This window comes from Blautia sp. TM10-2, assembly GCF_003480845.1.
GTDB classification, from domain to species: Bacteria; Bacillota; Clostridia; order Lachnospirales; family Lachnospiraceae; genus Fusicatenibacter; species Fusicatenibacter saccharivorans.
In genome coordinates, this window is record NZ_QUJZ01000013.1 from 1 (window position 1) to 57671 (window position 57671).

General features: G+C 43.4%; 54 protein-coding genes. 5 read left to right on the top strand and 49 right to left on the bottom strand.

Annotation, left to right across the window (positions count from 1 at the left end; translation table 11 throughout):
* Positions 1 to 187: 187 nt before the first annotated feature.
* The 8 genes from DXD92_RS13515 to DXD92_RS19705 form a co-directional block, all read right to left on the bottom strand.
* Positions 188 to 2464 (bottom strand): hypothetical protein, encoded by a 2277-nt coding sequence (locus DXD92_RS13515; protein ID WP_118640733.1) that lies wholly within the window; start codon positions 2462 to 2464, stop codon positions 188 to 190.
* A gap of 212 nt (positions 2465 to 2676) precedes the next feature.
* Positions 2677 to 4317 (bottom strand): TIM barrel protein, encoded by a 1641-nt coding sequence (locus tag DXD92_RS13520; RefSeq protein WP_158581788.1) that lies wholly within the window; start codon positions 4315 to 4317, stop codon positions 2677 to 2679.
* 206 nt (positions 4318 to 4523) lie between these two features.
* A complete protein-coding gene (locus DXD92_RS13525; protein ID WP_022461670.1) occupies positions 4524 to 4697 on the bottom strand; it encodes a DUF4250 domain-containing protein in 174 nt (57 codons plus the stop codon).
* Positions 4694 to 7300 carry an ATP-dependent chaperone ClpB gene (gene clpB / locus DXD92_RS13530; protein ID WP_117510089.1) on the bottom strand — a complete coding sequence of 869 codons (2607 nt, stop codon included), beginning with the start codon at positions 7298 to 7300 and terminating at the stop codon, positions 4694 to 4696. The genes DXD92_RS13525 and clpB overlap by 4 nt, the downstream gene beginning before the upstream one ends.
* Positions 7301 to 7558: 258 nt before the next feature.
* The gene (locus tag DXD92_RS13535; protein ID WP_118640806.1) at positions 7559 to 8776 is read right to left on the bottom strand and encodes a tyrosine-type recombinase/integrase; all 1218 of its coding nucleotides are present in this window, start codon (positions 8774 to 8776) and stop codon (positions 7559 to 7561) included.
* A gap of 105 nt (positions 8777 to 8881) precedes the next feature.
* On the bottom strand, positions 8882 to 9076 hold the full coding sequence (locus DXD92_RS13540) for a hypothetical protein (protein WP_005423220.1): 195 nt from the start codon (positions 9074 to 9076) through the stop codon (positions 8882 to 8884).
* 457 nt (positions 9077 to 9533) lie between these two features.
* Positions 9534 to 9773, bottom strand: coding sequence for a helix-turn-helix domain-containing protein (locus DXD92_RS13545; protein WP_005423216.1), 240 nt, complete (start codon positions 9771 to 9773; stop codon positions 9534 to 9536).
* The gene (locus tag DXD92_RS19705; protein WP_243035660.1) at positions 9763 to 10458 is read right to left on the bottom strand and encodes an RNA polymerase sigma factor; all 696 of its coding nucleotides are present in this window, start codon (positions 10456 to 10458) and stop codon (positions 9763 to 9765) included. Before DXD92_RS19705 ends, DXD92_RS13545 begins: the two co-directional genes overlap by 11 nt.
* 233 nt (positions 10459 to 10691) lie before the next feature.
* On the opposite strand from DXD92_RS19705, the gene DXD92_RS13555 reads away from it, so the two are divergent.
* On the top strand, positions 10692 to 11051 hold the full coding sequence (locus DXD92_RS13555; protein WP_117458671.1) for a helix-turn-helix transcriptional regulator: 360 nt from the start codon (positions 10692 to 10694) through the stop codon (positions 11049 to 11051).
* Between the two features lie 163 nt (positions 11052 to 11214).
* On the opposite strand, the gene DXD92_RS13560 is transcribed toward DXD92_RS13555, so the two are convergent.
* The 7 genes from DXD92_RS13560 to DXD92_RS13590 form a co-directional block, all read right to left on the bottom strand.
* Positions 11215 to 11823, bottom strand: a complete 609-nt coding sequence (locus DXD92_RS13560) for an L-2-amino-thiazoline-4-carboxylic acid hydrolase (RefSeq protein WP_158546304.1) — start codon at positions 11821 to 11823, stop codon at positions 11215 to 11217.
* 16 nt (positions 11824 to 11839) lie between these two features.
* The gene (locus tag DXD92_RS13565) at positions 11840 to 12040 is read right to left on the bottom strand and encodes a cysteine-rich KTR domain-containing protein (protein WP_442345882.1); all 201 of its coding nucleotides are present in this window, start codon (positions 12038 to 12040) and stop codon (positions 11840 to 11842) included.
* Between the two features lie 100 nt (positions 12041 to 12140).
* A complete protein-coding gene (locus DXD92_RS13570) occupies positions 12141 to 12752 on the bottom strand; it encodes a methyltransferase family protein (protein ID WP_055158668.1) in 612 nt (203 codons plus the stop codon).
* A 5-nt stretch (positions 12753 to 12757) separates the two neighbouring features.
* Positions 12758 to 13171 carry a hypothetical protein gene (locus DXD92_RS13575; protein ID WP_006857579.1) on the bottom strand — a complete coding sequence of 138 codons (414 nt, stop codon included), beginning with the start codon at positions 13169 to 13171 and terminating at the stop codon, positions 12758 to 12760.
* Positions 13164 to 13613: a LytTR family DNA-binding domain-containing protein gene (locus tag DXD92_RS13580; RefSeq protein WP_158293293.1), complete on the bottom strand. Its 450-nt coding sequence runs from the start codon at positions 13611 to 13613 to the stop codon at positions 13164 to 13166. Before DXD92_RS13580 ends, DXD92_RS13575 begins: the two co-directional genes overlap by 8 nt.
* 117 nt (positions 13614 to 13730) lie before the next feature.
* On the bottom strand, positions 13731 to 13955 hold the full coding sequence (locus tag DXD92_RS13585; RefSeq protein WP_118208109.1) for a hypothetical protein: 225 nt from the start codon (positions 13953 to 13955) through the stop codon (positions 13731 to 13733).
* A gap of 105 nt (positions 13956 to 14060) precedes the next feature.
* Positions 14061 to 14528: a hypothetical protein gene (locus DXD92_RS13590; protein WP_055158613.1), complete on the bottom strand. Its 468-nt coding sequence runs from the start codon at positions 14526 to 14528 to the stop codon at positions 14061 to 14063.
* 128 nt (positions 14529 to 14656) lie between these two features.
* Between DXD92_RS13590 and DXD92_RS13595 the strand changes: the two genes are divergently transcribed.
* Complete coding sequence (locus tag DXD92_RS13595) at positions 14657 to 15187, top strand: PadR family transcriptional regulator (RefSeq protein WP_055158612.1); 531 nt, start codon at positions 14657 to 14659, stop codon at positions 15185 to 15187.
* Between the two features lie 84 nt (positions 15188 to 15271).
* Here DXD92_RS13595 and DXD92_RS13600 read toward each other — a convergent pair whose 3' ends face one another.
* Positions 15272 to 15790, bottom strand: a complete 519-nt coding sequence (locus DXD92_RS13600; RefSeq protein WP_025579184.1) for a nitroreductase family protein — start codon at positions 15788 to 15790, stop codon at positions 15272 to 15274.
* Between the two features lie 123 nt (positions 15791 to 15913).
* Between DXD92_RS13600 and DXD92_RS13605 the strand changes: the two genes are divergently transcribed.
* On the top strand, positions 15914 to 16237 hold the full coding sequence (locus tag DXD92_RS13605) for a winged helix-turn-helix transcriptional regulator (RefSeq protein ID WP_025579182.1): 324 nt from the start codon (positions 15914 to 15916) through the stop codon (positions 16235 to 16237).
* Between the two features lie 65 nt (positions 16238 to 16302).
* Here DXD92_RS13605 and DXD92_RS13610 read toward each other — a convergent pair whose 3' ends face one another.
* The 12 genes from DXD92_RS13610 to DXD92_RS13670 form a co-directional block, all read right to left on the bottom strand.
* Complete coding sequence (locus DXD92_RS13610) at positions 16303 to 17205, bottom strand: conjugal transfer protein (protein WP_118640737.1); 903 nt, start codon at positions 17203 to 17205, stop codon at positions 16303 to 16305.
* A 14-nt stretch (positions 17206 to 17219) separates the two neighbouring features.
* On the bottom strand, positions 17220 to 18227 hold the full coding sequence (locus tag DXD92_RS13615) for a bifunctional lytic transglycosylase/C40 family peptidase (protein WP_118640739.1): 1008 nt from the start codon (positions 18225 to 18227) through the stop codon (positions 17220 to 17222).
* Entirely contained in the window at positions 18224 to 20362 is a 2139-nt protein-coding gene (locus tag DXD92_RS13620; protein WP_118640741.1) for a CD3337/EF1877 family mobilome membrane protein, read from the bottom strand. Before DXD92_RS13620 ends, DXD92_RS13615 begins: the two co-directional genes overlap by 4 nt.
* Positions 20359 to 22812, bottom strand: a complete 2454-nt coding sequence (locus DXD92_RS13625) for an ATP-binding protein (RefSeq protein ID WP_118640743.1) — start codon at positions 22810 to 22812, stop codon at positions 20359 to 20361. The genes DXD92_RS13620 and DXD92_RS13625 overlap by 4 nt, the downstream gene beginning before the upstream one ends.
* Positions 22799 to 23188 carry a conjugal transfer protein gene (locus tag DXD92_RS13630; RefSeq protein WP_005611098.1) on the bottom strand — a complete coding sequence of 130 codons (390 nt, stop codon included), beginning with the start codon at positions 23186 to 23188 and terminating at the stop codon, positions 22799 to 22801. Before DXD92_RS13630 ends, DXD92_RS13625 begins: the two co-directional genes overlap by 14 nt.
* 113 nt (positions 23189 to 23301) lie before the next feature.
* Positions 23302 to 23805 (bottom strand): antirestriction protein ArdA, encoded by a 504-nt coding sequence (locus DXD92_RS13640; protein WP_055158607.1) that lies wholly within the window; start codon positions 23803 to 23805, stop codon positions 23302 to 23304.
* A gap of 26 nt (positions 23806 to 23831) precedes the next feature.
* A complete protein-coding gene (locus DXD92_RS13645; RefSeq protein WP_055200583.1) occupies positions 23832 to 24323 on the bottom strand; it encodes an antirestriction protein ArdA in 492 nt (163 codons plus the stop codon).
* A gap of 83 nt (positions 24324 to 24406) precedes the next feature.
* Entirely contained in the window at positions 24407 to 24934 is a 528-nt protein-coding gene (locus tag DXD92_RS13650; RefSeq protein WP_005334889.1) for a YcxB family protein, read from the bottom strand.
* Between the two features lie 79 nt (positions 24935 to 25013).
* Positions 25014 to 25235, bottom strand: coding sequence for a hypothetical protein (locus tag DXD92_RS13655; protein ID WP_004844214.1), 222 nt, complete (start codon positions 25233 to 25235; stop codon positions 25014 to 25016).
* Entirely contained in the window at positions 25232 to 25366 is a 135-nt protein-coding gene (locus tag DXD92_RS13660) for a DUF3789 domain-containing protein (RefSeq protein ID WP_005611092.1), read from the bottom strand. Before DXD92_RS13660 ends, DXD92_RS13655 begins: the two co-directional genes overlap by 4 nt.
* Positions 25367 to 25369: 3 nt before the next feature.
* A complete protein-coding gene (mobT, locus tag DXD92_RS13665; protein ID WP_117980761.1) occupies positions 25370 to 26602 on the bottom strand; it encodes a MobT family relaxase in 1233 nt (410 codons plus the stop codon).
* A 219-nt stretch (positions 26603 to 26821) separates the two neighbouring features.
* Positions 26822 to 27235: a hypothetical protein gene (locus DXD92_RS13670; protein ID WP_118640745.1), complete on the bottom strand. Its 414-nt coding sequence runs from the start codon at positions 27233 to 27235 to the stop codon at positions 26822 to 26824.
* Positions 27236 to 27342: 107 nt separating this feature from the next.
* On the opposite strand from DXD92_RS13670, the gene DXD92_RS13675 reads away from it, so the two are divergent.
* On the top strand, positions 27343 to 27543 hold the full coding sequence (locus tag DXD92_RS13675) for a helix-turn-helix domain-containing protein (protein WP_117613155.1): 201 nt from the start codon (positions 27343 to 27345) through the stop codon (positions 27541 to 27543).
* On the opposite strand, the gene DXD92_RS13680 is transcribed toward DXD92_RS13675, so the two are convergent.
* The 20 genes from DXD92_RS13680 to DXD92_RS13780 all read right to left on the bottom strand — a co-directional run bounded on the left by DXD92_RS13680 (position 27535) and on the right by DXD92_RS13780 (position 53710).
* Entirely contained in the window at positions 27535 to 28926 is a 1392-nt protein-coding gene (locus DXD92_RS13680) for an FtsK/SpoIIIE domain-containing protein (protein WP_118640747.1), read from the bottom strand. The genes DXD92_RS13675 and DXD92_RS13680 overlap by 9 nt on opposite strands.
* Positions 28927 to 29029: 103 nt before the next feature.
* On the bottom strand, positions 29030 to 29425 hold the full coding sequence (locus DXD92_RS18765; protein ID WP_008704173.1) for a DUF6483 family protein: 396 nt from the start codon (positions 29423 to 29425) through the stop codon (positions 29030 to 29032).
* Between the two features lie 66 nt (positions 29426 to 29491).
* Positions 29492 to 29827 carry a DUF3784 domain-containing protein gene (locus DXD92_RS13690; RefSeq protein WP_021982867.1) on the bottom strand — a complete coding sequence of 112 codons (336 nt, stop codon included), beginning with the start codon at positions 29825 to 29827 and terminating at the stop codon, positions 29492 to 29494.
* Between the two features lie 92 nt (positions 29828 to 29919).
* Positions 29920 to 30303, bottom strand: coding sequence for a YdcP family protein (locus DXD92_RS13695; RefSeq protein ID WP_117456837.1), 384 nt, complete (start codon positions 30301 to 30303; stop codon positions 29920 to 29922).
* Between the two features lie 15 nt (positions 30304 to 30318).
* Positions 30319 to 30642 carry a YdcP family protein gene (locus tag DXD92_RS13700; RefSeq protein ID WP_117456838.1) on the bottom strand — a complete coding sequence of 108 codons (324 nt, stop codon included), beginning with the start codon at positions 30640 to 30642 and terminating at the stop codon, positions 30319 to 30321.
* Between the two features lie 178 nt (positions 30643 to 30820).
* Complete coding sequence (locus DXD92_RS13705) at positions 30821 to 33874, bottom strand: VaFE repeat-containing surface-anchored protein (protein WP_118640749.1); 3054 nt, start codon at positions 33872 to 33874, stop codon at positions 30821 to 30823.
* 346 nt (positions 33875 to 34220) lie between these two features.
* Positions 34221 to 35303, bottom strand: a complete 1083-nt coding sequence (locus tag DXD92_RS13710) for a hypothetical protein (RefSeq protein ID WP_117510090.1) — start codon at positions 35301 to 35303, stop codon at positions 34221 to 34223.
* 171 nt (positions 35304 to 35474) lie between these two features.
* The gene (locus tag DXD92_RS13715) at positions 35475 to 36419 is read right to left on the bottom strand and encodes a CobW family GTP-binding protein (RefSeq protein WP_055267686.1); all 945 of its coding nucleotides are present in this window, start codon (positions 36417 to 36419) and stop codon (positions 35475 to 35477) included.
* Between the two features lie 32 nt (positions 36420 to 36451).
* Complete coding sequence (locus DXD92_RS13720; RefSeq protein ID WP_022461674.1) at positions 36452 to 37513, bottom strand: NAD(P)-dependent alcohol dehydrogenase; 1062 nt, start codon at positions 37511 to 37513, stop codon at positions 36452 to 36454.
* Positions 37514 to 37656: 143 nt separating this feature from the next.
* A complete protein-coding gene (deoC, locus tag DXD92_RS13725; protein WP_055220244.1) occupies positions 37657 to 38343 on the bottom strand; it encodes a deoxyribose-phosphate aldolase in 687 nt (228 codons plus the stop codon).
* Positions 38340 to 39059 (bottom strand): GntR family transcriptional regulator, encoded by a 720-nt coding sequence (locus DXD92_RS13730; protein ID WP_055220242.1) that lies wholly within the window; start codon positions 39057 to 39059, stop codon positions 38340 to 38342. The genes deoC and DXD92_RS13730 overlap by 4 nt, the downstream gene beginning before the upstream one ends.
* A gap of 294 nt (positions 39060 to 39353) precedes the next feature.
* Positions 39354 to 40055 (bottom strand): hypothetical protein, encoded by a 702-nt coding sequence (locus DXD92_RS13740; protein WP_173816457.1) that lies wholly within the window; start codon positions 40053 to 40055, stop codon positions 39354 to 39356.
* Between the two features lie 240 nt (positions 40056 to 40295).
* Entirely contained in the window at positions 40296 to 41651 is a 1356-nt protein-coding gene (locus DXD92_RS13745) for a C40 family peptidase (protein WP_117510092.1), read from the bottom strand.
* 197 nt (positions 41652 to 41848) lie between these two features.
* Entirely contained in the window at positions 41849 to 42919 is a 1071-nt protein-coding gene (locus tag DXD92_RS13750; RefSeq protein ID WP_147398502.1) for a BMP family ABC transporter substrate-binding protein, read from the bottom strand.
* A 165-nt stretch (positions 42920 to 43084) separates the two neighbouring features.
* Positions 43085 to 45829 carry a hypothetical protein gene (locus tag DXD92_RS13755; RefSeq protein ID WP_118640753.1) on the bottom strand — a complete coding sequence of 915 codons (2745 nt, stop codon included), beginning with the start codon at positions 45827 to 45829 and terminating at the stop codon, positions 43085 to 43087.
* A 187-nt stretch (positions 45830 to 46016) separates the two neighbouring features.
* Positions 46017 to 47702 carry a formate--tetrahydrofolate ligase gene (locus DXD92_RS13760; RefSeq protein ID WP_055267749.1) on the bottom strand — a complete coding sequence of 562 codons (1686 nt, stop codon included), beginning with the start codon at positions 47700 to 47702 and terminating at the stop codon, positions 46017 to 46019.
* A gap of 238 nt (positions 47703 to 47940) precedes the next feature.
* Positions 47941 to 49449 carry a carboxylesterase/lipase family protein gene (locus DXD92_RS13765; protein WP_055267694.1) on the bottom strand — a complete coding sequence of 503 codons (1509 nt, stop codon included), beginning with the start codon at positions 49447 to 49449 and terminating at the stop codon, positions 47941 to 47943.
* A gap of 11 nt (positions 49450 to 49460) precedes the next feature.
* Positions 49461 to 50354 (bottom strand): carbohydrate ABC transporter permease, encoded by an 894-nt coding sequence (locus tag DXD92_RS13770; RefSeq protein WP_117801541.1) that lies wholly within the window; start codon positions 50352 to 50354, stop codon positions 49461 to 49463.
* A gap of 11 nt (positions 50355 to 50365) precedes the next feature.
* The gene (locus DXD92_RS13775) at positions 50366 to 51289 is read right to left on the bottom strand and encodes an ABC transporter permease (RefSeq protein ID WP_055267750.1); all 924 of its coding nucleotides are present in this window, start codon (positions 51287 to 51289) and stop codon (positions 50366 to 50368) included.
* A 144-nt stretch (positions 51290 to 51433) separates the two neighbouring features.
* Entirely contained in the window at positions 51434 to 53710 is a 2277-nt protein-coding gene (locus tag DXD92_RS13780) for a helix-turn-helix transcriptional regulator (protein WP_158579602.1), read from the bottom strand.
* Positions 53711 to 53951: 241 nt separating this feature from the next.
* On the opposite strand from DXD92_RS13780, the gene DXD92_RS13785 reads away from it, so the two are divergent.
* Entirely contained in the window at positions 53952 to 55616 is a 1665-nt protein-coding gene (locus DXD92_RS13785; RefSeq protein ID WP_055267699.1) for an extracellular solute-binding protein, read from the top strand.
* 118 nt (positions 55617 to 55734) lie between these two features.
* Here the strand turns inward: DXD92_RS13785 and DXD92_RS13790 are convergent, their stop codons facing one another.
* On the bottom strand, positions 55735 to 57501 hold the full coding sequence (locus DXD92_RS13790; RefSeq protein ID WP_117801543.1) for a sulfatase-like hydrolase/transferase: 1767 nt from the start codon (positions 57499 to 57501) through the stop codon (positions 55735 to 55737).
* Between the last annotated feature and the right edge of the window lie 170 nt (positions 57502 to 57671).

A 57671-nucleotide genomic window follows, 5' to 3' on the forward strand; every position in this document is an offset into this window, starting at 1 on the left:
GCTCTCGCTGACAGCTTAGTTATAATAACACCGCCCAAAGCAAAAGTCAACACATTTTTTCGAATTTTCTTATTTTTAGAAAAATATAGTTAATTCTGCATATTTTGTATTTTATCTGACTATTTACAATCTATCCGAAACCGTCCAAAAGAAAAGGCGCCTTCCGGCGCCCTTTCCCTTTCAACTCTTATTTCTCACGTTTACGATAAACAACTGCTCCGACCACTGCTGCTGCAGAAACGCCGAGCAGGATCACCCACAGCATCACCTGTGTGCGGTCTCCCGTGTCCGGACTCTTTGTTGCTTTCTTCAGATAGAATACGGTATCCGCCTGGCCCTTGCTTGAAACGATCGAAATCGTATGCTTGCCTTCTGCCAGACTCTTTGTATACTCTGCCTTCAGCGTAACCTGCGTATTCTCTTTTCCAGCCGTCACATAATTCTTCGCATCAATCTCTTTCTGGTCGATGAGAACCTTTTTGAGATCCTTTGCTTCAAAATCTGCGGTGAAGGAAAGCTCCTTGCCCTGCATACCTGACTGATTGACTCCTTTGGTAATCTTCGGAAGATTCTGCGCAGTCATCGGTTTCTGTTTCAGGCCGGCAATCGCTTTTTCCAGCGCTGCCGCATAACCATCCACCATCTTCTGCTCCGTGATATTCTTTCCGCGTACAATCGCTGCTTTTGCATCATTGACTGCTTTTACGCTCTCGTCCGTGTATTTCTTCAGATCGTTTGGAATCTTCTTCACTGCGGCATCTACTTTGCTGTAGTCCGCATCTTTATACGTAAGGCCGGCAATCGCTGCCTCGATCTTTTTTGCGTAACCGTCTACGCTCTCCTGCTCTGTGACCGGCCGCTCGGTTACGACGCTGTTCTTTGCATCTTCCAGTGCTTTTACAGACGCATCGGTATACAGACGGAGGTCCGCCGGAATCTTTTTGATGGCTTCCTCTACTTTGGAATAATCTGCTTTCCGAACCTGCAGTCCTGCCAGTGCATTTTCAATTGCTGCTGCCCAGCCGTCTACTTCTGCCTGATCCAGAATGGTTTTTCCACTTTCTACGCTGTTGATCGCTGTCTGAAGCGGCTGAATGCTTTCTTCCGTATAAATACTCAGATCATTCGAAACTTTGGCAAGAGCCGCGTCTACGGCGCTGTAGTCCGCCGGTTTCAGGGTCAGTCCGTCAAGAGCTGCTTTCAGGTTCTCTGCAAACTGATCGACTTCCTCCTGCCTGCTGTCATCCAGATCCCATACAATGGCTTCTTTTGCCGCATTCAGTGCTTTTACACTCTTTTCGGTATAAATGGATAAGTCTTTCGGAATCTTTCCCAGGAGTTCTTCCACTCCCTGATAATCTGCCGGAACCGGTTTGCGTACCAGTGCTGCAATTGCATTCTCCAGTGCTTCCGCATAAGCATCAACTGCCTGCTGCTCTTCTATCGTTTTGGTGCGGTCGATGGATGCAATGACTGCATTCAGTGCTTCCACGCTCTCTTCCGTATAGATAGAAAGATCTCCCGGAACTTTGGCAAGTACTGCATCAACTTCTGTGTAATCTGCGCCAAGAAGCGTCAGTGTGTTTACTGCTGTCTGAATGGCTGCCGCATAACCATTTACGGTTTCCTGTTCAGCTGATGGCAGGTTCTCTTTTACCGCATCTTTTGCTTTCTGAACAGCTGCCGCGCTTTCTTCTGTATACCGGCCCATGTCCTCCGGTATCAGCGCCAGCGCTTCTGTTACTTTGGTGTAATCTGCGGCTTTTACAATCACAGTGAATTCCTGTGTGAAGTCAACGCCGGTTTTCTTTCCGTCTTTGATTGTCGCCAGAAGTTTTACGGTTCCGGCATTCGTTACTTTCAGGTTTGTGCCGTCTAAAACAGCACCTGTCATTCCGGCATCCGTGATTTCCCATGTGATCTGTTTCTGATCTGCATTTTCTGGAACTGCTTTGCCCGTCAGTGCGGTGGTTCCCGGGATTTCTTTCGGTATGCCCTGGATTTCTGTTACAGCTGCGTACTCATAGGTTCTTATCTGGATTTCAATGGCATCTTTTGTTTCCGTTTCTGCGATCTTTGTTACAATCCAGCTTCCGTTCCAGCTGTCTGCATTTTTAAGCAGATAATCTGCCGGAGCCTTTTTGGCCTTTTCCGTAAGATCCTTCAGATTCCAGGAAGCCGCCGCTGCGATCACAGCCTCTTTTTCTGTTTTTATTCTTTCTTTGTCATCTTTCTGATCTTTCTTTTCATCCGGATTTGTTTTTTCTGAAAGTATTCGGATTTCTCTGTTCTCTGCATCATTTTTAATCTCCGTATCTTTGCCGAGAACGTCGCCTGCTTTCAGCGAAAGCTCTCCGAACTTCCACGTTTTGGCTTCCTCTTTTGCGAATGCCATGGTTGGGAACATCGTCACGATCAGAAGCATGGACAGTACAAACGAAAGCATTTTTTTCGTTTTCTTCATAACACAAATCCTCCTTTCCTTTTGATTGTTTTGCAGCCGCCATGGGCCGCAGTTTCTCTTGTTACTTTCATTATACGTGTGTCAGAAAAAGAGTCAACGGGTCGTAAAAATTCGTAAGAATTCTTGTGCATTTCCGCTAAAATACTTTCAACGTTTTTTCACAATACTTCCATGAATTTTTACGGCCCGTCAGATTTTCTTAAGATATTCCTTTATTTGTGATGAAGCACATATTTCACATACGCAATTCTACGGCTGTCCGGTGCCCAGGAGTTGACGTTGATACTGCCCTGGCCGCCGAAAAGATCCAGCAGTTTTTTCTTATTCTGTCCGTCATAATCCATCATTCCAAGCGATACATACATGTTCGGCAGATGCTCATTCGGTTCCAGCTCACCTTTAGCGAAGGTCAGGTAAATGACGTGTTTTCCATCCGGCGAAACGTGGCCGAACCAGTTGTTGGCATCGGAATCGGTCATCTGGGTGAGACCGCTGCCGTCACGATTCATCCGCCATACCTGCATCAGACCGCTTCTGGTGCTGTTGAACCAGATGTGCTTTCCGTCCGGTGAATACTCCGGACCGTCGTTGTAGCCCTTGCCGTCCGTCAGGCAGGTTTCCTCGCCGCCGTCTGATGGAATCGTACAGATCTCAATGCGCATAGTCTCCTCCTCCGGCTTTTTGCGGAAGGCACAGTACGCAAGCTCTTTTCCGTCCGGCGACCAGCCGTGCAGATAGCTGAGACCCGGTCCGGTGAGGTCTTTTGGTTCACCGCCTGTCATCGGGAGCACGTAGATGTGGGATTCATACGTTCCATCTGTGAGTTCCGGCGGCATGCAGCTTACCGCCAGCAGCTGGTTGTCCGGTGACGGAACGTGGTCATTGTTGCACTGCACGCAGAAACCGGTATCAACCTGCTCCACATGGTCTTTGTCGATCTCATAGCGGTAGATTTTTCCATCCGCATTATAAAGCAGGGTGTTTCCATCGTTCAGCCAGTTCGGTGCCTCGATGATTCCCGGAAACTCATGCAGCACGGTTTCTTCTCCGGTCTCCACATCCATCGTGCAGAGAATGCTGTCGGTGTTGTCTCTGTCCCCTGTCCATCCGGAGAGCATTTTTCCGGCGCGGCAGGTATCCTCCAGTGTTGCCGCATCCATATCCACAATCTGCAGTGCACCGTTTGCGCGGGCGAACTGGAAGCAGGCTTTCAGATCAACCATGCCTTTTCCAAGTGGCGCTTCCTGGCCGGTGATTTTCATATCTTTATAATGAACGGCTTTGACTCGGTCCGCATGCGCCCAGAGGAACTCTTCCGGGTCGACGCCGCCGCAGTACATCCAGCCGGCATCTACTTCTGCTCCGACTTTTTCACCGCAGGCTTCCAGGAGATATTCGTACGCTGTTTTTCCATTCACGCGGATACAGATATCTTCTTTTTCGTTGTGGATCAGAAGACCTGCTCCGGCTTTTTCCAGTTCTTCTGCCAGTTCGCGGTATCTTGCAGCGGTTTCATCCAGAACATCTTTTGTCAGGCGTGCCGGGCTCTTTACGACAAACCAGGAAATGTGGTATTTCTGCGCCAGTTCTGTAAGAATGGCAAGTTCTCTTTCATAGTGGTATTCATCCAGGAAAATGTGGACCGCATGAACCTCAATGTGGTATTTTGCAAGCAGCGGCATTGCCTGCTCCAGATCCTCCGGGATCCAGAAACCGTAGTCCCTGGCATCAACACGGAATCCGAGACACGGCTCGATCTGGCGGTAGCCTGCCTCATAGATTTTCTTTAAAAATCCTTCGGGATCCTGTTTCCATTCTTTGGATACCCCATACATCTGTACACCAAAATACATATTGGTTTCCTCCTTCTCCAGATCCGCTGTTTCCCCATTTTCAGCGGATTTTCTTTTCCTCCATTTTACCACATTTCTTCTATTATAGATATGATTTTTCCTGTCAGTTATAAGAAACACGCTTTGCGTAAAAAAGGCGCCCCGTATGTGTTTTTTCCACATACGGAACGCCTTTTTCCGCCATTTTTTTCAGGGCCTGGTTATTCTTATACAAACTGGTTCGTTTTCTCATCGTACTCATAGTCGATGAGCGCCAGTTTTTCCCGCAGATCGGATTCCTCTGTCTGCATGGCCGCGCAGAATTCTGCGAGCGACGGGTAAAAATCTCTTAACTGCGTATTGACATAGCTCAGCAGCATTACGGGATCTTTCGGCATCATTCGTCTACTACCTCCACACCTGGTTTGATCATTGCCTTCAGGCCGCCGTTTTCCACATCCAGAAGGATCGTATCGCCCTCGCTGACCTGACCGCCAAGGATCAGTTTTGCGGTGCTGGTTTCTACCTCTTTCTGTACGAAACGTTTCAATGGACGGGCGCCGTAAACAGGGTCGTAGCCGCCCTCAATGACAAACTGTTTTGCAGCCGGGCTCAGTTCGACGGTAAGCTCCTGGTCTGCCAGACGTTTGTTCAGTCCTTTCAGCAACAGATCTACGATATGACCAATGTTGTCTTTTGTCAATGGTTTGAACATAATTGTTTCATCCAGACGGTTCAGGAACTCCGGACGGAAGTGTGCACGCAGATCCTGCATGACCAGGTTTCTCGCCTCTTCGGAGATGCTGCCGTCGTCCTGAATGCCGTCCAGCAGATACTGGGATCCGATATTGGAGGTCATGATCAGGATCGTATTTTTAAAGTCTACGGTACGGCCCTGGGAGTCGGTGATACGGCCGTCATCGAGTACCTGCAGCAGAACGTTGAAGACGTCCGGATGCGCTTTCTCGATCTCATCGAACAGAACAACAGAATATGGTTTTCTGCGCACTGCCTCGGTCAGCTGGCCGCCCTCCTCGTAGCCTACATATCCCGGAGGCGCTCCGATCAGACGGGAGACGGAGTATTTCTCCATGTATTCACTCATATCGATTCGAACCATGTTGTTCTCATCATCAAACAGCTTTTCTGCCAACGTTTTCGCAAGCTCTGTTTTACCGACACCGGTAGGTCCAAGGAACAGGAACGAACCGATCGGTTTTGTCGGATCCTTGATTCCGGCTTTGGAACGGATGATCGCATCCGAAACCTTGGTGACTGCCTCATTCTGGCCGATAACTCTCGTGTGAAGTTCATCTTCCAGGCCGAGGATCTTAGTTCTCTCACCTTCGGTCAGTTTTGCAACCGGGATTCCGGTCCAGCGGGAGACAATTCTGGCAATCTCTTCATCCGTTACACTCTCGTGTACCAGGGAGAGATCTTCATTTTTAACTTTTTTCTCTTCTGCTTCCAGCATCTGCTGTAATTTCGGGAGTTCACCGTACTGCAGTTCAGCGGCGCGGTTCAGATCGTAATCATTCTTTGCTTTCTGGATCTGGCGGTTCATGTCCTCGATCTGCTCACGCAGTTTGGACAGTTTCTCAACGGAACTCTTTTCATTTTCCCACTGTGCCTTTGCAGAATTGAAGGTATCCTTTAACTCAGCCAGCTCTTTCTGCAGTGTTTCCAGACGCTCGCGGCTCAGATTGTCGGTCTCTTTTTTCAGTGCGGCTTCCTCGATCTGCATCTGCAGAATCTTACGGCGCTGCTCATCCAGCTCGGCCGGCATGGAATCCAGTTCTGTCTTGATCAGAGCGCATGCCTCGTCGACCAGGTCGATTGCTTTATCCGGCAGGAAACGGTCGCTGATGTAACGATTCGAAAGGGTTGCGGCTGCAACGAGGGCACCGTCGGTGATTTTTACGCCGTGGTAAACTTCGTAGCGCTCTTTTAAGCCACGCAGGATGGAAATCGTATCCTCTACGGTCGGCTCATCAACCTGAACCGGCTGGAAACGGCGCTCCAGGGCAGCATCTTTTTCGATGTACTGGCGGTACTCATCCAGCGTTGTGGCACCGATGCAGTGCAGTTCGCCTCGTGCCAGCATAGGTTTCAGCATGTTTCCGGCATCCATCGCGCCGTCGGTCTTTCCGGCGCCGACGATCAGGTGCAGCTCATCGATGAACAGAATGATTTTTCCGTCGCTCTTTCTGACTTCCTCCAGAACGGCTTTCAGACGCTCCTCGAATTCGCCACGGTATTTTGCACCGGCTACCAAGGCTCCCATATCGAGGGAGAAAATGGTTTTATCTTTCAGGCTCTCCGGTACATCGCCGTTGGCGATTCGCTGGGCCAGGCCTTCTACGACTGCGGTTTTACCAACACCAGGCTCACCGATCAGAACCGGATTGTTTTTTGTCTTACGGGACAGGATACGGACAACGTTCCGAATTTCGGTATCACGGCCGATAACCGGGTCCATTTTCTGGTTTCTGGCTTTTTCTACGATATCCTGGCCATATTTTTCCAGGGTGTCGTATGTTGCCTCCGGGTTGTCGGTGGTAACTCTCTGGTTTCCGCGCACGGTGCTTAATGCCTGCAGGAAACGTTCTCTTGTGATGCCGTACTCCTGAAACAGTTTTTTCATGGACGGGCTTGGGTTTTTCAGCATTGCCAGGAAGAGGTGTTCTACGGAAACATACTCGTCTCCCATGGCTTTCGCCTCATCCTCAGCATTTACCAGTGCTTTATTCAGATACTGACCGATATACGGCTGACCGCCGGATACTTTGACGCGGTCGTTCAGTGCCGTCTCGACACGGTTCAGAAAATGTTCTTTGTTGATTTCCATCTTTTCGATCATTTTCAGAATCAGGCTGTCGTCCTGATGCAGGAGATTATACAACAGATGCTCCTGCTCTATTTCCTGGTTGCCGAAATCGTATGCGGTCTTTTCCAGGTCCTGTACAGCCTGCAGCGATTTTTGTGTGAATTTACTGATATTCATAATCGGCTTCCTCCTTATCTATTTGGGTGCTAACATTCGCTCCGAACAAAAAGAGCGTTGATGTGAATTTTCTTTTCTTTCTTTGTTCTAGTCGTACTATAACACTAGTTATTAGCACTGTCAAGAGGTGAGTGCTAATTTTTTGAGATTTTTTTTGCAAACCTTGATTTTACGAGGTTTGCAACACTTTTTCTTCCTTATAATCATCACTTTTTCTTGGTTTGACACCATTTTGACACCAATTTTTTATTTTTGGTGTCAGCTAATTGCTACGCTTTCTAGCCTTGTGATTTCACTCTCAATTCTGGACATCTCACTTACATGGTTATATACGTCCATTGTTACATCTATGTGGGCGTGTCCCATAATATATTGAAGAACTTTTACGTCTATTCTCTTTTCTGCCATTCTGGTACAAGCCGTATGTCGCATAATGTGAGCAGATACCTTTGGTAACAATTCAGCATTTCTATGTTCAGTTTTTGCAATTTGAACTTCTTTTTTGTTATATGCGTCTACAATATTATATAAGATATTGTTTATCGCATTAGGCATGAGTGGTCTGCCGGACTTTGCCATGAAAATGAATCCTTTATAACCGTCTATCTCAACATCTTTTCCTTTTTGAAGTATAAAGTTTAATTTCTTTTGTTCTTCAAATGCTCTTTGTACATCTGATGTCATAGGGATAGTTCGGATTCCAGAATCCGTCTTTGGCGTGGAAATATGGAATTTATAGCCATCTCCTAAATCTTTATAAATCAACTGATGGTCAATACTTACCGCTTTTGTTCTGACATCTACATCTTCCCAAGTCAATCCAATCAGTTCTCCGCACCTTACACCAGTTCCTAACATGATTCTGAGCATTGGATAGTAGGTGTTGTATACTTGATTATTTTTCACAAATTCCAGCATTTTTTCCTGTTGTAAAACTGTTAAGGCAATACGTTCTTCTGCCTGTCTACCATAATCACTGATAGAAAACTTTGCCGGATTCTTACGGATAATATCATCATCAACAGCCATTTCCAGTGCCGGATAAATCATATTGTTAATAAATTTTATTGTAGAATATGCGTATCCTGCTTTAGAAAGTTTTGAGTAAAACGATTTGATGTGTGATGGTAAAATCTGAACAACCTTGATGTTTCCAATTTCGTCTTTGACACGATTCTCCCATGTTTTCAGATAATTTGCTCTAGTAGATTCTTTCAGCTCCCTAGTGGACATATATCTTTCAAACAATTTATTAAGAGTAAGTTTTTTGATTGCTCCATCAGTTAAAATGTTATCTTCCAAGTCTTTTGCAATCTGCTTTTCCTTTTCCCTTAATTCCGGTAAATCCTTTGCATATACTGTCAGACGTTTTCCGCTTCTTATATCTGTATAACGGTAACTGTATCTACCATCTTTACGCCAGCTTTCGCCCTCTCTTAATTTTCTTCCTTTATGGTCTTTTCTGCTATTTGCCATGAGAAACATTCCTTTCTGTAATAGCCCCCTTTTTTGTTCTCATGACGTGGTTATGTCTATAAATATTATACCATATATCACAAGAAACATAAATGAAAAAGGGTGTTATTCTTCCAGATATGAGAGGTAATTTTTGACTTTTTCTACCGAATAAAGAACCCTACGTCCAATCACAATTTTTGCTCCTGCCTGTTCTCCAATCTTTCTTGCAGTAGCATGACCACAAGATAACATTGCAGATAATTTATCTATATTTACCGTTATCGGCTGTGAGGTTGGTCTTTCTTTTGTTTTGTTCATCTGTCAGTCCTCCTTTTACCGACCTGTATTATCGTCATTTTCTGCACACCAGTAAAAGTATCACTCTCCTTTACCATGTGCTTTTTACAAGCAATCAGACGGCTTCGGCAAGCTCCGCTGGTATCTCAACCATTCCCATTCCTGTGGGCTAAACCGTGTCATACGGGTGTATCATTATCCTGTGTTGCAGGTCATGGCAGAACGACTTTTCCAACGGTCGCTCCCAGATCATTGCATGAATCGCTATCTCCCGATTGGAAAAGTCACGGCGTACAACCTCTGATGGCTCACTGCAAGCACAAACGTATCTGACTGCTTTATTCACTTGTCAAAGAACTGTTAGGCTCTTGTCAGCCTGTATCAATTCATTTTTACAAATGGACTGATACAGAATGATAAGAAAAAGCGGAACAGGAAAGAGGGGAGTTTATTAAATCATGCTCCGCTCAAATATTACTTAATGTTCGTCTATTTCAAATTCACATATCATTTTTAAAAGGGCTTCTCTGATACGCCCCTTTAATTCCATATCAACCACAATGTATACGTTGCCGTATTCATCGTAAAACGGGCGTAAACAGCATTTTGATATGTAGGCTTCATAGAACAGCAACAGCTTTTCTATGGCGTTTTCGTTACCGTCCACGGCTGATGATATGAGAAAAAATGATGGAAGTGTGTGTTGCTTATTCTTCATTTGTTTTCTTCTCCTTTAACTGCTTTCTGATTTCTTCAAGTGAATTTCTTCTGTGCCTGTATGATGTGCTTCGGTTGATGTTCAGTTTTTCGCCTATCTCCGAATCGCTCATATCCAAGAAGAAAAACATCAATACAATGTTTCGGCTCTGCTCCGGCAACTGTTTCAGTGCTTCTGCAAGTTCTTCATCAAGTACACGGATTTCTGTACCGCACACATCGAATGTTGTATATTCACTTTCGTAATCGTCCCATACAATCAATTTCTCAACAACAATCTCTGGAAGCTCACAAAAGGATACTTCCTTTGCCTGTCGTCTAGCTAATTCCTTGCGGTAGTTACGGACAATGCCTTTCACAACCTTTTTGAGCTTACAGTCAAACTGACACTGTATTGTTTTTTGGAAGTCTGATGGTTTCAAAATCACACCCCCTTTCGCTATGAAGTGAAAAGTATGTATCCCTCTTTCCGCACCATATCTGTACGGCAGGGTGTGATTTGTTGCAGAATTGAAAAACTTTTTGAAAATATGAAAACAGCCTATTTGCACCAATAACAAATAGACTGTTTTTAAAACACCTGATATATGAGTTTTTAATTCATGTTCAAGGGCTGATGATATACTAAGAAAAAGAGAAAATAAATTCGGTTGTCGGTATAGACTGCCTGTTTTACTTAGAATCACAAATTGCTCCTTGACCAGAGCAAGCCTGTGAAAATAGAAAAAGGACAGCTCTGGTTATACCAAAACCGTCCCTATATTTTTGGACATTATAAAAGAGATTACCCACAGAACGGTTTTTTTTATTTACCGAACGAGGTAATATTTTTACTTGAATTTACAGTGCATATAATATGAGTTTTTAACACATTCTAATCACATAACATGAAGTATAAACTCATGCTAGGTGATTAAAAATGAGAAAAAAGAAAGATACTCACAGCTTTGATTTTCGTCCTTTAGGACTGGCAATCAGAGAAGCCAGAGAAAAAGCAGGGCTTTCCAGAAATGATTTAGGCGATAAAGTCTTTTACGGAGAACGTCATATCGCAGATATTGAAAATATCGGAAAACACCCTAGCTTTCAGTTATTCCATGATTTAGTTACCATGTTCAATATATCTGTTGACGAGTATTTCTATCCAGCGAAGAATGTTGAAAAAAATACAGCCCGCCGTCAGATAGATTCGTCACTTGATTTATTGACTGATAACGAATTAAAAATCATTCAAGGTACGATTGACGGTATCTTGAACAGCAGAGAGGATAAGAAGTGATTTGCTTCTTATTTTCTCTGTTTTTCTATACAGATTCTTCAACATTTATTTGTTGATCTGCTCCGCAGGTAACAAATAAGAGCCGACAATCTATAAGTTACAATAACTTACAAATTATCGGCTCTGCGTCTTTGCGTCTGGCTCTTTGATGATTTGTATTTTTTTACTTTCCGCGAATAAAATGGAAATCGCAACAATTAGCGCCTTCCCCGATTGTTCCTAACCTTTCAAATCTAATTTTGGGTTTATATCCTGCAAAGGCAGTTACATCACTCTGGCAAAACACCGTGCACAATTCGGGACAACAATATTTTTCACACATTTCTTTATAAATACAGCGAACTATGTCAAAATGGATTTCTTTGTAATCATATCTTCTCCATTTCACCGTAAAACCTTCTATTGGATATTTTTTCTTCATGTGTGATTTAGCAAACATCTTGAACAAACTATATGTAAAAGGCATTTTTGTAAGCTTGGTATTTTCTTTTGCTTTATAGTTAGCATTGCGTTGTATTTCTTCATGAGCAACCGCAAGTGCTTTTTCTTTGGTAAAACCGTTTTCTATGAGGGTTATATATACACCTATTGTTGGTAGTATTCTGTTAAAAATATGCTCGTTCATCTCGTCATTTTCAAATCTTATTTCATATTTACATAGGTCGGTATATTTTTGACACATTAAAGAATAAAGCAACTCAGCTTGTTTTTTCCCGTATTCTCTTGATAAATCATCATATAAAAAATTCAAATCCGTTTCCTTATAATCCAAAATTAGCATCTCCGTTTCATACAATATTTAGTTTATCTCGATTATCAATAACTGTTACTTTCAGATACTTTGCTTTAATCAATGTTTCCCGCTTGCACTTCGGACAGAATAACGGAAAATTTATCAATTCTGTATCGTTCCGTATTTTGGTTCGTGTCTTATTGTTACAAATAGGGCAAAACACCCACGATTGATTACTCATAAAAGCTCCTCTCATATTCGCTTAATCTTACAAATTTATTCTACAAATTTTATTTTTTCATAAAAAATAACTAGTCAATACCATTACTAAAGTTATCCCCAAGACATCAGCAATTTTAATATATATATGGAAAAAGTTTATATGTTTTTTCTTTATATAAGTTATATTCTTTGAAATATTTTTGTAAAACTGCTTCTTCAACATTTATTCTTATTTGATAGCAAACAAAGCTACAAATAGCAACTATCAATATAGCAGGGATATTCTTTAACGCAATACTCACGCCCAATAATGACAGAATACTTCCAGTGTAGGCAGGGTGGCGGACAAATTTATACATACCATTTGTTATTAGCTGTTGTTCTTTACTAATCTGAACATTTAATGTAAATGCCTTTTTTAAAGTTAAAACAGCTTTTATACGAATACAAATCCCGACTGCTATAATTAACATACCAATTTTTGCAAAGTAAGCAGGCAACGTCAATTCTCTTATGCAAAATGGAGCTTTTTGACTGATACATAGAAAACTAATTATCAAACAAAATACAAAATTTAAATATAACAACCATTTCGTTCCTAAATCTCTAGTGTCAATTTTTTCAGTTCTATTTTGCTTTGAACGTGTATAAAAGAAAATAAATATTTCGGAAATAAGTAAACACATTAGCAACACATTAAATATATAATATTCAATAGCACTATTAAATTTTGTCATATCGCCCATTACTATTACCTCTTATTCCTTAATTTTAAAAAATTGTTTATTTCATCAGCTTGTCTTTTGGAAATATGATAAAAATAGCAATGAATAGCTATCATAATTAAAATATAGACACATGAATACCATGTAATGTTAATTGCACTAAACGCAAACCATTTACCTATAAATGCCACACCAATGGTTATTGGATATAATATAATCATTTCAGCAATAAAGTGATATATATATTTGCTAAAATCTATAAATGATAGAAGCCAATCGACAATCACTGACACCATAAGATAAACAAACACCTGCAAAATAAAGAAACAAAATCTGTCTTTAGAATATCCTGCTATAATATTGCTTATCGTTGCATACAAAATAATAAATGTAAATGCCATAGAAAATGCAGGAAGATATGTCCTTAAAAATTTATTCATAATAGCCACTCCTTATCTTATCTCTTAGAATAGGAATATATTTTCTTGAAACAATTAGATTTTCTTCATTGTTAAGTTCTGCCAATAATCTGTGGTTAGGGTAAGGTTTAACACAGACCAGACAAGAAATATTCAATAAGGCTGTTTTGCTTATCCTTACAACATTTGACCTTATTAAATCTTGTTCAATAGCAGAAAGTGTCTTTTTACATTCAAATATTTTTTGTTGAGTGTACATAAATGTTTTTTTATCAACAGTTTCAAAATACAAGACTTCATTTAATGGTATCTGATACAGCTTTTTTTCAAAAATTCCTTGTATAAGATATTCTTGTTGACGGATATATTGAACAATCCGATTTAAAGGTTGGGTCATACTTGAATATCGTATATCTATTTCCGGTTCAGCCAAATCTTTTTTTTCCAATAGTTGCAGTTTCAATATGCCTTCCTCCATGTACTTTAATAGAAGTTTAATATTTCTCCAAAACAATCGCAAGCACTTTAAGTTCAAATACCCTTAACAGTATGTAAAATACCCACATTCCACTTTATTCAATTAAAGTTTTATTTCCTTTGTAATTTTATAGATATATTCCTCTGGCGTGGGACACTTATTTCCAAACAGCTTTTTGAAATTCGCCTGTACCTCTGGGTCTGTACTGTTCATGGCTTCATCAATAGTAACCTGTATATTTTCCCTTAATTCCGATACAGAGACACCGCTTGCCTTTGCACCAGCCTTTAAGATTTTTTTCATATCTCCTTTTTTTAGTCCTATCATGTAATACCCCCATGTAATCTTATTTTCTAGCCATCACTAAATAACTGGATTTATTTTTCGATACTGTATAACTTTTATAATCTGTCATAAGTAAATCCCTTCCCGCTAATATCGTTCAATATTTCCATTATAGTTATGAGCTTTTTCAAGAAGTGGACCTTTCGCCCCCATTGTAAATGCAATATCGCTACTTCTAATACACAACAATTCATTTCCTATATCAAGATTTAACTGTTTTAATAGCTGTGATGTAAACTGAATACTACCATTTTCCTTTAGAGGAAGCCACGCATATTTCCGTCCTTTATATGTAACCAATGTTCCTCGTGGAATAGACTGTTTTTCTAACTGTGGACACTCATGTAAAATATGACTTAATTTTGACTTAGATAATAGAGGATATGTCGTTACGCAAAACCCACCCGTAACCTTACTTCCTGTAAAGATAATGATTTTATCATCATTTAGTACTTGATATTCTTCAAGTGCTTGCGTTGGAAATTGAACGGTTAAATCATCATGTATCAAAGATAGTCCAAATACGAATTTTCCGCCTTTATTTAATTGTGGCATAAGCACATCTCCTTTCTCTTTCATTTTCCAGATATTCGTGTTATAATCAAACTAGAGTAATATAATATAATACTACTCTATATATAGAGTATCTTAAATCATTGTATTTGTCAAGGAGTGTGAAATATATGTTATCAAAATCAGCTACTATGCTTTTAGGGCTTATTACTCATCAACCACTTAATGCCTATGAAATTGTTAAAACTTTAGACTACATGAATATCAAGTATTGGTTCAATATTGGAACGTCTACTGTATATGCCACAATTAAAACTCTAGAGAAAAAGCAATATCTCGTTGGTGAAATACAGAAGGACGGTAATATGCCCGATAAAACTGTTTATTCAATCACGGAACAAGGAAAAGCAGTATTTTTGGAGACTTTGCGAACTTCTTTTTTGAAGTTCGATTATGATACGAATATTTTTTCTATCACAGCATTTTTCCTTGATTGTTTACCAGAAAAAGAACAAAAGACGCTGTTAGAACAGCGTATGACCGTTTTACAAGAATATCTTGCTGGTATTCAAAAACAACATACAGAAGAATGGGAAAAACAAGTTAATCCATATCATGTTGCCAATCTACAACGTATGACGGATATTGTCTTAGCTGAAATTAGCGGTACAGAACGACTTTTTAAAGCTACAACAAAATAGAATATATGGAAATAAGGCTTGCGGAGCATACTATATAGAGTATGACGCAAGCCTTTTGTCCCAACCTATAATCTCTGTCCAAATTTATAAATAATCATAAGAAACTAATTCTTCCATAGGAATACGTGTTTCTGAATGACGTTCTGAATCTTCTGCAATACCTTTTCCATAACCGATAGCCAAAATATTGATAGGCTCTAAATTATCCGGTAACTGAAATTCTTTCTTGATTACATCTGGTTTAAAAAAGCATACCCATACAGTTCCTAATCCTAATTCTGTCGCCTGCAACATCATATGATCTGTTAAGATAGAAGCATCTATATCTGTCGTCTGTTTATTATCAAAAGGTCTTGTCCATGCCTTTGAATGGTCTGCACAAACGATAATTGCCAGTGGAGCATTGTAAATATTTCCAGCTTTAGCAATGCTTTTTAATCGCTCTTTGTCCTGTACCACTAACAATTTAACCGGCTGTAAATTCGCCGCAGTTGGTGCAACATGAGCACAAGCAAGTATTTTTTCTAACTTTTCTTTTTCAACTGGTTTATCTTCATATTTTCTAACAGAATATCTTTTCTTAGCAATATCTAATAATGACATATTAAAATCTCCTTAATTCTTGTATATTAGGTCAACCTGTACTATAATTCTATCTGAAATAATATTTTTATACAAGAACGCACTATTTTGTAATATACTATCTAAAAAGGAAGTGAAGATATTATGGGAAATAATTGTTGTGGTTTTAGCTGTCCAGTTGAGGCAACCATTCAACTTATTGGTGGAAAATATAAAGCTGTTATTTTATGGCATTTAATGAACAAAACGTTACGGTACAATGAAATTCATAAACTAATTCCGAAAGCGACTGATAAAATGCTAGCTCAACAGCTTCGAGAGCTTGAAAAAGATGGACTTATTAACCGTAAGGTTTATCCAGTTGTTCCTCCAAAAACAGAGTATTCTTTAACAAAATTCGGGGAAACACTGACACCCATTCTTGATGAACTATGTAATTGGGGAGAACAATATTTGATTCAAAAATAAATGTCATGGTAAATAACTTTTTATAAATTATTTACCATGATATTCTTTTAGCATTTTTTACAAACTTATTCTACAATCTTCCAGTTATCGTCCTTATGAAGCACAAGGTCATACTGTGAAATTTGCGTCATTTTCGACTTGTTATCCAGATACTTTACGGACACGCTGACCTTGAGGTTATTGCCATCTTTGGTAAAGACAGGGTTTACCAGTTCCGAAAATACATAGTCGCCGGATACAGGAGCAAGCACTCCGTCTTTGACATAATAGGCAAGTTCCTTTTTCGTAGCTGTCGGATAGAGCTTAAAGAATGTTTCTAAGAAAGCGGTAGCGTCCTTGACTGTATCGGAGCTGACACTGACATCGGCTTCCTTTGCTTTTGGTTCATACTTTGATTTCTGCACTGCCGGAGCAAGGGTAGGATTCTGGGTAATGACCATTGCACCGTCCTTATCCACATGAACGGTCACGGTGTAGTTTTCTGTGACTGCCTGTGTCTGTTCTCCCTCTTTTACCTGCTGATCTACTTCGTAGGCAACGGTAAAATCGTCCGTTCCAGACTGTTCTACATTCCAGACCAGCACATTTGTAACCGTAACACTGGTTGGTATGTCTGTTCTGATGGTATCAGCGTTCAAGTCCTGTAATTCTTTGGTAAGGTATTTACTGATTTCCGTTGTTCTTGCTTCAATGGCTTCCTTGCTGGTATCCCATGAGTAGTAGGCTTTCGCAAAGTTCTTGACGAAATTTTCAATACCGTTGGTATCGTTCAATCTTAGCTGAATGATTTCTTTTTCATGTACCGTGTGGGTGTCAATGACGGTAAAGTTCTTATACACACCAAAGCTGGTGCTTGCTAAAAGCACCACCCACAACAGCAGGACAGATTTCTTATGTGTCCCGACTTTCATGGTACGCACTTTCTTATTCTTAGGTGCTTTCTCTGTTTTTTCTTTCTTCTTAAACATATTTCAAGTCCTTTCTATTGTTTGATTCTTCCGGCACAAATGATGTGCTGTTGCCAGTAGGCAGAGGTCAAATCGGTATAGCCGATTGGATTTCCGGCATGATACATCTGATTGTTCCCTACATAGATTCCTACATGGGTTACATAGTCGCTGGTATTATAAGTGGAATGGAAAAAGACCAAATCGCCAGCCTGTGCCTGTGACAATGGGATATGCTGGATTGCGTCATACTGTGCCTGTGCGGTTCGTGGCAGACTGATTCCGGCTTTTCCGTAGCACCACTGGGTAAGACCAGAACAGTCAAAAGAGGTGTTCGGGTTACTGCCACCGTAGACATACTTCCAGCCTTGATATTTCAATGCTTCATTCATAACCGCCTGTACCGTTTCATTACTGAACTGTTTTATGTTCAGATATTGGTTGACCAGCTCCACATAAAACATATTTCCGTAGTTATAACGCCAGCCACCATTTTTACTAACCGCTATCGGGTTCGTATAGGTCACTTTTGTACCGCCGGATTTATTCTTTGCGAAATTCTCTGCAAGATTGAAGCTGTGCTTTTTCCCGTTCTTCGCCACATAGTCTGCATAGCCACCACCATAGTTATAAGACTGAATGACCACGTTAATGTCATTCATGCCTTTTGCTTTACAGGAAGAAAGCAGGGACGCAAAATATTTACACCCCTGCTTAATGGATTCTTCTGTACTTAGTGAGTTTGGCGGTAGTCCCAGACTTTCGCTGGACTGCATGACATCGGTAGCCGTACCGCCACTTTCCACCTGTATGATGGCAAGCAGGACGTTCACATACTCCGAGATACCGTTTTCTCTGGCGTATTTTTCTACCATCGGCTGATGTTTGAGGACATCGGCTGACAGGTTCATTCCAGAATAGACAGGCGAATAGCTGTTGGAACTGTCGTCATCTTCGCCGGAAATCAATATCCCGAAAAAGAGAACGATGGAGAAAAGGACAGGAAATATCGTACCTATGATAAGGATACGTTTTAATCTCATTTCTTCCGTCCTTTCTCTGAATGTTTCGTAACAGTTTTACGGGCAGATTTCCCATTGACCTGTGTTTTCTGTACCGTAGATTTCTTATGATTACTGATGGATTCCGCTACGTTTGGCTGATTCGTTCTGGAAACAGATTTAACCTGCTGTTCCTGTCTGATATTGGTTCGGACAGTTTCTTTTCCAATCTTGACTTCTGCATTTTTTATCGCAGGAGAAGTAGCAGGACATTTCATATCCGGCTTCGTTACCGTATCGGTCTGTGCAGGTTTTGGAACAGGTGTTGCAACAGGGCGTTCATGGCTTCTGGTAGCTCTGGCTGTCGCTGATCCATTCGCATGAACTGTCTGCCTTGCTTCCTGTGCTTTCTGTAATTCCTGCTTTTTCTGTGAGATATTTTCCCTGTGCAGGTTACGTTTCTGTGTACGCTGTTCCTGTCGGTTTTCCCGTTCTTCCACAACGCCACGCTTAAAGTCTGATACATTATCCTTTGCTTTCTGTTTCGCAGAGTGAACAGCATAACCAGCCTGTGTCGGCAAGTCTTTTACATTTTCTTTTAGAGAAGAAGCACCGTCACGGACTTTATTTTTTGTATCCATCACAGCACCTACCGCAGAACCGACACGGCTTCCCATGCTGGCAGAGGTATTTTCCCGTTTCTTTGACGGTTGGTTCGTTGCTGGCTTTCCGGCTCTGGCAATACTTGCACCTGCCACCGTACCTGCAACACTTCCAGCACCAACAGCCCTTGCAATTCGGTGTTCCATACGTCTTGCCCTGTGTCGCATGAACACCATCGGTCTACGGAAAATCCGGCGACCTATCTGCTGGCTGTCATTGGCATTTAGGCTGAACATACTCATTAGTTCTCCAAGCTTCATGTAAATTCCGGCAAAACAGATTATCTGCAAAAACGCCACCATAAAGAACGGATAGTCTGTGGAAATGTTGTAGAACATACTGGAAATCGAAAATGCCACAGTCACAATCAGCGTGATTCCAGCTCTTGTCATAATGGCGTTGAATACACGGACAACTGCCTGTTTCGCCATGTTCTCATAGGTCGGTATCATGGAAAGTAAAAAACTGACAGGCAAAAACATGGCATATATGATAAATAGTATCTGGGAAAATAACATCATGCCGGTAAGCAGGAAGATAAAAATTGTGATACCAAGATTGAAAATGAGCAGGAAGAACACCATGCCAAGACGGTTGACGACCTGTGGAATGGTAAGGTTGTCATTGTCGTTATCCTCAATCTCTGTTTTCACAACATTTTCTCTTGTTTCTCCATCTTCATCGGACGGGCTGGCTGATACCAGAGCTTCCACACGGTCAGCCCCGATTTCTTCGGTATCGCTGTTCCCGAACTGCAACAACAGCCACGGTTTTTCTACCTGTATCGCAAACAGGCTGTCACGGATAAGGTCTACGCTGTCCTTGCCTTTGCTTTCTGAATCGGGGAGCATGATTTTTGTCCCCAAGTCCAGAGAAGCGGTGCTGATGTCCGAACTGAAATCATTGATTTTCTGGATATAGTTAGGAGCATAAGCAATAAAGGAAGCCGAAACGATGAACACCACCACAAAGTTGATAACAGCGTGAAGTGCTTTGCTTGTTTCCCGTTTGAGAAGCCCTGTATAGGCGGTGTAAACACCTACAATCAGAATGATAATGAGCAGGAATCCCACATAGAATCCACTGCTGGAAAATCCATGTTCGGTCACTCCGGCAAGTGTCTGGATACTTTTTCCGATACTGTCTGCCATGTCATTGATAAAGTCCAGCTTATACGCCTGTTGCACCACATATCCAGTGGCATTGCTAAGATACAGGCTGATTGTCCAGACAAAATTTGTGATACAGTAAAGCCCGTACTGCACCGATTTTCCAATGCCGTCAAGCCAGTTCCACGGAAGCCAAGACCAGCTATTGTCCACATAGAAATCAAGCTGATAATTGGAAAGCGGATACTTTGAATACAGGTTGTCTGCATTGACCGTATCATCGACCAGTCCAGACGCATGAGCTACCGTCCCAAGCAGGGACAACAGTACCAGCGTGACGGTCACGGCAAGCAGAACCAGTTTCAGTACATGGAATACCTTTTCTCTTGTGATAGATTTCATCATTCCAAATCCACCTCACTTTTTATCGGCGGTCTGGTGTCAAAGGCATGGAGCAGTTCTACAAAGACAGGGTGTATCTGTACCACGCCGACACGTCCGTATAAATCCTGCATTAAGCATTGTCCGTTCTCCAAATCCCTCAACCGTTTCTGGTTGTTTTCGTCCTCACTGTCCAGTCCGAAAAACTCTAAGGTCTGTTTGATTTCATTGGTATCTGTGGAGCGGAACGCAAACTTTAAGCCGATGTTATTTTTCAGACTTTCTTTCGATACGTCCCCAGAGGATTGTGTCACGAAATAGACTCCGGCGTTCATGGCTCTACCAGCACGCACCAGCTTATTTGAGAGTGTTTCTCCTTGTGCCACATTTAAGAACGCCCATGCTTCGTCCAAGTCTACAATTTTAAAAATACTTCGGTCACTGTGAATAAAGTCAAGGGCAAAGGTACTGATAACAATTAAAATGGATACCGACAACAGCTCAATGGTCGTGTATTCCTCAAAGGTGGTATCCTTATCCGGCAGAACCAAATCTGCAACCTGTATGATGTTGAGCTGGTTATCCAGACTGATTGCATTTTCCACCGAACCGTCCGAGAACAAAAGCTGTGCAAAATCATAGTCAGTAAAACTTTCGATATGGTCTGCAATGTTACGGGATACGGCGGTATCCTCTTTCCGTAGTTCCTCAATGACCTGCAACAGCCCGTGGTTCTGATTCTGGGATACCGTGCGGACAGCTTTTCTAAGGACAGGAAACTTTTCGCCATCACGACTGCTGATACCTGTAAGGAACGTCAGAATATCAATGGCAAGACTTTCAGCGTCCTTGACATCTTTCATAATCACATACGGGTCTAACAGCCCTTGATTGCTGGAATCACTGGTAATGTTTACAATGTTGATTTCCTCTGCAATCTCCGGCAGTGTTTCTTTCCAGTTCCCACGCTCACTTTTCGGGTCTAGGATAACTGCCTGTCCACCGAACAGGACGGAATAATACACCAGCAGGTTATTACAGAATGATTTTCCACCACCAAGCGAACCGACAAAAGCAGAAGCCAACGCATTTGTGACCGTACCTTTTACCCCTTGACTGGCAAGGGACGGTTGCAGGTAGACATTTCTTCCTGTATCCACGGAATATCCGATATAGATTCCTGTATTTTCGCCCAACATCTGGGTAGCACCGAAACCAAGTCCGGCTAAAAAGTCGGATTTCACATACTGGATATAATCATTGATATAACGTTTGCTGGCTGGAAGAAACTCTCCATGCAGTCCCATCATATCTCCGGCAGGGCGAACCAGCTTCACATTCAAATCATCGTAAAAGTCCTTGACTTCATCACAACGGCGTTTCAGTTCGTCAAGATCGGGTGCAGATACCCGTATGACGTAACTTAACTTGTACATACTTTCCTTGCTCTGGTCTAAATCTGTTTCCAGTTCATCGACACTGTCTAAGGCTTCCACCACATTTGAACTTGTTTCATTTCCGGCTTGATAGGCGTGATTGTCCAAGTCCTTTAATTCCTTTTTCTTATTACGGACAGTGGTTAAGGCTTTCTTATTTCCGACAATCTCAACATTCATGGACGTATCCACAGGGAATGTGAACTGCTGTTGCTGGAAATAAAAGATTTCCGATGATGGGAAGTCCAGTTCTCCGACAATGGCATTGACCGTAAAGTAGGACACATAGCTTTCACTGTCCTCATGTTCCAGACGCAAATATCGCTGGCTTTCTTCCACCACGCAACGGGTAGGACGGATAAGGTCATAATACTTAATCAGTGTTTCTCTTTTTAATTTTCTTTTTGGAAGAGGATACTCATAATCTTCATAGGCTATCCCGTCCCTGCCGTAGAGGTGTTCCATCAGATACGCAAAGTCTTTGGCTTCCAGTCGGCGGATTTTGAACCTACGGGAGATTTTGTTTTCCAGCAGTTTTTCCATCTTCACATAACGGTTGATTTCATCATTGCTCATAGAAACAAAGTCGTTCATCAGCGTATGCCTTACCTCATTCAAAAACTCACGGAATGTCAGAAATACCGATTTTTTGATGTTCTTCAGATTGACTTCGTCCTCTGTGACCATGAGCTTGAATCCCAGAAAGAAACGGTAATCTACTTGATTGTCGCCTATCATGGATACAAGGGCTTCGGTCTGGTCGTCTATCTTTTGGATTGCTACCTCACGGAGCTTTCCAGTGACCAGCTTCTTTGACTGTTCCTGTATGCTTCGGATTGAACTTTCAGTTGCAATCTGCAACGCATGAATCTTTCCCTCACGGGACTGTGCGATAAGCTGACGGAAGCTGTCATGCACAAGGTATTTCTGTTCTGGGGATAAGAATGAATAATTGTACGGTATCAGCTCATAGTAGGCGAACACCTCATTGTCCTTATTCCAGACAAGGTTATTGTCGATATATTTAATCGGGAACATAGGTCACACTCCTTACTGCCGTGATAGTTTCCTCAAATTTCTGCTTATGCAGGTTCACGGCTTTTCCGGCATAAGTCACTTTGGGACGCAGAGCATACAGTACCATCGTCTTGATGTAACTGTATGGCTTTTTCCCGTCAAAGGTTTTCTGTGACATAAACCATGTAAGGGCAACGGGAATCCCGAAATATTTCAAAAACGCACCCTCAATCATGGAAAGTGGCGGTACATCTGCAAACAAAATAATGATAAATTCCGTCAGCACAAACCATGTAATCTGGGTAAAGGTCACAGGGAATGGCAGGTTGACATCATTGATGGCATACAGAACCTTTTCCACGTTCCAGATACTTGTATAACTTCGGATTTTCTTCACTTGTAAATGCTCCTTTCTTCATTTTCCTAACAACAGGGACAGCCGGATTTTCCAGACTGCCCCCAAGAGAAAAGCTGACAGTAGCACCAGTGGCGGTGCTGATCTGCCAGCCCTTAACGCAGTACCTCACAGATACCAGCGTTTGTTGCAATAAATGTCCCCTCTATATCGAGGTCACGCCCGTAGGCTTCGTAGTCAATATAATTCTGTAAAGAGGACGGGATTTCTCCGAGTACCTGTTCTTCATCAATCAGATAGTAGGCTAAATCGGTCATCGTTTCACAGCCGGAATACAGAATGATGTCGTCCTTATGCTCCACCAGTTCTTCCAGACTTCCATAATAGGATACGAAACTGTCCAAGTCGTCCAGCAGGTAATCTGGTAATTCTTCCAACTGCTCATAAATACGGTTCAGTTCTTCGATGGAAGTATATTCGCTAATCTCCATCGGGAAGTTGTCCGTATCGTGGATTGCGTATTCTTCGTACTCTGCATTTAAGCCGATACGTTCTGCAATCACTTCTTCGTCCAACGGAAAAGAGAACCAGTCCCCGACCAGTTCTCCCTCATTGTACTTGCCAAGATTGGCTATATAGACTTGCATATCATCAATCATAAGCGGTCACTTCCTTTCGGTGTCTATCAGAGCTTGAACATACCATTGTTGCAGAGAGCATAACGTCCTTTTTCTTCCAACTCATGGGCGTAGGCTTCCAGATTAAAATATTTCTTTCCCTTTTCGGATAGTGCAGAAAATTCAATGTTATGCTCCAAGCGGTAACGGGCAACGTCCATGATGTTGTGGCATTCTGGATAAAACAGAAATTCTTCCGACTTCTGCAATAAATCCTCAACACCGCCACAATACGGAATCAACTCTTTATAAGCCTGCTGAACCTCTGGCGATAAATCCGTGTAAGCAAAGTACAGCTTATTTAAGCGTCTGACAGAAGTTGTCCTTACAATGTCGCCAGCAAAAGGAAGTTTCATATCTGTGATTTGATAATCTTTGCTGTCAGCTTCCACACCGAGCAGGTCACGGAACAGCTCATAATCAATGGGTAAATCAAACCAGCGAGAGGTTTTATCCTCTGCTGATTTGGTCGTTTCAATCAATACGCTACATTCTTCCATCGTAATTCAGTCCTTTCTTCTAATTTTGAGTATGAAAAAAGCAGTCGATCATAACTGAAAGACTGCTTAACTCTAAAACAATATTAAAGCGTTTCTTCTTTTAAATTCTGACTCAAAAGGGATTTTAACTCTTTTACATCATTTTCAGACAAATCATTTTGATTAACAAGAACCATTTCATTTTTTATTGTTCTGATATATATGTAATTTCTGAAAATCCCCCAACATTTAAAGGCGTTCCAATGATTAGTCCCGTTACCGATATCAGAACTAACTGTAATACCATCGGTATCAAAACAATATTCACGTTTTCCCGAAGTCAATTTATTATCCATCTTTGAATGAACAATATTTATTACTTTTTTCTGAAATGTGTTAGCTCCGTTTATGATAATCCAGATAAAGAAAACTGAAAATAATAATCCAATAATACCATATCCAATACGACTATTCATAAAACAAAGAATCGTATATATTAACATTATGACAGCCATCACAGACGATAACCCTGTTGCAAATTTACGTTTCTTTACATTTTTATCACTGGCTAAAACGATTTCTTTTAAAATATCTTGTTCTTGCTGTCCGATTTCAATACTGTATCTAACCATAATAAGAATCTCCTTTAAACATTTTAATGATATTAGTATATTACCACAAGTTTGTGTTCAAAATGTGGGATTCTTAATTTTACGCTCCAATAATCTTATTAAATAACTGTAACAATACGTCTTTTACGCCGGACGCATTGAATACAAGACCAACGGCTACTAAGGCAACTACCAAGAATCCGATAAGTTTGGAAAACTCACGCTTGAATCCCAAGTAGATTCCGATAACAACAATCGCCATCAGCACAAGGCTCTGTGCGTTGCTTAAAAACCAGTTATAAAGGTTCTGTCCAAAATTCATGCTTTCTTTTCTCCTTTCAGTTCCATCATTTTTCGGTCAGACTGTCTGCCAGCCTGTAAAATACACATGGCAATCACGCCAACTGTTCCACCTAAAGAGAAGAACAGGAAGTCAAATAATAATCGTTGCATTTTTCAATTCTCCTTTTCTAAAATTACATCTTCGGTTGATGTGGTCTGTTGTTCGATTATCTTGTAGTGCTTTTCCGTCAGTTTCGTGGATTTACGGATTTCTTTCAGATAATCAATCCCTGTTTTCGCTGTGATTGTTTCCAGCATTTTGAGTGTCGGGTCAACCTGCCGTTGAATCCAGCGTAGGGTTCTGTCCAGTGTGTAAGGTTCGGGTTTGGTCGTGAGCTTTAACGGCTCTCTGTTTTCCCCGATGAACCACGCCCAGCGGACAGATAATTTCCAGTCGCTCCGTTTCTTGTCTGCTTCCTTATCCACAAAGCGTACATAACGGTTGATAATAGAAAATGCCGTCCGTTCAGCGTCATAGTAAGTCAGCAGGTCACGGACAGCATAATAAGCACGTTCATTTTTTAACCGTATTTCAAATCTGTTTTTTATCGGTGCTTCCTCAATGGGAATCCCAAGTTTGATGTACTGCTCATAGCTTTTTTCATAAACACAGAAGTACACCTCACTTTTCAATGAGCCGATATAAAGCGTATACCCCATACCAGCCTTGTCCTGTTCCTCATGCTTGACCAGTTCGCCGGAAGCATAGGACTTAAAGGAACGGAACACCGATACACATTCCTCATTCCGGCATTTTTCGGTCAGTTCTGGAATATCTAACATTCCCGTATGGTCATTGATGGCAAGGTCAAGACGTTTCATCACACCGCCGTCCACCAGAGCGTCCATAAGGAAGTCATACCAGCTCCGTTCCTGTGCCAGCAGATAACTTTCAAACTGGCGACAGCCTTTTCCTTTCAGTTCCAGCAGGACACCTTTTTCTTCATCGGGGGAAGTATATACGAAAATATCTCCAATGTAGTAGTGTTCCGTGTAGCTGTAATGCCCGAAGTCCTCATGTATCATGTACTGGATATTGAGCTGTAAGATGTCCTTAATGATGTGTCCAATATCCAGTGTCGGAAACCGTATCCTCACATAATCAAACAGCATGGTAAGAGGTGCTTCTGGATTGAATTTTTCCAGAGCTTCCAAAAGTTTCACTTTCATTTCTTCTGTGACCGCCACCTTGCTGGATTCGATACGGCTTAAATGTTCACGGCTGATTCCAGCCATGACCGCAAGTTTCGTCTGGGATACACCGTACTGCAAACGTTTGTCTGCAAAATCCTGTATCCACTCTGTATCATTCAGTGCGATACCCCCTTTACGAAAAAACTGTGACATTTTTTATCCGATGTCACAGCAGTAAAAAAAGCTACCAAACGCTTGATTTCAGCCAAGAATCGGTAACTTTTGTGTATGTTTCCTTGTGATTTGTGCCCCTCTGTTAGATACCGAGGGGCTTGATATTGCTGGCGTGGCTACCGCCACACCAGCAAGGCTAGTCCGTACCTGTGGCTTTCGCTCCGCACGCCACCTGTCCGTCCTGCCTTATGTGTGCAATCATTCCATTTCCAGAGTAAATTTTTCTGGATTGTCCACAATATTGTATGAACCGTCTATCTGGTTCTCCTGCTGATAGGAAAAGCTAAATGCCGAGTTGCCGGATTCAGCGTCTTTCTGGTTCTTGTAGACCGTAACAGAAAGTGCGTGGGGAATCTGAATATCATAACTGAAACGGACACTGTGAAAAGAATTGTCCCTGCATTTTTCAAATATTTGTTCCGCACATTTCTGTTGATCGGTCACAATCAGAGTGTTGAGTATGACTGACACCCGTAGCTCATAATGGTTATCCGAGCCAGAGCCGGACGAAGAAGATACGTCCATCTGCCGACCCCATTGCAAGTAAGACAGGCTTCCTGCCAAGAGCAGAAGTATAGTGATTGCTATAATTATTGTCCGTTTTCTTATCATTTTAATTTCCTCCATACACCTGTATTACAGTACAAGTGTAGAGCAAAACAGCTTATTTTTCAATACAGCTATATTTATAATTTGATTAAAAGACGAGGTAAACAAAAATGACAGTATACATGGATTTAGAAAATCTTCTCAAAGAAAAGAATGTCAGTAAAAACAAAGTCTGTGAAGCCTGTAATTTACAGAGGACACAGCTCAACAACTACTGCAAAAATAAAGTAACCAGAATCGACTTCTCCATCTTAGCAAAGTTATGCGAATATCTGGACTGCACACCTAATGACATCTTGAAATTAAAGTAAGGCTTCGGATTGTTCCAAAGCCTTTTTTTCTGTTCTCCTTTCTACAAGTTCCCCAATCGTACCCAAGAAATCATAGCTTTTGGGTACAAGGGGAGTATAAAATTCCGATATGACACTTGTTCCCACATCACAGTATCCACGCCCTTTGATTCGCTTCTGGAAAAACTGTTTTTTTACATCACTTCCAAAGAGCATACCGTAACCGAGTTCACTCATGCGACCAAGTCCCACACGGAAGTTGAAATTATCTCTGATACCATCTCCGAAATATTTTGCGTCTGGACGCTGGCAAGCTACAATCAGAAAGTATCCAGCCTGTCTGCCGAGCATAACAATTTTCTTTAGCTGGCTTAACAGAGCAGTGCTTTCCTTTGTCGTCAGCATTTCCAAAAACGCCACATATTCATCAAAGATAAGGAATTGTGGAGCAAGCCCCAGATAGGCGTAGTTTTCTCCTGTACGGTAGTTCGGGTGCAGTTTCATTTCCTCACTTCGCCGTACCATGCCCTCATAAAAGGCATTGACGCAATCAATCATATCGTCTTTCGTGTGGTAGACATTTCCCATGACCGTTCCCAAGTCTGCAAGGTCAGCGTTCTTCGGGTCAAGAATGTATAAATCCGCATTGGTTCTAAGCAGGGCTTCAATGATGGTCAATAGAAAATATGTCTTTCCACCACCTGTACCACCGCAGATAAGGGCATGGGGAAGCGAATCGTATTCCCACACCAAATTTTTCATTAACCGCAGACCACCATTTTCGGCAATCACTTCATCAATCGAAATACGGTTCGCTATCATATCATAGAGCAGGGTGTATTCGATGTATCCGTCATGCAGTGTTTTGTCAGTAAGTTCACAGTACAGCCCCGATTCCAGCTTATCCTCTAAGGACAGGAGCTGTTCTTGATATTTTCCCATTGTGATTTCACACAAAATATGCAACAATCCATTGTCCATCTGATAATAGATTTTCGGAAACCACACGATTTTTTCTCTTGATCTGCTTTGCAGGTCAGTGAAAAAACCGCTGTCTTTGGTGTTTTCCGCTTCATACCATTTATTTTCCAGCACCATACGAGCCAGTTTTTGTCGGTGTAACAACCGCTTGATACGGTCATATCCGTAACGGTAGTAGAGAAAAACGACCAATGCACAAACACCAGTCGCTATCAGAACCGTAATGGAATTGTAGGCAGTCCATGTGATTCCGGCATGGAGCAGGTTAAAATCTTTCCAGTCGGTAACAAGGAGCTGTCGCAGGTTCAGTAGCAGGAATACCGCAACGAACAGGAGCAACAACCAGCCGATACAGAAATGATAGACCAGTGATTTGTCACTGGCACGAATCCTGTTACCTTTAGAGTTTTTCCATACTTTCATATAAACTCCTTTCTTTGGACGTAAGAAAAGCAGTTAATCATGTAGACTAACTGCTTTGTGAATATAAATATAAAATTATAAAGGCTGATTTTTTAATTCTGTATTACTCATCATATTTGAGCAAATAAAGCAAATCGCTATATCCCGATTTCATAAGTAATTGTTTGAAACCAGAAAGCACTTCTTCTTTTGTATAATTGTTGTTTTCCAAAAACTGATTATCTTTTTCACTAAGGTACTGATAAAAAAGAGCCACCGCCATTACTTCGTTTTTGTTTGTATAGTCAATGCTATCTAAAAGTATGTTCTCTGCTTCGTTAATCTGTCCTAAATCAATCATATTAAGAAAAATTTTCAAATTTTTTCCCGATACTTCATACTTGTTTTCTTTTTCAAGTTCAACAGAAACATACTTTTTCCCAAAGGCTAATGAAAATAATACTCTTACCATTTCTTTTATCATTCGCATGATGTAATCTTTTTCATCGGTAAAATTCATTTTCCCATCTCCTTAAATGTTGGTTTAATTGTTTGGAACATATAAGCTAACTTATAAAACTGGAATTTACTTTAATAAATATTTTTCAAACGCTTTATGATTATCAAAGTGGACTTCTCTAAAAAACAGAACTAACCAAATAATATAGGTTGGTATAGCTATATATGGGGTTAAAAAGCAGGATAATAATGCTCCTGCCAACATTATAATAGCCCACATAAAGCACTGATTTCTTATATCACGAGAGATATGAGCTTTATCATACAATGCCTGTTCTTCTTTAGAAAATGAATTAAATCCTGAAACAAATTTTGCTGCTTTTTCCTTAAAAATCGCAAATAACACACCTATAATCAGAAATGGTATTACCAAAATTATACACGACCAAAATCCTATATTCATAATACATACCTCCGCTTCAAACTCCGATTTGATTTTTTTATATTATATCAACCCCATTTGAACAATACAATGAAAATCCATTAGTTACAAACTTATTTCTTCGGCGGTTGCTGTGAAACATTGTTCTGTGGATTTCCGGCATGAGTGCCTTTATTTTTCAAAACAATATCATCTGCCTTTACATACCAGTCCACATCTGCACCACGATAATTCGCATTTGCCACTGTATCCGCAACAGGATTGATAAGTTCCACTTCGGCATTATAATCATAATCCTTTAACGGAATAGTCGCCGGAACTGACACCTGTATCATACGTCCCTGTGTGTTGCACTTCAAATCGTAGGTACGTTCTTTGATTTCCTCACTGACCGAGCCATCTTCATTCTGTACATGAACTTCACGGCGTAATGCGGAGAACTTCAACACTCCGAAAGTCTTTTCTTTATCAATGACGATTCCATTTGCTAATCTCATAATCTAAATACCCCCTTATTTATTTTCTGCTGGTAACATATCGTCTGCAAGTAAGATGTAATTTACAAATCCACGTTCCCCGATTTTATAACCATCGGTAGTAATACGTGGATTGATAAGTTTTACTTTCTGCTCCGGCAAGAAATGTTTTTCGCCAGCTTTGGCAGGAAGTGTCACAACTACATCATCTGCTCTCTGTACATCGGAATACAGGTTGTAGCTCCTGTTAATGACAGCCATACGCCCATTGATTCTCTGCTGTTCCGTAGTGTTTTCTCCGGCAAACTCCAAGTTTCCGAATGTCTTTTCCATGTTTGGTACGACAAATCTTAATTCCATAAATAATTGACCTCTTTTCTTTCTGTTTTAGTTTCTTTCCTGCTGTACGTTGTGGGGAGCTACACCCCCCACGCCCCTAGTAGACTTCACGCTCCCGTAAACCAAGTGCTTCACGGGAGCGTGAAGTTGCAAAAAGGGTGGCGACCTTGAACGTTCCACCAACCGCTACGTTACTGCCTTACGATTTTTTTCTACGGCGTTTGAAGTAAAGCATACCGCCAAGCCCTACGCAGGAAAGACCGAGCATGGCAAGATAAGCATAGATATTGGTATTGTCGCCTGTTTTTGGACTGTCACTTGTCTTAGTAACCGTAGATGCTGTATCCGGCGTGTCGGTATCCTTTGGTGTGTCTGGGACTTCCGGCACTTCCTTGATTGTCACGGTCTGTCCATCGTCTGTGATGTCCTTATGTTCCGTCACTTTCTTTGGTTCGTCTGGATTGGTCATATCGTATAATTCCTCAAAAGTAACAAGGTTTTTACCACCAAGTGAAGAACCATCAAAGGTAAACGCAATCTCAACCGTCATTTTTTCACTGTCGGCTGTGAACTCATAATCATTGGATACTTTCTTTCCATCAATCAGAAGTTCGGCATTTTCCTCTTTTAACATCTGCCAGCCGGAAAGTTTGTATTTTGTTCCAACTTCCAGACCATCTAATGTGACTTTATCCACAATCGTTACATCTTTTCCGGCTTCGATTTCTTTCTTGCCGTTCTTGTCCGTAGCAGTCGTATGGATTTTGATGATACGTTCCGTGATAAGAACCGTCTGTCCATCATCGTTGATGTCTTTATGTTCGGCAACCTTGACAGGCTCTTTCGGATTGCTCATATCGTACAATTCCTCAAATGTAACAAGGTTCTTACCGCCAAGAGCTGAACCATCAAAACTGTAAGTAATCTCAACCGTCATTTTTTCGCTGTCAGCAGTGAATGTGTAATCATTGTCTACACGTTTCCCGTCAATCAGAAGTTCGGCGTTTTCTTCCTTTAACATCTGCCAGCCGGAAAGTTTATATTTTGTTCCAACTTCCAAGCCATCAAGTGTGACTTTGTCCACGATCTTGATGTCTTTTCCGGCAACAATCATTTTTTCGCCTGTTTTCTTGTCGGTAGCTGTGGTATGGATTGTGATTTCTTTTTCGTATTCATCGGTCAGTGTCCCTAAATCTACGGTCACTTTATTTCTGGATACGACTACCTCAAAAGCTGGAATCAGCTTAAATCCGGCGTTGGAATCACACTTTAATTCCTCAATCACATAGGTATCATAGAGTAATGCACCTTTGCTGTCGTCTGGTTCAGATGTCCCAAACCATACACCGTCCTCACTGGATTTTCCGGCATTAGTATTGACCTTATGGGAAGCCCAGCTTGAAGCAGTGGAGAACTGACCGTTGTTGTCAGTAACTACAATATGGGATTCTCCCGTTGTCTTGCTTGTAATTCTGAATGGAACACCTGCAAGACGTTTGTGTGTACCTGCACCGATTTTTACACCCTCAATATCGCCACGTTTAATCTGGTTGTAGACAGAATGAGATTTGTCGGTCAAGTCCACGATTTTTCCATCTTCCGTGATAGAAAAGTCGATTGTTTTTGCACCGTCTGTCAAGTAGCCCTCTGGTGCTTTGCTTTCTTCTAATCTGTAATTTCCGTAAGGGAGCAGGTCAGCAGAAGTAGAAGCAATTCCGTCAATGCCTGTCTGAATCTTCTTTACGGTTTCATTCTTGTTATATAATTTTCCCTCAACCAGTACAGGATTATCATTTAAGGAAATGATGTTAAACTCTGTGTACTGTAAGGTCGCACTTCCCTGTGCTTTGATATCCTTTGTTTCAAGGTCACGCTTCTGGATTTTTACACCGCCACGGATAACCTTGTCGGATACGGAATACTGGTTGCTTCCAGATAGTACGGCAAGTTCGCCATCTTCGGAAATCTGTGTAAGGTATGTTCCCTTAATCTGTTCGGAACTTCCGTCAGCCTGCATATATGCACCATCTAATAAGTAGCCGTTTGGTGCTTTTGTTTCTGTGACAGTGAGTGTACCAAGTGGCAGTACATTTTTACTGTCCTGTGTATAGAAGCTGTCGCCGGATACTTTGTAGCTGTCGGCAAGTCTGGATACATAATGGATAGTTCCGTCACTGTCTTTTTCGGCAACGGTTTTGGTTGTCCATGTACGGGTAGCCTTTGCAGGAAGATTGTCTGCATTGTAGTAGCCGTCATAATAGCTCCATGTGAACTCTGCACCCTCTAAAGAAGCATTTCCCTGCGGAGTGGATTTTCCTGTTTCCATGTCGATTTTAAATAAGTCAATCAAAGTTTCTGTGACTTTTGGAGTATCCGCAACAGTCAATGTCGCTGTTTTTCCAACTTCCACATTTAAGGCATGGACAATAGAATCCAGCTTGTAACCCTTTGGAGCAGAAAGCTCTTTGATGTAAACTGTTCCGGCTTTTACCTCAACTTCTTTGGTATCGCCGTTTCCATCGGCAGTAAGTGTGGCAAGCTGGCTGTTACAGCCCTTATCAGAATAGACACCAAATGTCGCACCCTCAAAGGAATAGTTGGCATTTCCATCTGTGACCGTGGGATTGGAAGAAGTCTTTTTGACCTTTGCATTTCCCACATTTAACTTCGCCCAGAACTGTCCGATGTCCTGTCCTTCGCCAGTATAAATGTAACCGCCACATTCATAACGTCCCTTGTTTGCTTTCACAAATGCTTTCGCACCAGCGTACACTTCATTCTGTACCGCCTGTGAAATTTCATTATAGGAAGCTCTGACGTTATCGCACTGCCAGCCGAGCTGTTCACTCAATCTCTGCCAGACAACACACTGTTCCAGCAAGTATCCCTGTTTGTAATTCAAGTTCGTATGAGAAGCGGTATATTGCTTGACGTACTCTAAGGAAAGAGCAACGTCCGCAATTTGATCGCTACTCATACGGGTGCTTGCGTCAGAACGTGTTTTATATCCATTCTTAAAACTGGTATTGATGTCCACACAGTAGGCAGTTTCGCCCTCAACTTTCATGTGTCCCTCATTGAATGTAGATTTGATAGAACCGTCATTCATAACGTGTTCAATGTAGCCGACACGTTCTGCTGATTCTGTCCAGTATTGATTGCCGGAAGCATGAACCGCCGTCACTGGTAATGCCGTGAGAATGGTTGCAAAAGCAAGCGTTCCTGTCAGCAATCGCTTTACTAGCTTATTCATATTTCTTCTTTCTCCTTTCGATTTTGGGTATGAAAAAAGTCGTCCATTTCTGAACGACTGGAAATAGAAAAGGAACGCCAAAAGTGTACGTTCCATAGTCTATAAAATATTTAATTTTTCTCTCTGGTGTGCTATCTGACGCCAATTTTGACCCCAAATTTCTGAAAAATGACGATTTTTGATGAACAGCTACAAATTTTCAAAATCCGTGAATCCCTTGTAAATAGGGCGTTACGGGACTATATGAAACTAGACAAAACCAACGTCACAATAACAATAGGTGAGTGCTAATTTTTTTTATTTTTCCCGACGCTCCTTTTCTCCCTCCCCCCCCCCTAAAAGATTTTTATTCATCGCCGTACACAGCAATAAAATGAATCAGTGCCTCTGTTTCGGAACTGGCATACTTTTTGGCAGATGCTTCCAGCGGCTGTGATTGATATGCTTCAAACGAATCGCCCTCGTCGCGTCCAGATATGTAGCGATTATCATTTAGTTTCCACTTCCTCATTTCTTCAAAATAAGCAGTATTCGCCATTTCCGAATTCCAGTCCATTCGCTCCAGCAGATAATACTCCATTCCATGATAACATTCTTCGCAAATTCCCGTAAAAAATTCTTCTGCTGTCTGAGATGTTAAATGCTCTGGAGCATACCATATTTCGTTCTCTTCATTATTATATAATGCAACGCAATTCGATGATCCTGTCTCTTTCACATACAGCGGAATTTCGGGAATTCCAAGTCGTTCTGTTTCAAGCCGTACCATCTTCTGCGCTGCAATTGTTCTTTCTTCCAGTGTTTTTTGCCTCCATTCGCTCTCCTTTAAGCTCAGCAGAAATTCTTTATTTTCCTGAAAAATGTTCTCCTGATTCTGGACGAGATTATAGTCCTTTTTTCGTTCGTAAAGTTCTGCCACTCCGGACGGAGACTCAAGCTTCCAATATATCATCATACAAGTCGGTACCATACTCACGCATACTGAAACAAACAGAAATGCGTTTAAGTCACTTCTTTTTAATCTCCAGAATTTTTTCGGAGAATATTTTCGTTTTTTTCTATGTAAATCTCTTAAAACCGTAACAAGAAATATCCCATCCAGCACTGCAAGAAACAACACAATTTTCAGTGAATATTGGGCAAATAAAAACAGCATCAGTATGCTCGGCGGAAATGTATAGAATAAAACTTCATTTGCAGTTCCATCTGCGCAGTAGCTTCGAATGGGTGAGGCCAGCCACAAAATCAGGCACAGCGCATAGGCAAAAAGCATTGTCCCCGACGAAATATGGACGGAACATTCTGTAATATATACCTCAACCTGTTTCACATACATCACATACAAGATACAGATCGGATATAAAATCGAGCTTTTGCTCAACCAGTATGCCGCTGATTTTCTTTCCCGTCTTCTTTTCTGTTCCTCCATATCAGATCCCCCTGATTTTTCTTTTGTTTTATTTGAAATACTTGTATGTTTATTTTAGCGTAATTTTTCGTTTTTGCCTATCCTTCGTTTTTCAGTTGAATCTTTCTGTAAAAACCAAAATTGCGAAACCCTGTTTTGGCAGGACTCCGCAATCTCTTTTTCCTATTTACTTTATGATACATGACGGGCAGCATATTTCATTTTCTGGTTTCCGGCGCATTTCTTAAAATACTGCCGGATCGCATCTTCGTTCATATCGTTTCCGATAAACACAGCCTGGCCGGCGTTTTTCTGTTCTGTGCCGGTGATGCTGTAGCGGTGATCGGCGACATCAAATTGGAGAAACTGGTCTCCGGCTGCGAACTGTCCTTTTGCACGGATGATATTTCCAAACGCTCCGCGAATGATCTGTTCCAGAAAACACCACAGGGTTTCCGGTGCCTCCATTCGGATATTTTCGAAGGAGAAGGTCTCCGGCATCTTTTCGCCGCTCTGCGTATCCTGTACTTCTTTCTCATATCGGCCGCCCAGCAGCAGGCTCTGGTAATCTTCCCGTGTCATCGTGGATGCATAATCCGTGATGATTTTTGCCTGCGGGTTAATTTCCTGCAGAAATTTCTGGATGCGCTGTTTTTCTTCCGCCTGGCATGCTTCTGTTTTGGAAACAATGATCGTATCCGCGCTTCGGATCTGATCCTGATACAGCTCGGGATATTCCGCCATATAGCGGCGGTAACTGTAAACATCCACAATAGTGACCGGCGAGAGAAGCTGAATTCTCTCGTACTCGATCTGACGCAGATTTTCTATAATCCGGGCGAGACTTCCGACGCCTGTCGGTTCTACGATCAGGTATTCCGGGTCTACCACATTGGCAATGGTCAGCACGGATGCTGCAAAATCCTTTTTCCCGATGCAGCAGATGCACTGCTCTGTCATTTCCCATACATTTTTCTGCGTTCCTTGCCGGTTCTGGCCAAGACGTGCGCCGTCGATTCCTGCGGCTCCATATTCATTTTCCAGTATGGCAAACCGCTGATCGACGTTCCTGGCCAGCCGTTTGATAAATGTTGTTTTTCCCGCGCCCAAAAAGCCGGATACGATCAATATTTTCATACGTTTCCTTTTTCAGTCAAATTTTCAAATCATCAGTCAGCCAATTTAACGACTGGTTTGATTAAATCCTTCGGTTTATCTCTCATGAGGAACAGTGCTTCTTCCAGATGATCCCATCCATCAAACACATGTGTGGACAGCGGGCTGACATCCAGCTTGCCTGCCGAAACAAGAGCTCCCAGTTTTTCCATGCGGAGTCTTCCGCCAGGCATCAGGCCTCCGTTAATCTGTTTGTGACCCATTCCAACGCCCCACTCTACACGCGGAATATCAATGTTGTCACCGGATCCAAGATAGTTTACATTTCCGATCTTTCCGCCCGGTTTCAGGCATTTTACTGCTTCTGCAAAGGTTTCTACACCACCGCCGGCGATGACTACTTTATCAACACCTTTTCCATCTGTCATATCAAGTACCTGCTGGAAAATCGGTCCGTTCTTGTAGCTGACAAAATCCGTTGCGCCGTATTTTTTTGCCGCTTCTACGCAGACCGGTCTCGTTCCGACAGCAATGATTCTCGATGCGCCGCGCATATTCGTTCCGGCTACCGACATCAGACCAACTGGTCCGATTCCGATGACAAGAACTGTATCACCAAACTGTACATCGGCAAGCTCTACGCCGTGGAATCCGGTCGGCACCATATCGGAAAGCATGCACGCGTCGACAACATTGATGTTTTTCGGAAGCAGCGCAAGGTTTCCATCGGCATCATTTACATGAAAGAATTCAGAAAAGACACCATCTTTGAAGTTGGAGAATTTCCAGCCTGCCAGCATTCCGCCGGAGTGCATGGAATAACCAGCCTGTGCTTCCAGAGAATTCCAGTCCGGAGTGATGGCCGGCACAAGAACCCGGTCTCCCGGTTTGAAATCTTTTACGAGCTCTCCGACTTCCACAACCTCTGCACAGCACTCATGGCCCAGAATCATGTTATGACGGTCACCGATGGCCCCTTCCCATAAAGTGTGGACATCTGATGTGCAGATGGCAACTGCCAGTGGACGGCAAATGGCATCCATCGGCCCGCATTTCGGGCGTTCTTTCTCGATCCATCCGGATTCACCGATTTTCAGCATTGCATAACCTTTCATATCTTTTGCTCTCCTTTCAGATTGTTAATGATTTATCGATTCCTATGATTCGAATATATCACTAATAGGTTACTAATTCAACAGAAAAGTCACGGAATATCGTAGAATATTCCGTGACTTTTTTATAGCTTTTGCACAATAGATTACTTATAGATACTTTTTATCAAATTCTGTACCGACCGCATTCCCATACCGAAACGGCTACAGCCGGCTTTCTGCATTTCCTGTATAGTTTCCAGACTGCGGATTCCACCGGCGGCCTTGATCTGAATGCGACCGGCGGCTTCACGGCTCATGATTCGAACCTGCTCCACGGTGGAAGGACAGCCGGGATACCATCCGGTGCTCGTCTTTACATAATCCGCACGGCCTTCCACACACAGATCCACTGCCTGGCAGATTTCCTGCTCCGTCAGCTGCGGTGCCTCGATGATCACCTTAAAAATCGCCGAAGGCACCTGCTCCCGGATGGCCAGAAGTTCTTCTTTTACATAAGAAAATTCGTGGCTTCTGAATGCCGTAAGATTCATCACCATGTCGATTTCCCGGCAGCCAGCCTCCCACAGTTCTTTTGCCTGCCGCTTCTTCTGTCCGGTCGTATCTCCGCCGCCCGGAAAGCTTACCACGCCTCCCGCATGGATTTCTCTGGTGTCCTGCAGCCGTTCTGCCACATGGGCGCTGAACGCCGGCAAGGTAAACACAGCAGCCAGACGATATTTCTTTGCCAGCTCCACCATCGCATCAATTTCATCCATTGTATGAAATGCCTGTACACAGCTGATATCAATCTGCCGCATCAGTTTCTTCTGTTCTTCTGTCTCATCGCTCATTTACTCCGTCCTTTTCCCGAAATCTCCACCTCGTACTTGCTTCCGATGATCCGCACGTGGTCAATGCTCACCGGCCGGTTCTGCCAGTAGGTGACTCTGTGCACCACAAGAAGCGCATCCTTCGGCTCCGTTTTCAGAACCTGGGCTTCCATAAAGGTCGCGGATTTCGCTGAAATTCTGTCTCGTGTCTCATCAATCTGCAAGCCGAATTTCTCCTCCAGAAACTGATACAGCGCTACAAACTGATTCTCATACGCCTCGATGCCAGGGACTTTCGCATATTCGATATAATTTTCCATCAGCGTAACAGGCTCTTCATCCGCAAGCTGCAGCCGCTGAATCCTCGCCACGCTGGTTCCCTCCGGAATTTCCAGTTCATCGGCGAGCTGTTTGTCCGCCGAAATGATGTCGATCATCATATCTGACGTCGTTACCCGATATCCTTTTTTCATCAGGGATTCCGTGACCGATGTGACCTTGTTATAATTCTGAATTGCCTTATGATTCAGCACCCTCGTTCCAGAACCCTGGCGAACCTCAACCAGTCCCTCCTGCACCAGCATCTTTACTGCATTCCGTACCGTAGTACGGCTGACCTGATAGATTTTCTCCAGTTCACACTCCTTCGGCAGAAATCCCCCGACAGGATATGTTCCCTTATTGATCTCGTTTTTCAGTCTGCTGTAAACCTTCACATAAGCCGGTGCATTTTTCATCTTCTTCCCCTCCCGTGAAATATCAATATCCGCTTTTTGATCCTTTTTGCAGTATACCATATTTTGACGGCACAATCGAGTCCCAAAGAAGAGTTCCTGTTTTCTGCTTTGTCACCGACACATACTCTGCCAGACGCACAGAAAAAAGGCAGACGCATGTCATTTCTTTATGACTCACATCTGCTCTGCATGAATCTTCTTTTTTCTGCTGTCTGCGAAATACTTCCATTCTCCAGAAGCAAATCTCTCTTTCTGCGGTGTAAATTTTTGTTACAAATTTTTTATTGTTCTTTTCTATTTTTTCGTATCAAACCGCATCACCGCCATGTGCACCACGTACGGCACCAAGATGACCGGGATTGCCAGGTATGCCAGGATGCTGTACACCTTCTGGATCAGCGTCAGCAGACCAAACTGTGCGATAAGGAAGTCCGCGATGCAGCAGACAAGCGCGGCAAGGATCTGGGTGCGGCTGATTTTGCCTGCGGTTTCTGTTCTGCTGCTTCGTTCAGCGAGACCGGCGTGGATTCGTTTGACCATGGCGGCAACCATGTTGACGGCTGTGGATACGGCACCGAGGATGATCAGTACGGAAATCAGCGGTGTCATGAATTTACTGCCGACGCCCTGCTGAACCATAAATAATGTCGGGACGCTCTGCTGGATCATTTCCGGGTTCTGGTATACGGTCATGATTCCGAGGACGACCATGATCATCAGAAGGGCATTTAATACGGCACCGACTGCCATGCTCTTTCCGGCATCCTGCGGTTTTTCGAAGGATTTGGCATGCTGGACGAAGACTGCGACATTGGCAAGCTGGAAGGTTCCGTAGAGGAATGCGGCGTACAGGGCTTTGCCGAATGGGAGGTCTGCGGTTTTCATGGCGTTTACAGTATCGCCGATCTTTCCGGCTCCGGCGATGATGTTCGGGACGTAGACGATCAGCAGACCGGCGATAATGCAGATGGACAGCACTGACGCTACTTTCCGCACCAGATCCGTTCCGAATACCGAAACGACGAAAATAATTTTCCAGTTTCATAACGATTCTCCCTTCTTCCTAACAAGCAAAAGGGCATACTGACCTTCTGTTGGTCAATACGCCCTTGTATCTCCGATGTGCTTTAGTATATCACAGTTTTAACGCGAATGCACTCAATTTTAAGCAAAACGCAAAAGATCCCGGGATTTTTCTCTCCCGGGATCTGAAAATTCTTACTATGTAATTCTTTTTTAAACCACACGTCTTACCGCAAGAATCGTGGTATACGCTGCGTTGCTGCTGATCTTGATACCGTCGCGCTCATTGCTTGCGTGTACGATTGCACCGCCGCCGATGTAGATGGCTACGTGGCCGCTGTAGCAGATAATATCGCCCGGCTGAGCCTCTGCATAAGATACACCGCGTCCTACACCACGCAGTGCACTGGAGGAATGCGGAAGGTCGTATCCGAAGTGTGCGTAAACGCTCATGATAAAACCAGAGCAGTCAGCTCCGTTGGTAAGGCTTGTGCCGCCCCATACGTATGGATTTCCAATAAACTGTGTTGCATAGGATACGATGGCACTTCCGGTTGCGCTTCCGGTGCTGCTGGAGCTGCTGGAATCATCCGAGCTGCTGGTATCGCTGGACGAAGAATCATCGTAAGAGCTTCCTCCGTTAGACGGTGTTGTTGTCGTGGTGGAGCTTCCTGTGCTGGACGGTGTGTTGTCTGCCGTTGTTGTATTATTTGCAGCACTGCTTGCGGCTGCTTCTGCTGCTGCCTGTCTTGCTGCTTCTGCCTGGCGGGCTGCCTCGGCTGCTTCTGCTGCCTGACGGGCCTCTTCGGCTTTTCTTGCTGCCTCTTCGGCTGCAATCTCCTCCTGGATCTGCTGGATCTTTGCGTTCTGCTCTGCCAGTACTGCGTTGTACTGTGCAGCCATGTCGTTCAGGTCTGCGATCTGGTTTTCGTAGTCATCGGAAACGGCTTTTTTCTGCTCAAGCATTGCCTCAAGGGACTGCTGCTGTGCTTCCTGCTCTGCCTCACTGGCTTCGAGATCTGCTTTTTCATCTGCAAGCTGATTGCTGTAGTCTGTTACCTGCTGTACAAGATCCATGTACTCCTGCAGGCACTCTCTGTCGTATTTGTATAACTTCTGGGTGTACTCAGCCTGGTTGAGAATGCTGCTTAAATCTTTTCCCTCCAGAAGAAGTGCTGCCCAGCCGTTGTCTCCGCCGCTCTCATAGAGGAACTGGATTCGTTTTTTCATCAGCTCGTACTGCTCGTCCTCTTCAGCCTGGGACTGTGCCAGTTTTTCCTGTGTTGTTTCAATTTCTGTCTGTTTCTCTGCAATTTCATTTTTCAGATTTTCCACGGATGCCATGGTTACAACAAGCTGTGCGTCCAGGTCATCAATCTCGCCGGTAATCTGATTCTTTTTGGTTTCCAGATCGTCGATTTCTGCTTTTGCGTTGTCAAGCTGTGCGCTGGTCTCTGCCTGTGCTGCCTGCTGCTGCTGTAACTGCTCCTGTTTCGAGGCGCTTACTGTCATTACCTGAGCTGCACTTACGATCACTGCTAAACTTAAGGCAAGAAATTTTTTTCTCATTCTTTCACTCCCAAATTGATTCGTTGTATGTAGGTTTCTTTGTTTCAGGTTTCCCTGTTTCTTAGAAATTCAATTATTCTGTAACAATTTTGAAATATTTTTCCCAATTCTTTTACATAATATCACAATTCACAAATGGATGCAAGGAAAAATATCCCGACTTTTTGTAAACAATTCGTGAACAGTAACGATACATGTTATTTTACCTTCTGTACACTCACACAACTCAATTTGTATTGATCCGGCGAGGAAAGCGCATCGCCGTCAGGGATTGAAAAGTCCTCTGCGGAGAATTTCGCACAGAGTGCCCGGTACTGATCCTCTGTAAAGTACGGCACCGCATCCTGATTCCATTCCAGACTGATTTCCTGATCGGCCACGCCGCGCGTTACAATTTTCCCGCCTTCAAAATCCTTTTGTTTCATTTCTTTTAACGCATTGTAAACTGCAGTTCCATAATCCAGACGTACTTTCAACACGGCATTGGCGTACTCCTCCACGCCGCCGTTTGCGATCAGTGCTCCGCCTGCCGCAGATGCTGCTGCGCCAAGTACATTCTGATACGATGCACCGTCCGAGAAGAGAATCTGTCCGCCCTCACCATACCAGCTTTTGATTTTTTCCAAATACGACGGTGATACGCTGCTGCTTTTCCGATACGTATAATCCAGCGTGATGCTGTTTTCTCCAAGTCCCAGATCCGCAGCGGCCGCCTCTGCACCGAGTGCATAACCTGTCCCGTACTTTGTTCCGTTCTCTTCGTTTTTCTGTCCGATATAGCCCAGGTGCGTGTAGCCGGCCTGTACTGCCGCATATCCTGCCAGGTAGCCGGCCTCTGATACATCAATTTCCAGGCTTTCTGTATTTCCGCGGAGACGGCTGCGGCCGCTCTCACTGACCGGTTCTGCCTCCAGCAGCAGAAAACGGACATCCTTCCAGTCGCGCTGTGCATCGTAAACGGCGCGGCTCATGCTCGTTCCGGCACAGACGATAACGGATGCTCCCTTCTGCGCCGCCTCTTTGATGGTGTTTTCATAGTCCTCTGTTGTCCGTCCTGCCGGAACACTTGCTTCATATTTCAGACCGCTCTCGTCTCCATACTGCGCAAGACCGTTCCATGCTGACTGATACACGGCATCGGAAGCTACCTCACTGCCGTCGGTTACCAGCACCAGATCCACTGGTTCCGCCTTTTCTTTTCCGCAGCCGCCCAGCAGCAGCAACGACACTACGCCAAGACAGAGCGCCCATTTCCAGCTCTTTCGCATGTTTACTCCCCTTGTATTTTTATTTTCCAGATTTTTTCTTTTGTATTTCTGATCTGCGTCTTTCACGCACCTTCTAGTATAGACAATTCCAGCGCAAAAAGAAAGAGAGAATACACGAACTACAAAGTTTTTTTGTATTCTCTCTTATTTTTTATAGAAGATATTTTACTGGAACAGATCGTTCAGGATTTCTGCCGGTTTCTTCCTGCGGTAGCCTTCACTGTCACTTAAGATACTGCTGCTCCAGGTGAAATGATTCACACCGGTCAGATAGGACCGGTCAAGAACTTTTACACCATACCGCTCATACGCAACCGGATAATACATTTTCATGTATTCATTTGCCAGCTCAATAGCTTCACTGTTAATGCTTCCTGTTGAAGAAACGGTTCCGCCAAGCTGAATATACGGCGGTGTCGCATGAATGACAACCACGCTGCCGTCCGAGCACTGGCCAATGACAATCCAGACATGACCGCTCTTGCTGACCACATCACCCGGCGTAAATTTCTGGGACGTATCGCCTGTCACGCAGGTTCCCCAGCCTTTTCTTGCAAAGTAGGCCGGCATTCCAGTGGAGGTTGTCGTTGCATACTCTTTCGTCACCTGATGTGCGGTCCATCCGACATAGCCGGAACAGTCAAGACCTTTTCCGTACTCATACAGATGATCGGAATAGTTGTAGGTGGAATTCTGTGTATTGAAGAATTGTTTCCACTGCGCATTGACGCCGTAACTCTCTGCCTCTGCGTCTGTGTGGCCGCCTCCCCAGATATACAGGGTGTTTCCAAGCGGAAGCAGTGCATTTTTCAGAAAGTTCCGTACGGTGCGGACACCGATCTGCGCGGACGGTTCAAATCCGTCCGGACTCTGTACCAGCTTGCCGTCCTCATCGAACACATACGTTTTTCCGTCGATCACCTGTTTTCCGGTTATCATGCCGCCCCAGTTTCGGAAATAGTATGTATTTCCGCCAATCGACTGCCAGCCGATTGCCATTTTCGAGTCAGATCCAAGGTAATAGAGGTTATTATCATAGGTAATAAACGCATTCTTGTACATGCCGCCCCAGCTTCTCGGATAATAATAGTTATAATCCCAGTATACCCAGCCGCTTGTCGCCATAACGCCGTTTTTGTCTACATAATAATAGTTTCCGTCGTACTGAAACAGCTCGTCATCTCTTCTGGTTCCATTGGCGTTGATCCAGTAATGCGTTCCGTCCAGAAGCAGCCAGCCCGTATGGCTTGTGCCGTCCTCATCGAAATAATACGTTTTTCCGCCGTTCTGCACCCAGCCGGTGGCAAATGTTCCATCTGAATTGGCATAGTATGTTTTACCGCCGATGGTAAATGTCTGATCATGGTACAGACCGCCCCAGCTCTGGAATGCGTATTTTGTTCCGCCGATGGTATGAATTCCGGTGTACATGCCGCCCCAGCTTCGGAAATAGTAGCGGTTTTTGTCGTAGGTGATCCATTCAGACGATGCCATCGTACCGTCTTCTTTCATCCAGTACCAGTTGTTGTCATATTTCACCCAGCCGGTCTGAAGCGACGTATCCTTGTTGATCCAGTAATACGTTCCGTTGGTCAGATACCAGCCCTCTTTTGTAATCTGCTCGCCGTCTTCCAGAAAATAGTATTTCTTTCCATTGATATCGCAGACACCTGTATAGAAGGTTCCGTCATCCTTTGCCCAGTATTTCTTTCCCTGCCAGGTAAAAGATTCGTTATGGTAAACGCCGCCCCAGCTGTGGAAATAATATCTTGTTCCGTCAACCTCTTTCATTCCGGTGTACATCACACCGTCACCGTCGAAATAGTATCGGTTGTTGTCATACGTGATCCATTCAGATGCAGCACGTGTGCCGTCCGCTTTCAGCCAGTACCATTTGCCTTCCAGCTTCAGCCAGCCGGTCTGAACAGAACCATCCTGATTGATCCAGTAAGTCTGATCTCCCAGCTGAACCCAGCCGGTCTGGCTGGCATGATAGATCGATCCGTCATTCTGCGCTATGTAGGTTTTTCCTTTTACGGTAAAGAAGGTGTTTCGATATACACCACCCCAGCTCCGGAAATAATACTCGTTTCCTCCGATGCTCTGGAAACCGTTTTTATAAATGCCGCCCCAGCTCTGGAAGTAATACAGATTGTTGTTGATTTCTTTCCAGCCGGATGCCATCATGACACCATTATCATCAAACCAGTACCAGTTATCATCGTACAGCAGCCAGCCGGTCTGCAGGACGCCGTCTTCTCTTACCCAATAATATGATGTGCCTTTTTTCAGCCAGCCTTTTTGTGTGATCTGCGCTCCCGTAGTATCATCAAATGCGCAGAGATCACCATGTCCATTCATTGTTCTGACTATTCCACGGGCAACGATACCATTTTCCTGTACATAATACATTTTTCCGCTGATGCTGAGATACACATTTCTCTGAATGCCGCCCCAGCTCTGGAAATAATAAAGGTTTCCATCTACTTCCTGAAAACCATTTTTATAGATTGCTCCGTCTCCCTTGGCATAATAAAAATTATTATCGTATGTGAACCAGCTGTTTTCTGCCATGCGGCCGTTCCGGTCCGGATCCAGCCAGTACCAGTTTCCATTCCGGTAAAGCCATCCTGTTTTCAGCTGTCCGTTCTCATAAAAATACCAGCCGCTGTCGCCTGCCTTAACCCAGCCATTCTGACTGGCCCGCACAGCAGCACCGCTGTCCTGTGAAGCCTGTGTCTGCGTTTCACTCTGTATCCCGCTCTGCTGATCCTCTGTCTCCACAGACTGGTCCATCACCGTGCTGCTCCCCACAGCACTCGCGGAAACAGTCGTCGGATGTACGCTGAGCATCAGCACCATAAAAAGTGTACCGCCCAGAAGACTTCTCAATTTTTTCTTCGATGTCATTGGCAAGTAACTCCCTTACTATATTATATCTGCTTTTCTCTCCATGTTACCATTAGAAATTATATTATCTTTTGTAATATTTTGCAATAAAAACGTAAAAAAAGAGACATTCACGAAGGAATGTCTCTTTTTTTCTGTGTTTTATTTCATGCTTTATTCTGTCTTTTCAAGACGATATCCTGTGTTATTAGAACAGTCCTGTAATCTTTCCAGTAGCGTCTACATCGATACGCTCTGCTGCCGGAACTTTCGGCAGACCTGGCATGGTCATGATGTCACCGGTCAGGGCTACGATGAAGCCTGCACCTGCGGAGATTTTCAGGTTACGTACGGTAACTTCGAATCCGGTCGGTGCACCGAGTTTGGTCTGATCGTCGGTCAGGCTGTACTGGGTTTTTGCCATACAGATCGGGCAGTTGCCAAATCCGAGAGCCTCTAACTGTTTTGCCTGTTTCTGTGCATTTGCGGTCAGAACCACTCTGCTTCCGCCGTAGATCTTCTGAACGATGGCGTTCAGTTTCTCTTCGATGGAGCCTTCCAGATCGTATGCATAGGTGAAATCGTTCGGCTGCTCGCAGAGACGGACAACTTCTTCTGCCAGGGCTACGCCGCCCTCGCCGCCTTTTGCCCATACCTCGGACAGAACAACGTTAACACCGAGCTCTTTGCATTTCTCCTCAACCAGCTTCAGCTCTGCTTCGGTATCGGTCGGGAATGCATTGATGGCAACGACACATGGCAGTTTGTATACGTTTGTGATGTTGCTTACGTGTTTCAGAAGGTTCGGCATACCTTTCTCCAGAGCTTCCAGGTTCTCGCCGTTCAGTTCTGCTTTCGGAACGCCGCCGTTGTATTTCAGGGCACGAACGGTTGCTACGACTACAACTGCGTTCGGTTTCAGGCCTGCCATACGGCATTTGATGTCGAGGAATTTCTCAGCACCAAGGTCAGCACCGAAGCCTGCCTCTGTGATAGTGTAATCTGCTAATTTCAGGCACATTTTGGTTGCTGTTACAGAGTTGCAGCCATGTGCGATGTTTGCGAATGGTCCGCCGTGAACAATGGCCGGTGTTCCTTCCAGAGTCTGTACCAGGTTTGGTTTCAGAGCGTCTTTTAAGAGTGCTGCCATAGCGCCTTCTGCGTGCAGATCGCCTGCGGTTACCGGTTTCTGCTCAGCTACTTTTCCGTAGGTATATCCGATAATGATTCTGGAAAGTCTTTCTTTCAGATCTGAGATGTCGCTTGCCAGACACAGAACTGCCATGATCTCAGATGCTACGGTGATATCGTAGCCGTCTTCTCTTGGCATTCCGTTTGTCTTTCCGCCAAGGCCGTCTACAACGCTTCGAAGCTGACGGTCATTCATATCTACGCATCGTTTCCAGGTGATCTTTCTCGGATCGATATTCAGAGCGTTGCCCTGGAAAATGTGGTTGTCGATCATAGCTGCCAGCAGGTTGTTTGCTGCGCCGATTGCATGGAAGTCACCGGTGAAGTGAAGGTTGATATCCTCCATCGGAACAACCTGTGCGTATCCGCCGCCTGCTGCTCCGCCCTTTACGCCGAATACCGGTCCAAGGGATGGCTCACGAAGTGCAACCATTGCTTTTTTGCCGATTTTGGAAAGTCCGTCTACCAGTCCTACGGATGTTGTTGTTTTTCCTTCTCCTGCCGGTGTCGGGTTGATCGCTGTAACAAGGATCAGTTTTCCATCCTCCGCATCGGTGTCTTTTAACAGGTTGTAATCAATTTTTGCTTTGTACTTTCCGTACTGCTCCAGATATTTGTCATCAATACCTGCTTTTTCTGCGATCGCTGTGATCGGCTGCATGGTACATTCCTGTGCAATTTCAATGTCTGATTTGTAACCCATTGTTTTCAAATCCCCTTTCTTTTTTCCGCTTTGTCCGCCGATTGATAGCCATATTTTACCATGTTTTGTAAGATGATTCAATTGATAATTATTTATTTCACAATCTTTATACGTTTTGTACCAAAAAATGCAGAAAATTCCGCCAAAAGGCGGAGCGGAGAATTTTTCCCTGGAATTTGTCTTTTTATGTAGAAAAGGAACCTGCTTTTTCTGCCCAGGTTCCTTTTCTTTCAGCCTTTTATGCATGTTCCAGCATAATTTCTTTTAAATACCGCTGTACTTCCAGTTCTTTGATTTCTTTGCATTCTGTCTTTTCCGAAAATACCATGTTCTGAGGATTCTCCGGCTGATATGGCTTCCATTCCGGTACACCCTCTCCATTTGGATTTTTCTGTTTTGCAAAATTCGCCCAGCTTTTTGTCATAACTCTGGAAATATCATAATCCGTTCCCGTCATTGGACGCCAGCAGCGTGCAACAGTTCCAAATACATACCACAGCTCGGAGGAATGGAAGGATCCTGCCTCGTTCCCTGGAAGATCGTGGTCAAACAGATACAGATAGCACGGTTTATGATCATGTCTGATATTCAGCTCACACAATACTCTGTTTTTTACCATCCAGGAATGGCTTTCCTGAATCGCGCGCATAATGTCTTCTTTTTTCTCTACCTGCAGCAGTTCCAGGTATTTTTCCGCTGCAGGTCCCATCATCTGACGCTGCTGTTCTTTCCAGACTTCCGGGTCTTCCGGTACGCCGAATACCAGAGTCCATTCCCCGGCGGTGTTTCCAATCATCATCGGCAGATCCGGGTAATTTCCCTGATAATAACTGTCGGATACTGCCTCATCCAGCAGATAATGATCGATCACCGTTCCCATCGGATATTTCATAAATCCCTTCATCATAACTGCCATTAGCTCATCTGCACTCTTGCCGCGCAGTTCGTCTATGGAATGGCATCCTGCATCTTTCATAAATTCAGCGCCCTGTTTTTCTGCTGTTTCCATCGGTTTCTGCCCCATGCCTGGATCCGGCCAGTTGATATCCGCACAGCTCATAATAATACTTCCGGCAATATCTCCTCTGGTAAGCGGTGACACAAGCATTGTCTGCACACTGAATGCACCCGCAGACTGTCCAAAAATTGTAATATTATCCGGATCTCCGCCAAACGCACCAATGTTTTTTCTTACCCATTTGAGTGCGGCAATCTGGTCAAGATGACCATAGTTTCCAGAAACACCATGCTCACTTTCTTTTGCCAGATCCTCGTGGCAGAGGAATCCAAGAACGCCCAGACGATAATTAAACGTTACCAGAATCACGCCTTCTTTGCAAAAAGCTTCTCCGTCAAACTCCGGTTCAAATCCATATCCACCTGTGAGTCCGCCGCCATGTACCCAGAACAGAACCGGCAGTTTTTTCTCCTCCTTCACTTCCGGCGTCCAGATGTTCAGGTACAGACAGTCTTCACTCATATCTTCTGCGGACTGGAAAAATTCATCACCATACAAACTGCCTTTCGGGTGGCGCATCTGCGGCGCAATCGGTCCGAAATGATCTGCATGATAAACGCCTTCCCACTTTTCTGTTTCCTGCGGCTCTCTCCAGCGGAGCTCTCCAACTGGGGCTTTTGCATAAGGAATCCCTTTAAATACCGTATACTGTGGAATATTTCCCGGAATCCCCTCAATTTCTCCTTTTTCTGTTTTCGCAATTCGATTGACTTTTTCGTAAAATTCCATGATCTTCCTCCTTAGCCTTTGATTGATCCTACCATAACACCCTTTTTAAAATACTTCATAACAAACGGATAAAAACATAAAATTGGAACAGATGCCACCATAATGGTGCAGTATTTTATAATTTGCTTATAAGAATCCGCAAGTCCTGCAAGTTCTCCTGAAGATGCGGATGTTGCCGAACTTGTATCGTTTCGGATCAGTACTTCCCGCAGAATCAGCTGCAGTGGATATTTGTCCCGGTCTGTCAGGAAAATGGATGCATTGAACCAGGAATTCCAGTTTGCAACTACATAGTACAGCGTTACTGTTGCAAGCGTTGCTTTTATCAATGGAAGAACAATCTTAAAAAGTACAGCAATTGGTCCTGCCCCATCCAGACGCGCAGATTCTTCCAGTTCTTTCGGAAGCGTTGCCATTGCCGTTCTGACCAGAATAAGGTTAAATGCGCTGACACACGTCGGAAGAATAACCGCAAGGCGGGTATTGTACATTCCAAGGCTTCTTACTACCATATAGAACGTGATAATTCCTCCGCTGAACATCATGGTAAAGGAAATAATCAGCATCAGTGCATTCGACCAGAGCAGATCGCTTTTCGAAAGCGGATACGCTCCCAATACAGTAATCAGCATTCCAAGTGCTGTCGATGCAAACACATAAAAAAGAGTATTTCCATAGCTTCCCATCAACTGTCTTGTCTGAAATACCAGCTTATATCCCTCCAGCGTAAAACCATGTGATTTTAAAATCAATCCGCTCTGGTTCATGACCCAGTTGGGATCAGAAACCGATGCAAACGCCACATGAAGAATCGGCAGCAAACATACAACTGCAAGAAAAATTAGAACCAGATAGTCAAATACAATAAATATTTTTCGCGCCAGAGACGTTTTTGTTTTTTTCATGTTTTTTCCTCCTAAAACAGACTTGTTTCCGAGTACTTCCGGCTGATAACATTTGCACTTACAAGCATAATGAAGTTAATCACAGAGTTGAACAGACTGACAGCCGTACTGTATCCATAGTTAAACTCTTCCAGACCTTTTCGGTAAACAAAACTGGAAATAATATCTGCGGTTTCATAAACCTGAGGGTTATATAAAAGAATGGTCTTCTCATATCCAACCGACATGATGGAACCGATTCGCAGAATCAACATAATAATAATGGTGGAGGAAATTCCAGGCAGTGTTACATGCAGTGTCTGTTTCCAGCGGTTTGCTCCGTCAATTTTTGCTGCCTCATACAGTTCCTGATCCACGCCGGAAAGTGCTGCTACATAAATAATACTTCCAAAGCCAAGTCCCTGCCATAAATCCGAAACAATGTACAAAGGACGCCAGCACGCCGGATCGGATAACAGATTTACCTGTTTTCCACTAAAAAAGGTAACGATCTGCGACAGGACACCTGTACTTTTGGTAAAGTCTACAATGATACCTGCCAGAACGACCATGGAAATAAAATACGGCATATAGGTAATCATCTGTACACCTTTTTTGAAAATGGAATCCTTCAGTTCATTCAGAAGCAGCGCAAAAATGATCGTGAGCGGAAACTCAATGATCAGCTGCAACATACTCAGCACAACCGTATTCCGAATGACACGCCACGCAAATACCGATTGAAAAAAGTCTTTAAAATTTTCCAGACCTACCCATTGGCTTCTGAGAATTCCAAGTTTTGGCTTGTAATTTTCAAATGCCATCAGGATGCCTCCCATTGGAAGATATGCAAATACGATAAAAAATGCAATCAACGGAACCGCCATAAGATACAGCAGTTTGTTTTTCTTCCAGTCTTTTACGATTTCCTTCCTTGTAAATTTTTTTGTTTTCATATGTGCTCCTTTCTTCCCGCCGGACTTATCATTAATCTGATTGTATCGTCTTCCCTGCCGGTTCGAAAGAACCACTTTTTGTGGCTTCCCTCCTTTTTCTGCTGCTTTTTTATGGCCTTTTCTTGTGGTGGTACTCATTTTCTGCTATTTCTGCACCATAGTTTCCCGATATTGGCCCGGAGTCACTCCTTCATACCGTTTAAACGTACGAATCAATGCTCTGGATTCCACATATCCTACCTTTTCCGCAATTTCCTGCACGCTCATTCCCTGCATCAAAAGTTCTTTTGCCTTCGCAATCCGCACGATATGAATGTTGTCTCTCACACCAATTGACGTTACTTTTTTATAGTTTCTGCTCAGATGTGATGTTGACAGATGGAACTTTTCCGCCAGATACTGCACATCCATCTGCGGGTCTGCATAGTTTTTCTCAATGTAACTCTGCACTTCCCATACCCATGGAAAGCCTTCTTTCTCCGTTCCCTTCTGATAGGAAATAATTTTTTCAAACAGAAGATCAATTTTTTCCCTGATCTCCTGCAGTGATCTTACATTAGAAAGTGATTCCAGAATCTCACCGATCTGTCTTGCTTCTTCCGTGCTGTTTTTCTCGAGCTGATCCACATGTGGAATTCCTTCCAACAGATTGCTTACCAAACCATAAATTTTGTATCGCTCCAACTGAAAGTTTTTGATTTCTCCCTGTTCCACCATATTTAACTGTTCTGTCAGCAGTTCATACGCATTCGTGTAGTCTTTGATGGACAGCAGATTTAAAAAGCGTTTCTGAATATCCAGCGAAATAGAATCTTCTTCCAGCGCTTTCCTGGATTTGCTGTCACGATAGTCTAAAATATTCGGAATATCCTTTTCCCAGAAAGTCTTATAGTTTGCCATTTCCTCCGCATTTAAAAACAGCTCTGGAATATCGCTTAGCTCACTGCCCTGGCCTCCGCGGAACACACACAGTTCTGCATGAATAACATCCTTGTGGAAATCAACGATCTGGTTCAGCAGCTGATTGAGTACATCAGCCTCTTCCACCGGCTGACAGATACACAAGATCATTCTGTCATGACGAAATGCAGCCCCTCCGTTCTTACAAAGCAACTCCTCAATAACATTTTGACTTACAAACAACAGCAGATCATAATCTACCGTACCATTCACACAAAATGTAGATTCTTCGATCTCCCTGTATTGGAACATCATAAATTCGAACGGAGCATTTTTTAATGAAATCTCATATTTACTCAGTTTTTCCTGTACTTTTTTCTCATTGATATTACCTCTGCACATGGAAAACAGAAACTCATCTTTTTGCTGCTGCATACTTCCTCTTAACTGTTTCTGTATGTCATGCAGCCTATACTCATAGACAAGCATTGTTTTTTCCAAGGATTTCATCATTTCAGGATAACTGTCTGCTCCATCCATCCGAAACGTATCCAGAATCTCCTGGATTGGTTCTGAAAATGCTTTACTGTAATGCCATGCCAGAAAAACGCCTGCCAACAGGCTCATCAGAACAGCACCCGCAATAATGATAAAATATGTTCTGTTCTGCTGATAAAAAATCGACATTGGAATAGAAAAATAATAGTTCCATACTCCGCTTTGGGAAGATATTCCCATTGTAATATATCGTTTTCCCTGTATTTCCTGCATCACAGGTTCGGAATTGCACACAATCTCTTCATAACTGTTCTGCTGCAGCACATCCTGTCCCTCCGGAACGGTACCAATCATCAGGGAGCGATCTCCGTTTGCCATGCAGCAAATACTCTGCTCAATATAGTCACTCAGGTTTAATATTTTTTCAAACTCTCTGACAGAAACAAACGTAATAACTACACCAGCCCGATGATAGCTTTTATCCAAAATTGGGTTTAAATGGATCAGTACCGCACTTTTTGTGCCCGATTTTAAAATCTGATATGCTCCCTTATTTCTTTCCAGGGAAACCAGATTCTGAAATTCTTCTTCAGAAATTCCTTTCTTTTTCAAAAATGCATCCAAATTTTCGTCCTGGTACCGATAGTTTCCAGTAAACACAGCGTTGCTGTTTTTAAAATACAATACCGTTTCTGCTTCACTTTGCTGCATCGTATTTTCATTGCGCAGAACCTGATTCAATTCTGTATACTTCAGCTGATACTCCGGCTGCTCATCTTCCAGTTCCGCTATTTCCTGAACAATCGGATGATCCGCCAGAAGCTGGCTGATCTTTGAAATATTTTCCAGCCGAATGTCCATCTCATGCTGTACCTGATTTAATAATGCAACCTGCGCATTTTTCGTATTGCTCTTAAAACTCTGATAGGAATAAAAAGAACAGCCAATCAGTACAATCAACAGGATCATCACCAACACCAGATACGTTTTCATCACGGATAAAAATATTTTTTTCTCTTTCATCTTTTGCATCCCCCATGCATTTTCTTCCTTAAATTATAGCACGCACCCCCGGAAAAGTCTCAAAATTGCCCAAGGATCACGCAAAACGGCAATCAAAACACATTCTGGCAATTCTGATTCTGACGGCAAACTGCACCTGACGCAAAAACTGGTTCTTTTCTTTTTTCCCACCTTTCTCTTATAATACAGGTAACGTGCACGAACATTAGAACGAAAATCAAAAGAAAAGGAGATTTCAAGTATGAAAAAAAGAATACGACAGGCTATACGCATGGGCGCCTTATTACAGAGCGTTGTTCTTCTGGCAGGATGCGGTGCTAACGGCAGCACTTCTTCCGGCAGTTCCACCTCTGCTTCTTCTAATACTTCTTCTGCAGCTTCTTCTGTAAGTTCTGACACTTCTGCTGCAGATACTGAAGTTTCTCTTCCATTAGTGGATGAGAAAACAACATTAACTCTCTGGACTCCTATGGATGCCAATGCTGCAAGTATTGTAGATTCTCTCGGTGATACAGAATTTTTTCAAAAGCTGGAAGAAAAAACGAATGTACATATTGAATTTCAGCATCCCGCCATTGGAGACGAAGCATCTGCTTACAATCTTATGATCGCAGGCGGCGAACTGCCGGATATGATCAAAAACAGTGGCCCTTCCTATGTTTATCCTGACGGTCTTGATGCCGCTGTAGACGATGGCTATTATATGGACCTGACAGATCTCATCCAGAAGTATGCTCCTCATTATATGGCTGCTCTCGAAAAGGCCGGAGAAGAAGATGAAAATCTGAAGCGCAGTGCTTATACCAATGACGGACGTATGGTCGGTATCTATCAGATCATGTCAGAACAGCAGGGACCATATGCCGGCATGTATGTCCGCAAAGACTGGCTCGATGACCTCGGTATGGATACTCCGGTCACCTACGATGACTGGGAAACCATGCTTACTGCTTTTAAAGACCAGGAAGGTGCAACTGCTCCGCTGACGCTTTCTTATACTGGATATGATGTATTTGCCAATGCCTTAAATGCCGGTTATGGAGTTTCCAATACTTTCTATCAGGAAAACGGCGTTGTTAAATACGGACCGATTGAAAGCGGCTGGAAAGATTATGTTGAAATGATGCATCGCTGGTACAGTGAGGGATTAATTGATCCTGACTTTATGTCTACAAACGCAGTCCTTCCGGACAATGCAATGGTTACCACAGGAAAAACCGGTGCATTTTGCTCTATTTACACATTAATCGCAGCATACGAAGGTGCAAACTCAGATCCAAATGCCGAGTACGTTCCTGTTCCTGCCCCGAAAGTAAATGCTGAAGATACTGTAAAATTAAATATGTATTATCTGCTCGGTCCGTGCATCACAGTTTCCGCAGATTCTCCAAATGCCGAGCTCTGTGTAAAATGGCTGGATTATCTCTTCAGCGAGGAAGGTGCTCTTTTAGCCAACTATGGTACCGAGGGCGATACTTTTGAATATCAGGAAGACGGAACTCCAGTTTTCACCTCCAAAGTAACTGCCAACGAAGATTATACTTTTGCACAGGCAATGGCTTATTTCACTATGCCACCTTCCCGTGTCTGCCTGCAGGACTGGAAACGTGAGCTTGCCGCCGTTCCGGAAAAAGATCTTGTTTCCTATGATATCTGGGCAGAAGCTGGCACCGAAAACTGTCTGCCTGATGTCAGTGCTATGGGTATTTCTTCAGACGAAAACAAAGAATACAGCAAAATCATGACTGATGTTACGACAATTGTAAACGAAAAAACATCTCAGTTTATCACAGGTGTTATTTCTATGGATGAATATGATGATTTTATCGCTCAGCTGAAGCAGATGAATGTTGATCGTGCAGTAGAAATTGTGCAAACCGTTTATGACCGTTTCCAGGCAAGATAATCGAATCATACATCACTCTTTTGTAGTCTCTCTCTGAATTAACAAAAAACACCGGCCTTCTCCGGAAACAGATTTTTATCTGTCTCCGGGAAGCCGGTGTTTTTATATGTTCTATTTTTTAAGAATACTGCGACTCATCCACATCAAACGGTTCGTCGCAAGGTCCTTCAAGGAGGCGGTAGCTTCCCTTGACGGAGAAGTAGTACCACTTTCCGTCGATCAGCTTCCATCCCTTGACAGCATAGCCGTTTGCATCGATGTAGTATCTCTGCTCGGTGTCATTCGCATAGCGGTGCGGGTTCAGGGATACCCATTCGCCTTTGGCCCAGCGGTCTTCGTCTTCGATGTAGAACTTCCAGCCCTCATCGGTTTTGGTCCAGATGGAGGTTACCTGCTCTTCCATTTTCTCGAAGAATTTGGATTTCTGGGAGAGGTCATCATTGAACTGGTCAAAGGTCAGCTTCTCAGCAAGTGTCTGCTCGCCGGAGAACAGGTTGGTTCCAAGGCCGAGGCGGTCGCCCTCGATGGTGGCGCCGAGGCTGGCAAGCGTGGTCGGGAACATGTCCATGGTGGTGAAACTTCTGTTTTTCTCCTGCTGCGGCTGGATCGGAGAGTTGATGATCACGTTGTATACGGTTCTGGTGTAGTCCGGATCAATGTTCTCACAGAAATCGGAATCCATCGTCAGATGGTCGCCAGAAATTACGATCGTTGTGTTCTCGTAGAAATCCTGCTGCTGAATCCAGGAAACGAACTCGGTGACCTGCTTGCTGGAGCAGTGCAGAACCATTCCGTACTGGTTGTCACCGTCGTTTTCTTCATCGCAGAGCTCACACGGATATCCATCCTCAAAATGGGTGTCTGCGGTCAGCATGGTGAAGTTGAACGGCTCTCCCTCTGCTGCGATTTCGGTCAGGCGGTCTTTGGCAAAGGAAAAGAGTTTTTCATCCTCATAGCCCCACCATTCGTAATATCCTTCCGGGATCAGGCCTTTTTCCATAGCCCAGCTGTAATCGTCTACTTCGTAGTCACCGTGCTCTTTAAAGTACTCTTCCCGGCCGCCGAACTGTCCGATTGAACCGATGAAGAAATACTGCTTGTAGCCTTCATCCGCCAGGACATCACCCAGGGTATTGATTTCCGGGAAGAAGCTGGCCTGATATGCCATCTCATTTCGCTGGATTCCGATGCTGAGAGGCAGACCGGAGGTCTGTGCGAAAATTCCGGCAATGGTCCAGGTTGCGTTTACGGTAGGCTGGCCGCCGCCAAGCAGCTCCGTGTTGGAAAAGCTGATGTTGTCTGCGGCAAGCTGGGTCAGCTCCGGGATATAGTTTTTATCGAATGCTCCGCCGGAGGCTTTGTCTGCGTAGGTGCTCTCCATGGATTCCAGATAGAGATAGATCAGATTTCGTTTCTGTTCCGGGAACGTGATATTCACGCGGTCCGGATCTACGTAGTTGTCTTCTACCACGGTATTGTACGTGCTCTGATTTTTCAGATAATCTTTTACGTCCAGTGCTGCCCACACGTCATTGATGGAATAGACGATGCTGGCGGCTCCTGCCGCGATACAGATCATCCCGAACGCCACATGGGCTTTGCGTTTTTCCCGAAGAAAAATGCTGACCAGAATCAGAAGGATGAGTGCTGCCGCTGCGATCAGCGCACTTGAGCAGACATAACTCATCAGAAGATCATGGCTGGTTCCGGCAATCGGGGCCTTTAACTGGTAAACAAGCTCTTCCATGCTCAGATTCGGCCATGTTTTCCGCATCCAGCGCTCGGACGTAAACAGCAGCACGCCAAGCGTTCCGATCAACACTGCAAACACAGCCAGCAGAATGCGCCCTGCTTTTTTCGTTTTTTTCTGTTTCTTGTGTTTCATCTTCCTGCCTCCAAAAAGCATTACAGCTTACAAAATCTTAACTTTTTTTACAATCGCCTTACGTATTATAGCAAAGACCGTTTTAAAAAGATAGAAAATTTTTATAAAATTTTTGCACAAAAAGTACAGCCAAAAACATATTTTTTGCATGACACATAAAAACCCGCCCG

Bases quoted from the DNA above. Each gene is read 5' to 3' on its own strand.
- DXD92_RS13520 (WP_158581788.1), bottom strand. From the start codon at position 4,317: ATGTATTTTGGTGTACAGATGTATGGGGTATCCAAAGAATGGAAACAG.
- DXD92_RS13600 (WP_025579184.1), bottom strand. From the start codon at position 15,790: ATGTCATTATTAGATATTGCTAAGAAAAGATATTCTGTTAGAAAATAT.
- DXD92_RS13720 (WP_022461674.1), bottom strand. From the start codon at position 37,513: ATGAAAGGTTATGCAATGCTGAAAATCGGTGAATCCGGATGGATCGAG.
- DXD92_RS13700 (WP_117456838.1), bottom strand. From the start codon at position 30,642: ATGGAATTAAGATTTGTCGTACCAAACATGGAAAAGACATTCGGAAAC.
- DXD92_RS13705 (WP_118640749.1), bottom strand. From the start codon at position 33,874: ATGAATAAGCTAGTAAAGCGATTGCTGACAGGAACGCTTGCTTTTGCA.
- DXD92_RS13595 (WP_055158612.1), top strand. From the start codon at position 14,657: ATGTTATCAAAATCAGCTACTATGCTTTTAGGGCTTATTACTCATCAA.
- DXD92_RS13660 (WP_005611092.1), bottom strand. From the start codon at position 25,366: ATGCAACGATTATTATTTGACTTCCTGTTCTTCTCTTTAGGTGGAACA.
- DXD92_RS13525 (WP_022461670.1), bottom strand. From the start codon at position 4,697: ATGATGCCGAAAGATCCCGTAATGCTGCTGAGCTATGTCAATACGCAG.
- DXD92_RS13535 (WP_118640806.1), bottom strand. From the start codon at position 8,776: ATGGCAAATAGCAGAAAAGACCATAAAGGAAGAAAATTAAGAGAGGGC.
- clpB (WP_117510089.1), bottom strand. From the start codon at position 7,300: ATGAATATCAGTAAATTCACACAAAAATCGCTGCAGGCTGTACAGGAC.
- DXD92_RS13750 (WP_147398502.1), bottom strand. From the start codon at position 42,919: ATGCGAAAGAGCTGGAAATGGGCGCTCTGTCTTGGCGTAGTGTCGTTG.
- DXD92_RS13615 (WP_118640739.1), bottom strand. From the start codon at position 18,227: ATGAGATTAAAACGTATCCTTATCATAGGTACGATATTTCCTGTCCTT.
- DXD92_RS13710 (WP_117510090.1), bottom strand. From the start codon at position 35,303: ATGGAGGAACAGAAAAGAAGACGGGAAAGAAAATCAGCGGCATACTGG.
- DXD92_RS13670 (WP_118640745.1), bottom strand. From the start codon at position 27,235: ATGATAAGAAAACGGACAATAATTATAGCAATCACTATACTTCTGCTC.
- DXD92_RS13775 (WP_055267750.1), bottom strand. From the start codon at position 51,289: ATGAAAACAAAAAAATTTACAAGGAAGGAAATCGTAAAAGACTGGAAG.
- DXD92_RS13625 (WP_118640743.1), bottom strand. From the start codon at position 22,812: ATGTTCCCGATTAAATATATCGACAATAACCTTGTCTGGAATAAGGAC.
- DXD92_RS13590 (WP_055158613.1), bottom strand. From the start codon at position 14,528: ATGCCACAATTAAATAAAGGCGGAAAATTCGTATTTGGACTATCTTTG.
- DXD92_RS13770 (WP_117801541.1), bottom strand. From the start codon at position 50,354: ATGAAAAAAACAAAAACGTCTCTGGCGCGAAAAATATTTATTGTATTT.
- DXD92_RS13555 (WP_117458671.1), top strand. From the start codon at position 10,692: ATGAGAAAAAAGAAAGATACTCACAGCTTTGATTTTCGTCCTTTAGGA.
- deoC (WP_055220244.1), bottom strand. From the start codon at position 38,343: ATGAGCGATGAGACAGAAGAACAGAAGAAACTGATGCGGCAGATTGAT.
- DXD92_RS13730 (WP_055220242.1), bottom strand. From the start codon at position 39,059: ATGAAAAATGCACCGGCTTATGTGAAGGTTTACAGCAGACTGAAAAAC.
- DXD92_RS13605 (WP_025579182.1), top strand. From the start codon at position 15,914: ATGGGAAATAATTGTTGTGGTTTTAGCTGTCCAGTTGAGGCAACCATT.
- DXD92_RS13765 (WP_055267694.1), bottom strand. From the start codon at position 49,449: ATGGAATTTTACGAAAAAGTCAATCGAATTGCGAAAACAGAAAAAGGA.
- DXD92_RS13695 (WP_117456837.1), bottom strand. From the start codon at position 30,303: ATGAGATTAGCAAATGGAATCGTCATTGATAAAGAAAAGACTTTCGGA.
- DXD92_RS13515 (WP_118640733.1), bottom strand. From the start codon at position 2,464: ATGAAGAAAACGAAAAAAATGCTTTCGTTTGTACTGTCCATGCTTCTG.
- DXD92_RS13760 (WP_055267749.1), bottom strand. From the start codon at position 47,702: ATGGGTTACAAATCAGACATTGAAATTGCACAGGAATGTACCATGCAG.
- DXD92_RS13755 (WP_118640753.1), bottom strand. From the start codon at position 45,829: ATGACATCGAAGAAAAAATTGAGAAGTCTTCTGGGCGGTACACTTTTT.
- DXD92_RS13575 (WP_006857579.1), bottom strand. From the start codon at position 13,171: ATGAATAAATTTTTAAGGACATATCTTCCTGCATTTTCTATGGCATTT.
- DXD92_RS13650 (WP_005334889.1), bottom strand. From the start codon at position 24,934: ATGGTTAGATACAGTATTGAAATCGGACAGCAAGAACAAGATATTTTA.
- DXD92_RS13540 (WP_005423220.1), bottom strand. From the start codon at position 9,076: ATGAACAAAACAAAAGAAAGACCAACCTCACAGCCGATAACGGTAAAT.
- DXD92_RS13570 (WP_055158668.1), bottom strand. From the start codon at position 12,752: ATGGGCGATATGACAAAATTTAATAGTGCTATTGAATATTATATATTT.
- DXD92_RS13545 (WP_005423216.1), bottom strand. From the start codon at position 9,773: ATGAAGAATAAGCAACACACACTTCCATCATTTTTTCTCATATCATCA.
- DXD92_RS13620 (WP_118640741.1), bottom strand. From the start codon at position 20,362: ATGATGAAATCTATCACAAGAGAAAAGGTATTCCATGTACTGAAACTG.
- DXD92_RS13640 (WP_055158607.1), bottom strand. From the start codon at position 23,805: ATGATTGATGATATGCAAGTCTATATAGCCAATCTTGGCAAGTACAAT.
- DXD92_RS13655 (WP_004844214.1), bottom strand. From the start codon at position 25,235: ATGAATTTTGGACAGAACCTTTATAACTGGTTTTTAAGCAACGCACAG.
- DXD92_RS13690 (WP_021982867.1), bottom strand. From the start codon at position 29,827: ATGAATATAGGATTTTGGTCGTGTATAATTTTGGTAATACCATTTCTG.
- DXD92_RS13565 (WP_442345882.1), bottom strand. From the start codon at position 12,040: ATGAGAGGAGCTTTTATGAGTAATCAATCGTGGGTGTTTTGCCCTATT.
- DXD92_RS13645 (WP_055200583.1), bottom strand. From the start codon at position 24,323: ATGGAAGAATGTAGCGTATTGATTGAAACGACCAAATCAGCAGAGGAT.
- DXD92_RS13610 (WP_118640737.1), bottom strand. From the start codon at position 17,205: ATGTTTAAGAAGAAAGAAAAAACAGAGAAAGCACCTAAGAATAAGAAA.
- mobT (WP_117980761.1), bottom strand. From the start codon at position 26,602: ATGTCACAGTTTTTTCGTAAAGGGGGTATCGCACTGAATGATACAGAG.
- DXD92_RS13680 (WP_118640747.1), bottom strand. From the start codon at position 28,926: ATGAAAGTATGGAAAAACTCTAAAGGTAACAGGATTCGTGCCAGTGAC.
- DXD92_RS13745 (WP_117510092.1), bottom strand. From the start codon at position 41,651: ATGAGAAAAAAATTTCTTGCCTTAAGTTTAGCAGTGATCGTAAGTGCA.
- DXD92_RS13715 (WP_055267686.1), bottom strand. From the start codon at position 36,419: ATGAAAATATTGATCGTATCCGGCTTTTTGGGCGCGGGAAAAACAACA.
- DXD92_RS13785 (WP_055267699.1), top strand. From the start codon at position 53,952: ATGAAAAAAAGAATACGACAGGCTATACGCATGGGCGCCTTATTACAG.
- DXD92_RS18765 (WP_008704173.1), bottom strand. From the start codon at position 29,425: ATGAATTTTACCGATGAAAAAGATTACATCATGCGAATGATAAAAGAA.
- DXD92_RS13790 (WP_117801543.1), bottom strand. From the start codon at position 57,501: ATGAAACACAAGAAACAGAAAAAAACGAAAAAAGCAGGGCGCATTCTG.
- DXD92_RS13585 (WP_118208109.1), bottom strand. From the start codon at position 13,955: ATGATAGGACTAAAAAAAGGAGATATGAAAAAAATCTTAAAGGCTGGT.
- DXD92_RS13780 (WP_158579602.1), bottom strand. From the start codon at position 53,710: ATGAAAGAGAAAAAAATATTTTTATCCGTGATGAAAACGTATCTGGTG.
- DXD92_RS13675 (WP_117613155.1), top strand. From the start codon at position 27,343: ATGACAGTATACATGGATTTAGAAAATCTTCTCAAAGAAAAGAATGTC.